The sequence below is a fragment of the Maritalea myrionectae DSM 19524 genome (assembly GCF_000423365.1).
Classification (GTDB): domain Bacteria; phylum Pseudomonadota; class Alphaproteobacteria; order Rhizobiales; family Devosiaceae; genus Maritalea; species Maritalea myrionectae.
Map to the genome: position 1 here is coordinate 56,028 of NZ_AUHV01000006.1, position 55,298 is coordinate 111,325.

General features: G+C 53.4%; 60 protein-coding genes and 2 tRNA genes (2 of these 62 cut by a window edge). 23 read left to right on the forward strand and 39 right to left on the reverse strand.

Translation table 11 applies throughout. The features are described from left to right. Both G549_RS20855 and G549_RS0116935 read right to left on the reverse strand, forming a co-directional pair. Nucleotides 1-182, reverse strand: partial view of a disulfide bond formation protein B gene (locus G549_RS20855; RefSeq protein WP_051214057.1) — the beginning only. The gene continues 322 nt to the left of window position 1, outside the view; 182 of the gene's 504 nt are visible here — the first part of the coding sequence; its start codon is at nt 180-182; its stop codon lies beyond the left edge, outside the window. 11 nt (nt 183-193) lie between these two features. Next, on the reverse strand, nt 194-775 hold the full coding sequence (locus G549_RS0116935) for a YqaA family protein (RefSeq protein ID WP_027836019.1): 582 nt from the start codon (nt 773-775) through the stop codon (nt 194-196). Nucleotides 776-908: 133 nt separating this feature from the next. Here G549_RS0116935 and G549_RS0116940 point away from each other — a divergent pair. Together G549_RS0116940 and G549_RS22070 are read left to right on the forward strand one after the other, a co-directional pair. Next, nucleotides 909-993, forward strand: a tRNA-Leu gene (locus tag G549_RS0116940). A 367-nt stretch (nt 994-1,360) separates the two neighbouring features. Next, nucleotides 1,361-3,454, forward strand: a complete 2,094-nt coding sequence (locus G549_RS22070) for an OmpA family protein (RefSeq protein WP_246778396.1) — start codon at nt 1,361-1,363, stop codon at nt 3,452-3,454. Between the two features lie 43 nt (nt 3,455-3,497). On the opposite strand, the gene G549_RS20865 is transcribed toward G549_RS22070, so the two are convergent. Next, nucleotides 3,498-4,688, reverse strand: coding sequence for a serine hydrolase domain-containing protein (locus G549_RS20865; RefSeq protein WP_051214059.1), 1,191 nt, complete (start codon nt 4,686-4,688; stop codon nt 3,498-3,500). A gap of 222 nt (nt 4,689-4,910) precedes the next feature. Between G549_RS20865 and G549_RS20870 the strand changes: the two genes are divergently transcribed. Further along, a complete protein-coding gene (locus tag G549_RS20870; protein ID WP_051214061.1) occupies nt 4,911-5,996 on the forward strand; it encodes a D-alanyl-D-alanine carboxypeptidase family protein in 1,086 nt (361 codons plus the stop codon). On the opposite strand, the gene G549_RS0116965 is transcribed toward G549_RS20870, so the two are convergent. From G549_RS0116965 to phnG, 14 genes are all read right to left on the reverse strand, one after another. Further along, entirely contained in the window at nt 5,988-7,052 is a 1,065-nt protein-coding gene (locus G549_RS0116965; protein WP_027836021.1) for a bifunctional transcriptional activator/DNA repair enzyme AdaA, read from the reverse strand. The genes G549_RS20870 and G549_RS0116965 overlap by 9 nt on opposite strands. Before the next feature lie 54 nt (nt 7,053-7,106). Continuing rightward, the gene (locus tag G549_RS0116970; protein ID WP_027836022.1) at nt 7,107-7,328 is read right to left on the reverse strand and encodes a sulfurtransferase TusA family protein; all 222 of its coding nucleotides are present in this window, start codon (nt 7,326-7,328) and stop codon (nt 7,107-7,109) included. Next, on the reverse strand, nt 7,325-7,789 hold the full coding sequence (locus G549_RS0116975; RefSeq protein ID WP_027836023.1) for a CAP domain-containing protein: 465 nt from the start codon (nt 7,787-7,789) through the stop codon (nt 7,325-7,327). The genes G549_RS0116970 and G549_RS0116975 overlap by 4 nt, the downstream gene beginning before the upstream one ends. A 115-nt stretch (nt 7,790-7,904) precedes the next feature. Further along, the gene (locus G549_RS0116980) at nt 7,905-8,378 is read right to left on the reverse strand and encodes a DUF1203 domain-containing protein (protein WP_027836024.1); all 474 of its coding nucleotides are present in this window, start codon (nt 8,376-8,378) and stop codon (nt 7,905-7,907) included. A 62-nt stretch (nt 8,379-8,440) separates the two neighbouring features. Next, the gene (locus G549_RS0116985) at nt 8,441-9,055 is read right to left on the reverse strand and encodes a DapH/DapD/GlmU-related protein (protein WP_036223397.1); all 615 of its coding nucleotides are present in this window, start codon (nt 9,053-9,055) and stop codon (nt 8,441-8,443) included. 8 nt (nt 9,056-9,063) lie between these two features. Next, nucleotides 9,064-9,624 carry a phosphonate metabolism protein/1,5-bisphosphokinase (PRPP-forming) PhnN gene (gene phnN / locus G549_RS0116990; RefSeq protein WP_027836026.1) on the reverse strand — a complete coding sequence of 187 codons (561 nt, stop codon included), beginning with the start codon at nt 9,622-9,624 and terminating at the stop codon, nt 9,064-9,066. Nucleotides 9,625-9,634: 10 nt separating this feature from the next. Further along, a complete protein-coding gene (locus G549_RS0116995) occupies nt 9,635-10,774 on the reverse strand; it encodes an alpha-D-ribose 1-methylphosphonate 5-triphosphate diphosphatase (RefSeq protein ID WP_027836027.1) in 1,140 nt (379 codons plus the stop codon). Nucleotides 10,775-10,791: 17 nt separating this feature from the next. Beyond that, the gene (locus G549_RS0117000) at nt 10,792-11,484 is read right to left on the reverse strand and encodes a DUF1045 domain-containing protein (protein ID WP_027836028.1); all 693 of its coding nucleotides are present in this window, start codon (nt 11,482-11,484) and stop codon (nt 10,792-10,794) included. Nucleotides 11,485-11,574: 90 nt separating this feature from the next. Then, on the reverse strand, nt 11,575-12,282 hold the full coding sequence (gene phnL / locus G549_RS0117005; RefSeq protein ID WP_027836029.1) for a phosphonate C-P lyase system protein PhnL: 708 nt from the start codon (nt 12,280-12,282) through the stop codon (nt 11,575-11,577). A 2-nt stretch (nt 12,283-12,284) separates the two neighbouring features. Further along, a complete protein-coding gene (gene phnK, locus G549_RS0117010) occupies nt 12,285-13,076 on the reverse strand; it encodes a phosphonate C-P lyase system protein PhnK (RefSeq protein WP_027836030.1) in 792 nt (263 codons plus the stop codon). Next, on the reverse strand, nt 13,073-13,975 hold the full coding sequence (locus tag G549_RS0117015; RefSeq protein WP_051214063.1) for an alpha-D-ribose 1-methylphosphonate 5-phosphate C-P-lyase PhnJ: 903 nt from the start codon (nt 13,973-13,975) through the stop codon (nt 13,073-13,075). The genes phnK and G549_RS0117015 overlap by 4 nt, the downstream gene beginning before the upstream one ends. Beyond that, nucleotides 13,972-15,099, reverse strand: a complete 1,128-nt coding sequence (locus G549_RS0117020; RefSeq protein WP_027836032.1) for a carbon-phosphorus lyase complex subunit — start codon at nt 15,097-15,099, stop codon at nt 13,972-13,974. Before G549_RS0117020 ends, G549_RS0117015 begins: the two co-directional genes overlap by 4 nt. 2 nt (nt 15,100-15,101) lie before the next feature. After that, nucleotides 15,102-15,719 (reverse strand): phosphonate C-P lyase system protein PhnH, encoded by a 618-nt coding sequence (gene phnH, locus G549_RS0117025; protein ID WP_027836033.1) that lies wholly within the window; start codon nt 15,717-15,719, stop codon nt 15,102-15,104. Beyond that, entirely contained in the window at nt 15,719-16,201 is a 483-nt protein-coding gene (gene phnG / locus G549_RS0117030; RefSeq protein ID WP_027836034.1) for a phosphonate C-P lyase system protein PhnG, read from the reverse strand. Before phnG ends, phnH begins: the two co-directional genes overlap by 1 nt. Before the next feature lie 162 nt (nt 16,202-16,363). Here phnG and phnF point away from each other — a divergent pair, with 162 nt between their 5' ends. From phnF to phnE (G549_RS0117055), 5 genes are all read left to right on the forward strand, one after another. After that, nucleotides 16,364-17,098 carry a phosphonate metabolism transcriptional regulator PhnF gene (phnF, locus tag G549_RS0117035; protein WP_051214088.1) on the forward strand — a complete coding sequence of 245 codons (735 nt, stop codon included), beginning with the start codon at nt 16,364-16,366 and terminating at the stop codon, nt 17,096-17,098. A gap of 131 nt (nt 17,099-17,229) precedes the next feature. Next, nucleotides 17,230-18,087, forward strand: coding sequence for a phosphonate ABC transporter ATP-binding protein (phnC, locus tag G549_RS20875; protein ID WP_051214065.1), 858 nt, complete (start codon nt 17,230-17,232; stop codon nt 18,085-18,087). 59 nt (nt 18,088-18,146) lie between these two features. Further along, nucleotides 18,147-19,052 carry a phosphonate ABC transporter substrate-binding protein gene (gene phnD, locus G549_RS0117045; protein ID WP_036223399.1) on the forward strand — a complete coding sequence of 302 codons (906 nt, stop codon included), beginning with the start codon at nt 18,147-18,149 and terminating at the stop codon, nt 19,050-19,052. Between the two features lie 71 nt (nt 19,053-19,123). Further along, nucleotides 19,124-20,092 (forward strand): phosphonate ABC transporter, permease protein PhnE, encoded by a 969-nt coding sequence (phnE, locus tag G549_RS0117050; protein ID WP_027836037.1) that lies wholly within the window; start codon nt 19,124-19,126, stop codon nt 20,090-20,092. A gap of 12 nt (nt 20,093-20,104) precedes the next feature. After that, nucleotides 20,105-21,454, forward strand: coding sequence for a phosphonate ABC transporter, permease protein PhnE (gene phnE, locus G549_RS0117055; protein WP_027836038.1), 1,350 nt, complete (start codon nt 20,105-20,107; stop codon nt 21,452-21,454). Between the two features lie 9 nt (nt 21,455-21,463). Here the strand turns inward: phnE (G549_RS0117055) and G549_RS0117060 are convergent, their stop codons facing one another. After that, nucleotides 21,464-22,015, reverse strand: a complete 552-nt coding sequence (locus G549_RS0117060) for a DUF924 family protein (RefSeq protein WP_027836039.1) — start codon at nt 22,013-22,015, stop codon at nt 21,464-21,466. A 161-nt stretch (nt 22,016-22,176) separates the two neighbouring features. Between G549_RS0117060 and G549_RS0117065 the strand changes: the two genes are divergently transcribed. After that, complete coding sequence (locus tag G549_RS0117065; protein WP_036223503.1) at nt 22,177-23,487, forward strand: NAD(P)H-dependent oxidoreductase; 1,311 nt, start codon at nt 22,177-22,179, stop codon at nt 23,485-23,487. Between the two features lies 1 nt (nt 23,488). On the opposite strand, the gene G549_RS0117070 is transcribed toward G549_RS0117065, so the two are convergent. Beyond that, nucleotides 23,489-24,565 carry a zinc ABC transporter substrate-binding protein gene (locus G549_RS0117070; protein WP_246778397.1) on the reverse strand — a complete coding sequence of 359 codons (1,077 nt, stop codon included), beginning with the start codon at nt 24,563-24,565 and terminating at the stop codon, nt 23,489-23,491. A 99-nt stretch (nt 24,566-24,664) separates the two neighbouring features. Between G549_RS0117070 and G549_RS20880 the strand changes: the two genes are divergently transcribed. The 4 genes from G549_RS20880 to G549_RS0117090 all read left to right on the forward strand — a co-directional run bounded on the left by G549_RS20880 (nt 24,665) and on the right by G549_RS0117090 (nt 28,148). Then, a complete protein-coding gene (locus G549_RS20880; RefSeq protein ID WP_036223504.1) occupies nt 24,665-25,486 on the forward strand; it encodes an ATP-binding cassette domain-containing protein in 822 nt (273 codons plus the stop codon). Next, entirely contained in the window at nt 25,486-26,316 is an 831-nt protein-coding gene (gene znuB, locus G549_RS0117080) for a zinc ABC transporter permease subunit ZnuB (RefSeq protein WP_027836042.1), read from the forward strand. Before G549_RS20880 ends, znuB begins: the two co-directional genes overlap by 1 nt. Continuing rightward, nucleotides 26,309-26,698: a Fur family transcriptional regulator gene (locus tag G549_RS0117085; RefSeq protein WP_027836043.1), complete on the forward strand. Its 390-nt coding sequence runs from the start codon at nt 26,309-26,311 to the stop codon at nt 26,696-26,698. The genes znuB and G549_RS0117085 overlap by 8 nt, the downstream gene beginning before the upstream one ends. 130 nt (nt 26,699-26,828) lie before the next feature. Continuing rightward, nucleotides 26,829-28,148, forward strand: coding sequence for an Hsp70 family protein (locus G549_RS0117090; RefSeq protein ID WP_036223401.1), 1,320 nt, complete (start codon nt 26,829-26,831; stop codon nt 28,146-28,148). A 64-nt stretch (nt 28,149-28,212) separates the two neighbouring features. On the opposite strand, the gene G549_RS0117095 is transcribed toward G549_RS0117090, so the two are convergent. From G549_RS0117095 to G549_RS0117105, 3 genes are all read right to left on the reverse strand, one after another. Further along, nucleotides 28,213-28,539 carry a BLUF domain-containing protein gene (locus G549_RS0117095; RefSeq protein WP_027836045.1) on the reverse strand — a complete coding sequence of 109 codons (327 nt, stop codon included), beginning with the start codon at nt 28,537-28,539 and terminating at the stop codon, nt 28,213-28,215. A gap of 100 nt (nt 28,540-28,639) precedes the next feature. Next, entirely contained in the window at nt 28,640-28,966 is a 327-nt protein-coding gene (locus tag G549_RS0117100; RefSeq protein WP_027836046.1) for a BLUF domain-containing protein, read from the reverse strand. A 153-nt stretch (nt 28,967-29,119) separates the two neighbouring features. Then, nucleotides 29,120-29,196: transfer RNA gene (locus tag G549_RS0117105), tRNA-Arg, on the reverse strand. Between the two features lie 175 nt (nt 29,197-29,371). Here G549_RS0117105 and G549_RS0117110 point away from each other — a divergent pair. Both G549_RS0117110 and G549_RS0117115 read left to right on the forward strand, forming a co-directional pair. Beyond that, nucleotides 29,372-30,121 (forward strand): thermonuclease family protein, encoded by a 750-nt coding sequence (locus G549_RS0117110; protein WP_027836047.1) that lies wholly within the window; start codon nt 29,372-29,374, stop codon nt 30,119-30,121. A gap of 8 nt (nt 30,122-30,129) precedes the next feature. Then, on the forward strand, nt 30,130-31,584 hold the full coding sequence (locus tag G549_RS0117115) for a M48 family metalloprotease (RefSeq protein WP_027836048.1): 1,455 nt from the start codon (nt 30,130-30,132) through the stop codon (nt 31,582-31,584). 56 nt (nt 31,585-31,640) lie between these two features. On the opposite strand, the gene G549_RS0117120 is transcribed toward G549_RS0117115, so the two are convergent. The 5 genes from G549_RS0117120 to G549_RS0117150 all read right to left on the reverse strand — a co-directional run bounded on the left by G549_RS0117120 (nt 31,641) and on the right by G549_RS0117150 (nt 37,557). After that, a complete protein-coding gene (locus tag G549_RS0117120; RefSeq protein ID WP_027836049.1) occupies nt 31,641-32,201 on the reverse strand; it encodes a CarD family transcriptional regulator in 561 nt (186 codons plus the stop codon). 293 nt (nt 32,202-32,494) lie between these two features. After that, complete coding sequence (gene fdxA, locus G549_RS0117125; protein WP_027836050.1) at nt 32,495-32,833, reverse strand: ferredoxin FdxA; 339 nt, start codon at nt 32,831-32,833, stop codon at nt 32,495-32,497. A gap of 175 nt (nt 32,834-33,008) precedes the next feature. Beyond that, on the reverse strand, nt 33,009-33,404 hold the full coding sequence (locus tag G549_RS21855; RefSeq protein WP_027836051.1) for an RNA-binding S4 domain-containing protein: 396 nt from the start codon (nt 33,402-33,404) through the stop codon (nt 33,009-33,011). After that, nucleotides 33,405-36,257 carry a helicase-related protein gene (locus G549_RS0117140; protein WP_036223407.1) on the reverse strand — a complete coding sequence of 951 codons (2,853 nt, stop codon included), beginning with the start codon at nt 36,255-36,257 and terminating at the stop codon, nt 33,405-33,407. It abuts the gene before it with no gap. A gap of 478 nt (nt 36,258-36,735) precedes the next feature. Further along, nucleotides 36,736-37,557 carry a DUF3108 domain-containing protein gene (locus G549_RS0117150; protein WP_027836053.1) on the reverse strand — a complete coding sequence of 274 codons (822 nt, stop codon included), beginning with the start codon at nt 37,555-37,557 and terminating at the stop codon, nt 36,736-36,738. 240 nt (nt 37,558-37,797) lie between these two features. Here G549_RS0117150 and rpmB point away from each other — a divergent pair, with 240 nt between their 5' ends. After that, nucleotides 37,798-38,088: a 50S ribosomal protein L28 gene (rpmB, locus tag G549_RS0117155; protein ID WP_027836054.1), complete on the forward strand. Its 291-nt coding sequence runs from the start codon at nt 37,798-37,800 to the stop codon at nt 38,086-38,088. 129 nt (nt 38,089-38,217) lie between these two features. Continuing rightward, nucleotides 38,218-38,859 (forward strand): VUT family protein, encoded by a 642-nt coding sequence (locus tag G549_RS20885; RefSeq protein WP_036223413.1) that lies wholly within the window; start codon nt 38,218-38,220, stop codon nt 38,857-38,859. Between the two features lie 96 nt (nt 38,860-38,955). Here the strand turns inward: G549_RS20885 and G549_RS0117170 are convergent, their stop codons facing one another. Continuing rightward, the gene (locus G549_RS0117170; protein WP_027836055.1) at nt 38,956-39,594 is read right to left on the reverse strand and encodes a 2-hydroxychromene-2-carboxylate isomerase; all 639 of its coding nucleotides are present in this window, start codon (nt 39,592-39,594) and stop codon (nt 38,956-38,958) included. A gap of 28 nt (nt 39,595-39,622) precedes the next feature. Next, a complete protein-coding gene (locus G549_RS0117175) occupies nt 39,623-40,294 on the reverse strand; it encodes a TetR/AcrR family transcriptional regulator (RefSeq protein ID WP_051214067.1) in 672 nt (223 codons plus the stop codon). Between the two features lie 125 nt (nt 40,295-40,419). On the opposite strand from G549_RS0117175, the gene G549_RS0117180 reads away from it, so the two are divergent. Then, nucleotides 40,420-40,806, forward strand: a complete 387-nt coding sequence (locus G549_RS0117180; protein ID WP_036223417.1) for a DUF6326 family protein — start codon at nt 40,420-40,422, stop codon at nt 40,804-40,806. Nucleotides 40,807-40,865: 59 nt separating this feature from the next. Here the strand turns inward: G549_RS0117180 and G549_RS0117185 are convergent, their stop codons facing one another. The 5 genes from G549_RS0117185 to G549_RS0117205 all read right to left on the reverse strand — a co-directional run bounded on the left by G549_RS0117185 (nt 40,866) and on the right by G549_RS0117205 (nt 46,441). After that, nucleotides 40,866-41,912, reverse strand: a complete 1,047-nt coding sequence (locus tag G549_RS0117185) for a M42 family metallopeptidase (RefSeq protein WP_027836058.1) — start codon at nt 41,910-41,912, stop codon at nt 40,866-40,868. A gap of 98 nt (nt 41,913-42,010) precedes the next feature. After that, on the reverse strand, nt 42,011-43,042 hold the full coding sequence (locus tag G549_RS0117190) for an esterase-like activity of phytase family protein (protein ID WP_169449675.1): 1,032 nt from the start codon (nt 43,040-43,042) through the stop codon (nt 42,011-42,013). After that, on the reverse strand, nt 42,999-44,885 hold the full coding sequence (gene cobT / locus G549_RS0117195) for a cobaltochelatase subunit CobT (RefSeq protein WP_027836060.1): 1,887 nt from the start codon (nt 44,883-44,885) through the stop codon (nt 42,999-43,001). Before cobT ends, G549_RS0117190 begins: the two co-directional genes overlap by 44 nt. A gap of 21 nt (nt 44,886-44,906) precedes the next feature. Further along, on the reverse strand, nt 44,907-45,887 hold the full coding sequence (gene cobS / locus G549_RS0117200) for a cobaltochelatase subunit CobS (RefSeq protein WP_027836061.1): 981 nt from the start codon (nt 45,885-45,887) through the stop codon (nt 44,907-44,909). A 107-nt stretch (nt 45,888-45,994) separates the two neighbouring features. Continuing rightward, nucleotides 45,995-46,441 carry a J domain-containing protein gene (locus G549_RS0117205; RefSeq protein ID WP_156905576.1) on the reverse strand — a complete coding sequence of 149 codons (447 nt, stop codon included), beginning with the start codon at nt 46,439-46,441 and terminating at the stop codon, nt 45,995-45,997. Nucleotides 46,442-46,681: 240 nt separating this feature from the next. Here G549_RS0117205 and G549_RS0117210 point away from each other — a divergent pair, with 240 nt between their 5' ends. After that, the gene (locus G549_RS0117210) at nt 46,682-46,936 is read left to right on the forward strand and encodes a BolA family protein (RefSeq protein WP_027836063.1); all 255 of its coding nucleotides are present in this window, start codon (nt 46,682-46,684) and stop codon (nt 46,934-46,936) included. Between the two features lie 12 nt (nt 46,937-46,948). Here the strand turns inward: G549_RS0117210 and G549_RS0117215 are convergent, their stop codons facing one another. From G549_RS0117215 to G549_RS0117225, 3 genes are read right to left on the reverse strand one after another with little or no spacing between them, the layout of a single operon-like run. Then, nucleotides 46,949-48,217, reverse strand: a complete 1,269-nt coding sequence (locus G549_RS0117215) for an HlyC/CorC family transporter (protein WP_027836064.1) — start codon at nt 48,215-48,217, stop codon at nt 46,949-46,951. Next, nucleotides 48,214-49,341 carry a 3-dehydroquinate synthase gene (aroB, locus tag G549_RS0117220; protein WP_027836065.1) on the reverse strand — a complete coding sequence of 376 codons (1,128 nt, stop codon included), beginning with the start codon at nt 49,339-49,341 and terminating at the stop codon, nt 48,214-48,216. Before aroB ends, G549_RS0117215 begins: the two co-directional genes overlap by 4 nt. A 16-nt stretch (nt 49,342-49,357) precedes the next feature. Next, entirely contained in the window at nt 49,358-49,942 is a 585-nt protein-coding gene (locus G549_RS0117225) for a shikimate kinase (protein WP_027836066.1), read from the reverse strand. Between the two features lie 161 nt (nt 49,943-50,103). Here G549_RS0117225 and G549_RS21575 point away from each other — a divergent pair, with 161 nt between their 5' ends. The 4 genes from G549_RS21575 (at nt 50,104) to G549_RS22130 (ending at nt 53,361) form a co-directional block, all read left to right on the forward strand. After that, the gene (locus tag G549_RS21575; protein ID WP_051214091.1) at nt 50,104-50,256 is read left to right on the forward strand and encodes a hypothetical protein; all 153 of its coding nucleotides are present in this window, start codon (nt 50,104-50,106) and stop codon (nt 50,254-50,256) included. Next, complete coding sequence (locus tag G549_RS0117235; protein WP_027836067.1) at nt 50,256-51,170, forward strand: site-specific tyrosine recombinase XerD; 915 nt, start codon at nt 50,256-50,258, stop codon at nt 51,168-51,170. The genes G549_RS21575 and G549_RS0117235 overlap by 1 nt, the downstream gene beginning before the upstream one ends. A 107-nt stretch (nt 51,171-51,277) precedes the next feature. Then, a complete protein-coding gene (locus tag G549_RS0117240) occupies nt 51,278-52,234 on the forward strand; it encodes an acetyl-CoA carboxylase carboxyltransferase subunit alpha (protein ID WP_027836068.1) in 957 nt (318 codons plus the stop codon). 110 nt (nt 52,235-52,344) lie between these two features. After that, the gene (locus G549_RS22130; protein WP_051214068.1) at nt 52,345-53,361 is read left to right on the forward strand and encodes a L,D-transpeptidase family protein; all 1,017 of its coding nucleotides are present in this window, start codon (nt 52,345-52,347) and stop codon (nt 53,359-53,361) included. Here G549_RS22130 and G549_RS0117250 read toward each other — a convergent pair whose 3' ends face one another. Then, the gene (locus G549_RS0117250) at nt 53,362-53,838 is read right to left on the reverse strand and encodes a GNAT family N-acetyltransferase (protein WP_051214070.1); all 477 of its coding nucleotides are present in this window, start codon (nt 53,836-53,838) and stop codon (nt 53,362-53,364) included. It abuts the gene before it with no gap. 8 nt (nt 53,839-53,846) lie between these two features. Then, nucleotides 53,847-55,298 carry the 3' portion of an SLC13 family permease gene (locus G549_RS0117255; RefSeq protein ID WP_027836070.1) on the reverse strand. It continues 327 nt past the right edge of the window, so 1,452 of the gene's 1,779 nt are visible here — the last part of the coding sequence; the start codon falls outside the window, past its right edge; the stop codon is at nt 53,847-53,849.

Here is a 55,298-nt window from a genome sequence, read left to right on the forward strand (position 1 = left end):
AAGATCAGGGCCAGCAGCAAAATGGGAATGGCGATATAATAGGGGTTGCGTTGCGCATAGCACAATTCGCACGGCTGATAATTCATCACATATTGGAAGAAATAGACGCTGAGGATGGTCAACACCGAAAGACCAAAGCCAATAATGGTCAGGCTCTTCACGCTCAAATTATCAAAGTTCATCTCGTCCCCCATCAAAACATAAACTTCACGGCCACGAAGCCGCCTACCAGCAGGGCGCAGCCTAAAAAGAACATCAGCCCCAAGCGCTTCTCAATGAATTCCTTAATCGGTGGACCAAAGAAGTAGAGAAGCCCAGCGACGATGAAAAAGCGCAGGCCGCGCGCCACTATGGATGACAGGATAAATATGGGCAGATTAAGGCCAGTGGCCCCAGAGGCGATGGTGATCACCTTGTAAGGGAAGGGGGTGAGCCCGAACACAAAAACGATCAGCAAGCCCCATTCATTAAAGGCCTCCTGGAATTGTTCAAATTTGTGCCAATAGCCATAAAACTCGAGGATGGGTTGGGCCACAGCTTCCAGCAAAAAGGCCCCAATCAAATAGCCGAACAAGCCGCCAACAACCGATGTAATGGTGCAAATAAGGGCAAAACGCCAAGCGCTTTCGCGTTTGGAAAGCACCATGGGGATCAACATAATGTCTGGCGGAATCGGAAAGAATGAGCTTTCTGCAAACGAGATGGCGCCCAGCGCTTTGGGGGCATCCTTTGACGCGCCCAGCGCCAAAACCCAGTCATAAAGTTTTCTAATCACAAGCATTTCCCAAAAATTTATCCCGCAAACCCGGGTAAAATGAGGGTTTAGATGTAAACAGTTTCAAATTAGTGTCAATCAGTGATTGACGGGGGCGAAACTTTACGATATTTCGCATCTCCATCACCTTAGTGCGGGTGTGGCGGAACTGGTAGACGCGCGGGATTCAAAATCCCGTTCCTTCGGGAGTGGGGGTTCGATTCCCTCCACCCGCACCAAATATTTTCTTGATGATCTTCCCAAAAAATCTAGTGACCGAAATGTCTGTGGCCATTGTCGCAGCCTTAATTGTGCTGTTTGAAATTTGGCCCTTCGCAAATCTGTTGCCTCCCTTCATGTGAGGTTCATCGCCGATCCCTTATTGTCCGATTTGGCAACGATATATGCTCTATAGCGCTGATGAAATTGGGTGCCCTACGCAAAACAATGTGTTGGCGAAAATGGAACCGAAACTCAACTCACGCATTTCTTGTTTAACGTGTGCATATCAAAACATATGCAAAAAAACATGAACAGCGGGACAGGTTAGTGCCTGCGGTCGAGCATATAATCGTTTGATTTCTCAGAACAATAAGGAATATGCCCATGCGCAATGCGCTTATAAAAAACACGATGCTGGCGGTGCTCAGTTTAGCGCCCCTGCAGGCGATAGCCCAAGAGGAAGCCAGTCAGGAAGCGCCGCAAGAGCAAACAGCGCCACAGGATGCAAGCCAAGCCACGCCAGCTGATGTTGTTGTGGCTTACGAGCAATATGCAGAGGCCATATTGTCGTTCCGGCAGGCTGAGGTTGAAGCTGAAACTGTGCTTGAAGCCCGCGAAAGCCTTTTGGACATTTGTGTCAGTCTTGAAATGCCGGATTTGTCGGCCTGCCTCGATCAATATATCGCACCAGAAATGCGTGTCGCCAATGATATTGAACCTCTAGAGCCTGAGGCGGCAGAGTCTTCGAGCGTCCTTGAAGTTGAAACTGAGGCCGCAGTTGAAGCGGCTGCGGAACCACTTGAAGGTGAGGGTGTGTTGGACACGCCAGCAGCAGAAGTTCAACAAGAACCTGCAAGCGAAGAGACAGTTACCCAGGAAACAGCCACTGAAGAAACTGCGAGCCAGGAAACTTCAAACCAAGAAGCGCCGGTCGAATTGATTGCAGCATATGAAGAATATGTGTCTGCCCGGTTTGCCTTTGATCAGGTTCAGGCCGAAGGTGGCGATGTTGAAGCTGCGGCCGATACGGCGATGATGGCGCGCGAGTATCTTGTTGAGGTGTGCGCAAGTCTGGGTGTGCCAGAGCTAGAGGCGTGCCTTGATCAGTATATTGCGCCTGACATGCGCATAGCGAACGATTTGGCGCCGTTGAAATTTGAGGCAACCCAAGAAAGCGAAGGGGTACTCGAAGCTCCAGAAGCTGAGGCCACAACTGAAGGTCAGGTTGAAGCAGAAGCCTCAACATCTGAAATGGATGCAGGAAGCATAGACCAGCCTGTTGATGAAGCCACGGAGTCGCTTGAACCAGCTCAAAATGCAGAAGCTGAGACAGGTCCGGAAGATGTCGCGCCGGTGCTCGACAGTGCTAAGGAAGAAACTTCAACCCCGGTTGAAGGTGAAGCCGAGGTGGCAGCGGATACTGAGGCGAGCGCTTCCAGTGAAACTGAGGTGAAAGAAGACGTAAAAGCAGAAGACACTGCCGATACAGCACCACCAGAAAATGATGCCGAGGCTCAAGAAGCGACAACGCAGAGGGACGTCACCTCAATTACCGCAGAAGAAGGTGAGCGCCTTGCCGCCACTGACGAAAGCGCTGTCACGCGTGGTGCGCCCGAAGATGCTGAAGTGATGGAGCAAAGCACCACCGACTTCAGAGTTGTTTTCCAATTCAACAATCAAGTGATCGTTGAAAATCAGGACAATTCACGTCTGGAGCAGGAAGCGGACGAAACCTATGTTGAGCGTTTGAGCAATGGCCGCATCCGCGAAACCATTCTGCGCGCAAACGGTACTGAAATTGTGACCATTTATAACCGCAATGGCGACATTATCCGCCGATCACGCTTTACCGCTGATGGTGAGGAACAGGTTTTGGTTTATGTCGACGAAGCCTATGAACAGGACTTGTTGGAGTGGCGCGATCCTGCCTTGGATCTTGGTCCCTTGCGTTTGGACATCCCAGTTTCAGAATATGTGCTGGATGCCGACAATGCCAATGAGGATGAACTGGTACAGTTTCTAGACCAGCCGCCCGTTGAGCGTGTGCAGCGCCTCTATTCTGTGAATGAGGTGAAGCGTTCTGCGCGGGTTCGCGATATGGTGCGTCGCCTCGAGATTGGTGGCCTCACCTTTGAGACCAACAAAGCCACGATCCCAACCGATCAAGTGGCCAGCCTGACCAATGTGGCCAACGCTATGCTTGACATGTTGGAAGAAAACCCAGCTGAGACCTTCCTTATTGAGGGTCACACAGATGCTGTTGGCGGCGAGATTTATAATCTGGCGCTGTCTGATCGACGTGCGGAAACGGTTGCGGTGATCTTAAGCCGAGCCTTTGGTGTGCCGCCTGAGAACTTGGCGACACAAGGATATGGCGAACGCTATCTCAAGATCCGTACGCAACAGGCTGATCGGCGAAACAGACGGGTGACAATTAAGCGGATTACACCTCTTATTTCACCAGTTGCACGACGCTAAATTCCAAGAGAGCCCCGCACTTCGGTGCGGGGCTTTTTTTGTTCTATTGCTGGTCAAGCAAGTTCAGCACTTCCCGTGTGAGTTCGCTGAAGCCGCGTCCAGACGGCTCATTGTTGCCAACATTTGTGGCAAATGCGATTGAGGCGTTGGTTTTTGGATCATTGACCAAAAAGGCATACCACATGGTGTTGGAGCCATTGTGAAACAGGCTCAAGCCACCATCATCACGATAGCTCAACCAAATCCATCCCGCGGCATAGAGCGGGTGATCATCACTGACTTGCGGTGGTGCCGTGTGTAGCCATTTGGCGGTTTCGGCGGAAAGGTAATCGCTTTCGCCGCGTTCGGCAGCGAGGTGCATCTGCCCATAGCTTGCCAAATCTTGCAGGCTCATATGCGCAATGCCAGCTGGTCCCATGATCGCTGAATTGTCAGACTCTGGTTTTTCTGGATCAATGGCTGTGGTCAACAACATCCATTTCTTGGCATGGCCCCAGGGGTTGTCCCCTTTGGGTGCGCCAAAGCCGGCGCTGTCCAAACCCAGCGGTTCGAAAACCTCTTGTTCGATCAATCTCTCCCATGGCATTTGAGCGACCTTCGCGGCGAGAACGCCCGCGATGGTATAGCCGATATTGGAATATTCAAATGTCGTGCCCGGTTGGTGGGTGGGCGCTTTTGCCATAATTTTCAGCACTGCCTCGTCCCGTGCCTGATCAAGCGCGGCCTGATTTTCAAACGTGCGGTTAAAGAGCACGCCAAGGCCGAAATTGGCTTTGGCACCACTGAGATGCCGCAGCAATTGGGCAATGGTGACTTGCCGCCAAGCGGGATCAATTTGATCTGCCTTTTTGGGCCAAAGATCGCCTATTGTATCATCAAAGGACAGTTTTCCTTGGTCCACGAGACGGCCGATCGCGGTGGCGGTCATTGATTTGGTGATCGACCCCAAATGCCATTTATCGTTTGAGGCGACGGGGTTGTCGCGGTCCTTTTGTCGTGACCCGAAAACCCCTTGGGCAATGATTTTGCCGTCCTGCATCACCACACCCGAATTGCCAAATTGGCTGGCTTCTTGTGCAATGCGCGGCAGCTGTTGGTCGATCAGCGTTTGAATTTTGGCGTCTATGTCTTGGCGGTTCGTCTCTTGGGCTTGGGCCGACATGAAAAAACCTTGCGTCAAAAGGGTCAAAAGGGTTAGGGCGATAATCGGTTTTGAGTGGGTGTGATGAAGCATGTTGAGCTCACTTTTCTTCGCCTATTTAGGCTAGTGCGCGGCATCCTCAGGTTCAAGAGGCGTCGTGTTGTTCAGGGCGATATTCGGCGTGCCATTTGAGCGCACCCCGACCGGACAAAACTTTAGACCAGGGCAAAAATTTGCCGCAATATTGGGCCAGTGATTGCCAGCAGCGCCCCGTGAGGGTAGAACTTAAGCCGTAAATTTGATGTCGGGGTTTTCATGCGTTCATTTTGTCGTGTCATTTTGCTCGTCTTGACGTTTTTGTTGAGCGCTGGGCCGGGGATTGCGTTGCCGCAGCTCCTGATCGACATGCGCACAGGCGAGGTATTGTTTGAAAAGGATGCGGGACGCCCTTGGCATCCGGCCTCTTTGACCAAATTGATGACCGCCTATGCCGCGTTTGAAGCGGTGGACGCGGGGCGTCTTACGCTTGAGACGCCGGTTGTGATGTCCGAAAATGCATTGAAAGCGCCGCCGAGCAAAATGGGCTTTCCGGTGGGCACGGCCGTGACGTTGGAAGACGCGCTTTATTTGATGCTGGTGAAGTCTGCCAATGATGTGGCCATCGCTATTGGGGAGACTGTTGCGGGAACTGAACCTGAATTTGTGCGGTTGATGAACAGTCACGCTGCGAATTTGGGTCTTACGGCCACGCGCTTTGCCAATCCCAACGGGTTGCACGACCCCAACCAGGTCACGTCCGCGCGAGACATTGCGATCCTGGCGTTTGTGATCCGGTCGCGCTATCCGCAATATGATGAGATTTTCGAAACTCGCGCGGTCAAGTTCGGCAAATCGACGTTAGAATCCTACAATATCTTGTTGGAAAAATTTCGTGGCACCACCGGCATGAAAACAGGATTCGTTTGTGCCTCTGGGTTGAATATTGTTGCGACCGCACGGCGCAATGGCCGCGAGCTTATGGCCGTGGTGTTTGGTGGCGTCACCGCGCGTGAACGCGGAGAGTTGGCCGCGTTGCTTTTGGAGCGCGGCTTTCAGGGGCGTTATGGCGGCACGCGCAAAAGCGTGACGCAAATTCCAAATTTGGCGATTGCGCCGGTCGACATGCGGCCGCAGGTGTGCGGGGCGGAAGCCAAAACCTATTTGGCGTCTCGTAAGGCTGAATTTCCGTTCGGACTTGAAGGGCAGATCAGCTATTTGAACGATGATTTGGTGCGGCGTGAAGTGCGGATAAACACGCTGGGTAAACTGGTGGATGTTGAACTGCCGCGTCCGCGCCCGGCCTATGCTTTTGTGCCGGAGCAAGTGGCTTTGCCGCGCCCACGGCCGATCATTTTACGCTAAGCGCGCTCTATTATACTTCAATTCGAGATCAATCAGCTTTTGCTTGCGCCACAAGCCGCCACCATAGCCGGTGAGCTGGCCATCTGCGCCGATGACGCGATGGCACGGAATGATGATTGCGATTTGGTTGGCACCATTGGCCCGGGCCACGGCACGTGCAGCATTGGGTTGGCCGATCTTTTTTGCCAAGGCGCCATAGCTTGTGGTTTCGCCTACGGGGATGTCCTGTAATTCGCGCCAGACCTGGTTGGTGAACGCGGTGCCGTGCAATGCGAGTTTTAAATCAAATTGTGGCCGATCACCGGTGAAAAATTCCGCCAATTGCGCTTTTGTGATTTCCAATGCCGGGGTGGTGCCAAACCCCATTTGACCTTTGGCGGTTTTAAACAATTTGCCGAGTTCTGTGGGCAGGGCTTTGCGGTCATGAAATTCCAGCAAATGCAAATGGGTCGCGTCGGCTACCGCCACCATGGTGCCCAAGGGCGTGTCAAACCAATCGGCCTTTAGCGGGGCATCGGCGCAGAAATCACTTGGTTTAAGGCCAATATGTTTGGCAAAGGCCGTGCGAAAGGCGCTGGCCGATGAGAAGCCTGCATCGAGCTGCGCATCGATCATTTTGCCGCCTGCCTGCAAGGTGGTGAAGCTTTTGCGTAATCGACGAAGGCGCGCCATTTCCAAAAAGGTGATGCCAAACTGCCGTTTGAATGCGCGGCGCACGGTGGATGGATCTAAGCCAAACTTGACAATATCGCGTTCCTGCCAGAAATGATCGGGGCGTTCCTCCAATGCCGACACAAGGCTGCGAATGGCTTTGTTGCCATCGGCTTCGCTGGTGGTTGGGTGGCATTTTTTGCAGGCGCGATAACCCATTTCGAGCGCCTCGCTGGCGGTTTCGAAAAAGGTGCAGTTTTCCCGTTTTGGCTTTCGCGCCGGACAGGTGAGGCGGCAAAAAATGCGGGTGGAGGCAACGCCGACAAAAACACGTCCGTCAAACGCCGGGTCGCGGTTTAAGAGGGCCTGATAAAGCTGATCATCATTGGGTAATTGAAATAACATGTGCCCAATTTAGGCGATAAAAATCGACCTGTCTGTCTCAATTCGGGCGTTTAATTATTTTTGGATGACGAAGCGGATCACGCCATTTTCGTTTTCATGGGACACCAGCTCAAACCCCTGCTTGTTGCACATGTTGGGGATGTCGATCTCCGCCAGCGGATCGGTGGCCAACAGGCAAATGGATTGCCCTTTTGTTACGTTGGCCAGCGCCTTTTCAGCCTTGATTACCGGCAGCGGGCAGTTCAGCCCGCGCGTATCCACGGTCAACCCGCTCATTTGGCAAGGCCGAGCACCCAATAGGTGCCGTAAGTTGAATTGGCGTCATAATGCACAGCGATTGCGGCTTTTGAGGCGAAGGGGTTCAGCAAAACTTTTGAATCTTTGGTGCTGTTGCGCCAACCAGAGAACGTGTCGGCAAATGTGGCGTAGCCAGCACTGGTGAGGCTTGCGGTTTCGCCGGGCACGTTTAGGGGTTTAGTGGCGGCCTGACTGTTGCCATTTTGGGCATATTCGAGCGTTGCGTCTTGCGCTTTCACTTGCAGGCCTGAATCAAGGGTCAACATGTTGAGGCCCTGGGATGTGCGGTATTGGTTGATCAGGTTCAGGGCGGCCTGCCGATCCAATTGCGGGTTGTTGGTATCCATGCGTGCGGTCAGTGCTGCAGGCAATTGGCTGGTCATGGTGGTGCAGGCGGCCAACGGCACGATCAACATCAATCCAAGCAATAATTTACGCATAAAAACTCCCAACGACGCTTATCAAAAAAGGCTCTTAGCAGAGACCATAAAAAACAGCCAGCAAAGCTTTGCCGGCTGCGTGAAAATGTGCCTGAAAAGTGCGGCGGAAATGAGATCAGCGTGCGCGATCAATGCGGGTGGTAAAGCAGCTATAGGCCGCCGATCGCACATGGATAAAGTTCACGTCTTCAAGCGCAAATATTTTCTCGGCTTGGCTGACAAGATCACTCACCTTTGCGATTTGTCCGGTGCGATAGTCGATTTTCTCGTCTGCCGAATAGCCGCGGATTAGAAACTGATCACGTTGGGCAATCACTGGTGGCACCTCGTTTGTGCCGCCCTGGAAGCGCTTGCACGGTTTTTCGCATATGAAGATGGGGCCGGTTTCGGTGAAGGCGCCGACTGTGTCAAAGGGTTTGTAGGCGCCGAGCAGAACGGTGTCGCCCTCCGGCACATTTTTGAGGCAATGGCGGCAGGGTGCGCGGCCATCTGAGATGCGACGCTCGGGCTTTTGCCCATGGGCATCTGTGCCGCCATTGCGCCAGCTTTCCGCTGTTGTGGTGGGGATGGGTGTAAATTTGATCGCCATGTAAAGCTCCTTTTTGGGAGTAAAATGGCTTAGGCACACACCTTCGGCGACCCGAATTTCACCTAGGCGGCATATTTTTCTAAAAAGGCTTCGGCGGGCAAGCTGCGCATATCTTTTAAGCTGTCTTTCAGCTTCTCCCGCGGCCAATCCCACCAGGCCAAGTCTTGCATCTGTTCGGCGATTTTGGGTGTGAACCGCTCTTTGATCGTTTTGGCAGGCACTCCGCCGACAATGTGATAGGGCGGCACATCTTTTGATACGACTGCTCCGGCGCCGATCACTGCGCCAGTGCCAATCGAAACGCCGGCCAAAATCGTCGCGCCATGGCCGATCCATACATCGTGTCCAATGGTCACCTCATGCTCTTTTCGCCAGGAAAAGAACTCGGTGTCATCGTCGCCCAAGCCAAAGGCGGCTGCACGATATGAAAAATGATGTTGGCTGGCGCGCCAGGTCGGGTGGTTGCCCGGGTTGATCCGGACATCGCTGGCGATGGAGCAGAACTTGCCGATCTTGGTCCAAATGATCTGGCAACGCTGCATGGCATAGGAATAGTCACCCAAGCGCGAGTCGACAAAAATGGTGTCGTGTCCCAACTCGGTCCAAACGCCTAAATCGCTGCCTTGGGTTTCGGTGTTGGGGCCGATGGTTGGGGCTTGGGATAATTGCTTTGCCATTGCGGTACCTATTTTTGAACGGCGCGGATGAGGTGAACAAGCTTTTCAACCCCGACCACGAGCGACTGATCGTTGCTAATTGTGGTTTGGGGTAGCGCCGGATCGAGCGCATCCACCTTGCGGTTCAAACGCTGCTCAATTTCTTCTTTGTTTTCCCGGCCACGCCCAGCCAATCGCTCCGCGCGCAGTTCCACAGGTGCGGTGATGTTGATCACGTGGATGGGATATTTTTGGTGGGCGATGGGCAGTTGGTTGCGCGATGTGTTGCAGATCAGGGTTTTGCCCGCGCGCAGGTCATCTTCAATGGTTTTCGGGATGATATAGCCAAGCCCATGGGCGCGCCAATGCAAGGCAAAGTCGCCCTGCTGCACCATCTCTTCATATTGGGTTTCGCTGATCGTGCCATGATCTTCCAGTTCGGCCATGGCCTCCCGCGTGATCAGGCGACGTACAAAGCTGATATTGGGTTCTTGGCTGAGCGCACTTGCCGCGCCCGCCATCAAACTGTCCTTGCCCGCACCCGACGGCCCAACAACAAAGATCAAAATGCCCTTATAGGCGTCCGACATAGTGTGTTCCCTAGATCACGCGTTCGCCATCGCGCCAAACGGCGCGTACGATCGGCACACCGTCTTCGGGTAAATGCACCCGCGCAAAGTCTGCCTTTTTGCCCACAGCCAGTTCGCCTCGATCATCAAGCCCTGCCGCTCTCGCTGGATTGAGCGAGACTTTGGCGATGGCGTCGGGCAGGCTGATTTGCTCTACATTTTTGGCCAGCTTGAAAGCCCCCTGCATCAGTGAGAAGGGCACATAGTCGGAGCTGAGCACGTCGAGCAGGCCTTCGCTGGCCAATGATGTGGCGGAAATATTGCCAGAATGAGATTTGCCGCGCACCACGTTTGGCGCGCCCATCAAAATGGCGATATTGGCGTCGCGCGACGCTTTCGCCGCTTCGATGGTGGTGGGGAATTCGGCAATGCCGACACCATCTGCCTGCGCCTCAGCAACATGATCGATTGTCGCGTCATCGTGGCTGGCGAGGGTCAGACCGATTTCATGACCACGTTTCACGATAGCCTGACGGTTTGGTGCGGAATATTGCTCGTGCTCGGCGATCCGCGCGGCGATGAATTTTTCCATCTCCGCATCATTCATGCCAGTTTTGCCTTGGTAATAAAGGTAATATTGTTCCAGCTGCATAAATTGCCGCTGGCCGGGTGTGTGGTCCATTAGCGAGGCCAGTTTCACCAACTCATTCTGGCAATATTGCTCGAACTGCTCCAAGGCATCATGGCTGGACAATTCGCAGCGCAAATGGATCAAATGATCTGAGCGAAGGCGTTTTTCAGCTTTGGCTTTGGTGATGGCGCCCACCAAGACGTCCACATGCTCGCCCATATTTTTCATATCGGTGTCGGAGCCGATCCGCACCGCGTCAAACACCGTGGTGATGCCAGATGAGGTGACTTGCGCATCGTGGGCGTGCAACGCGGCCATGGGGTCCCAAAAGACACCGGGGCGCGGACGGTAGTGGCTTTCAAGATGGTCGGTGTGCAGCTCTACCAGGCCAGGCACGAGATAGTCGCCATCGAAGTCGAGACCCGACTCCCCGCTGTTCGCCATGTCGGCGATCATGCCGTCTTTCACGTTCAGGGCGCCTGTCATTTCGCTGTCGGCAAGGATCAGCTTTGCATTTTTAATGCTTAGATTTTCGGTCATTTCATCTCAGCTTTCGTTCAGCCCCTTAGGGGATAATCTTCTAATCGGACAAAAGGCGCGCCCTTTTCAGGTTCATGATAAAGCGCCAAATTGTTGAAGGTGTAGGTGCGTTCCAACTCGGCCGTAAACCATTGTTGCGCCGCCTCGAAGAACAATTTTCCGGCCAACTCATCCACTTGCCCTGTCAGGGTCAAATGCATTTTGAATTGCTCGCTCACATAGGGGTAGCCCCATTGGTCGAGCAGTTCGATTTGACGGTCATTGAGGCCAGCGGCGATGCGTTCTTGCCGTTTTTCTTGGCTCAGCGGCGCGCGATAGTGATCAAAGTGGTGCACCACTTTTCGGGCGAGTTCGGTCACGTCCTCACTTTGATGCGCGGGCACGATGGCGACAAATCTGCCGATCTGATGCACTTTTAAGCTGCCAATTTCGACGGGCTTTTGCGCATCTGCAAAGGCTTTCAGGTCGCGCCGCAGAGAATCGATATTCGTATTCTCCGCCAAATGAAATGGTGCCTTGATGGTGGCATGAAATCCATAACGCCGTGGCGAGGCAGTGAACTCATATTGGTCCACCGGCGTGATGCCTTCAATGGAAGGTTGCGCCAGTTCGCAATTTTGGTGGCAGTCGCGCCCCAGCCATTGGCTGGCTTTTTGCCACAAAGAGTCATTTGTGGCTGGCGCATAATATATCGCATAACGCTCAGACATGAGGGACCTTAAGAATTGGAAGGCGTGAACTCGCGCCTTCACATAGTCTATTTAAATGTCAGCAATTTGACAGTCATTTATTCGATCAAATTAAGCTGCCTGTTGTACCGCAAATTTGGTGACATCAATCACACGATCCGCCACCTTGTCGCGGGTGTCAGCGTCGTGAAAAATGCCCAGCATGGCGGTGCCGTTGGCGTTGCGTTCCTCAATCAAAGACAGCACAACTTGTCGGTTGGCTGCATCAAGCGAAGCCGTTGGCTCGTCGAGCAGCAGCAATTTATGTTCGCCCATAAAGCCGCGCGCAATGTTCACCCGTTGTTGCTCGCCGCCAGAGAAGGTGGCGGGGGGCAGGCCCCACAAATGCTCGGGAATATTCAATTGGCCAAGCATTTTTGCGGCCTTTTCTTGGGCCACCTCTTCGCTGTGGCCCCATTGCCGTGCGACTTGCGCCACCAGATCGAGGGCGGACACGCGGGGGATGGCGGAGAGGAACTGGCTCACATAGCCGATGGTGGATTGGCGTAGGCGCAAAATCTCCCGGGGAGAGGCTTGGACCAAATCGGTGTGCTGGTCGCCATGAGCGATGATGATTTCACCGGCATCAGCTGCATAGTTGCCATAGATCATTTTCAACAAGGTGGATTTGCCCGCGCCGGAGGGGCCGCCAAGCACCACGCATTCGCCAGCGAAGACTTCAAATCCTGCCCCGTCCATCACGGGCAATTGCAAACCATTTTGCAAATGCATCACGAAGGATTTGGTCAGGCTTTGAACGCTCAAAATTGGCTGTGTCATGATTAGCTCCCCACATGCAGAATGGATGACACCAAAAGTTGGGTATAGGCTTGGTGTGGATCATCAAGAACCTGGTCGGTTAGACCTTGCTCAATCACCTCGCCGTCTTTCATCACCATAATCCGGTCAGACAACAAACGTGCGACAGCCAGATCGTGCGTCACGATAATGATGGAAAGGCCAAGTTCCGAGACCAAACGGCGAATCAAATCGAGAAGCCGCGCTTGCACAGACACGTCGAGGCCGCCGGTTGGTTCGTCCATAAACACAAGGCGTGGATTGGTCACCAGATTGCGGGCAATTTGCAATCGCTGCTGCATGCCGCCAGAAAAGGTGCGGGGCGCGTCATCGATGCGATCTGCCTGAATTTCCACTTTCTCCAGCCAGTCGAGGGCGGTGTCGCGGATCTTGCCATAGTGGCGATCACCCAGCGCCATCAGGCGCTCGCCCACATTGGCACCGGCGGAGACATTCATGCGCAACCCATCGCGCGGATGCTGGCGCACAAAGCCCCAATCGGTGCGCAGTAAAATGCGCTGCTGGGCTTCGTTCATCTCATAGAGATTGTCCGACTGCCCCTTGCGATTGCGATAATAGACTGCGCCATCTGTAGGAATGATCTGGGTGGAGAGGCAATTGAGTAGAGTGGTTTTGCCCGACCCGCTTTCGCCCACAATGGCCAGCACTTCGCCGGGATAGAGATCGAAATTGACATTCTTGCAGCCCAGTTGCTGGCCGTAGAAATGGGATAGATTTTTCACGCTCAACAAAGGCAAGTCTTGATCAAGGCTCATTGCATGCGCTCCTTATAGTCGGCATTTAGCGGGCCAAGATGACCTTCGCTCTGGCGGGTTTCGCAATAGTCACTGTCTGAGCACACAAACATATTGTTGCCCGCATCATCCAAAATCACCTCGTCGAAATAGACGCCTTCAGCGCCGCACATGGCGCATTTTGTGTCGGGCCATTCCTGAATGGTGAAGGGGTGATCTTCAAAATCGAGGCTCACCACATCGGTGTAGGGCGGCAGGGCATAGATCCGCTTTTCCCGGCCTGCCCCGAACAATTGCAATGCCTTGGATTTGTGCATTTTCGGGTTGTCGAATTTTGGGGTCGGCGAGGGGTCCATTACATAGCGGCCCTCCACCATCACCGGATAAGCGTAAGTGGTGGCGATGTGGCCATGGGTGGCGATATCTTCATAGAGCTTCACATGGATCAGGCCATATTCGCTCAACGCGTGCATTTTGCGGGTCTCGGTTTCCCGTGGTTCCAAAAAGCGCAGCGGCTCGGGAATCGGCACCTGATAGACCAATGTTTGATGCGCTTGCAGCTCTTCTTCCGGAATGCGGTGCCGGGTTTGAATCACCGTGGCCTCTTTGGTGTGGGTGGTCAGTTCCACATTCGCGGTTTTCGCGAAGAAATTGCGGATAGACACGGCATTTGTTGTGTCGTCTGCGCCTTGGTCGATCACTTTGAGAATGTCGCTTTCGCCCAAAACGGAGGCAGTGACCTGCACGCCACCGGTGCCCCAGCCATAAGGCATGGGCATTTCACGTGCGGCGAACGGCACCTGATAGCCCGGCACGGCGATGCCTTTCAGGATCGCGCGGCGAATCATGCGTTTGGTTTGCTCATCGAGATAGGCAAAATTGTAGGCCGGGGCCGCATTGGTCAATTGATCAAGGCTCATTGGGCTGCCTCCATTTTTGGCGCATCATCGTCGCCATTTTCATTTTGCTGCGCGTCAAATTCCTTGCGCATGGTGCGGATCAGGTCCAATTCGGCTTGGAAATCCACATAGTGCGGCAGCTTCAAATGCTCCACAAAGCCTGTGGCCTGAATATTGTCGGAGTGTGACAGCACAAATTCCTGATCTTGTGCCGGGGCGGAAAATTCTTCGCCCAGCTCTTTCCAGCGGAGCGAACGATCCACCAGCGCCATCGACATAGCTTTGCGTTCCGCTTGCCCGAACACCAAACCGTAGCCGCGGGTGAAGGCCGGTGGCGCTTTGGCGCTGCCTTTAAACTGGTTGATCATTTGACACTCGGTCACTTCCATGGTGCCAATGGGCACGGCAAAGCCAAGCTCTTCCGCAAAGAACTCCACCTCGACTTCGCCAAAGCGAATTTCGCCGGCGAAAGGGTGCGAGCGGGCATAGCCGCGCTGGGTTGAGTAGCCCAGCGCCAGCAAAAAGCCTTCGTCACCGCGGGCCAGATTTTGCAGCCGCACATCGCGATCAGTTGGAAAGTCGATCGGGGTGCGGGTCAAGTCGCCTGTTTCATGGCCTTCGTCAAATCGATGGTCTGGCTCAATCATGCCGGACTTGCCCAAAATGTCCGAAACGCGCGGCACTTCCGCATTCAGATCAATGTCTTCGTCACTTGAAGGGGGTGTTTCCGGTGCCGCTTCCGCGTCGAAATCGAAATTGATCAGGCGGTGGGAATAGTCAAAAGTTGGCCCAAGCACTTGGCCACCGGGCAAATCTTTAAAGGTCGCCGAGATGCGGCGCTCGATGGCCATCTTGCCGGTTTCAATGGGTTCCGCATAACCAAAGCGCGGCAGGGTGGTGCGGTAGGCGCGGATCAAGAAGATCGCTTCGATCAAATCACCCTGTGCCTGCCGAATGGCCATGGCCGCCAATTCCGGGTCATAAAGCGAGCCTTCGCCCATCACGCGATCCACGGCGAATGACAATTGCTCGGTGATCTGATCGAGGCGCAGGCCGGGCACATTTTCATTGCCACGACGTTTGGCAGCAAACAATGTGTGGGCGTTTTTGATGGCTTTTTCGCCACCCTTTACAGCAACATACATGTCTATTCTCCTTGCGCCGGGTCAAGATTGATTTTGGTGGAGCGGGGCAGGGCAGCCAGTTGCGTTTCGGTCACGAAAATATGGTCGATGCCCAAGGGATATTCCGCATTGTTGGCTTCAGCCTGCTGCCAGAATTTTTCGCTCAAACTAGATGAAGCGAAGGCGCGGCTGGTTTCAATGCCGGGTCCGGAAAGCGTGGCGCCTGCGTGATTGGCCAGATCGTTCACGGCGATAATGACCGTGGTGGATTGGTCAGGATATTCATGATTGCCCATATTGAAAGCGTGGTCGCCTTCTAGGGCTTCCGCACTGCTCAGAAAGGCAAACTGCGCTTTTTGCGGGTCACTTGTTGTGGCCGCGCCGGTGTGGAATGCCAGGAATTGCCTTGTCTCGGCCGAATTGAGTGCCTCATCGAGATAGATCAACGTCTCCGCATCACAAAGGGTCAAGGCAACCATAGTAGCGACCGGATTGAGGGCGCCCGCATTGTCCACTTTATGTGGCGCATCATAGATTTTGCCTGGCTGCGCCATGGCATCCATAATGGATTTAAAGCTCTGCTGGCTTTGATGGGTGAGGTCGGTGAAGCCTTGTGCAATGGTTCGTTGTGGCATTGTCATTATCCGTCTCCCCGCACCATGGTGAAAAAGTCGACCTTGGTGGCCGCTGCTTTTTTCAGTTTGTCTTTTTTGGCCGTGACTTGCTCTTGCTCCAGCGGTGCGATGATGTTGGCTTCAACGCTTTGCTTGTGCGCTTCGCTCAACCAGGCGGCATCGAAGAAAGCTGCAATGGCGGCTTTGCGTTGGTTGCGGCCTTGGCAATAGGCGTGGCCAACTTCACCACTTTCCAATTGAATGGCGGCGCGGGTCACAGTTATTTCGCCCAGATTAAACGGTGCCCCGCCGCCGCCGATCCGCCCGCGCGTCATCACGAGGCCTGTTTCAGGCTTGCGGGCGAATGTCCAGTCTGGCTTGTCAGCAAATTGCTCATACAGATCTTCAAGTTGTTGGTCGGGCGCTTGCGCCAAAACGCGCATCACGCGCTGGCGGGCAATCACCTCAGCATTTTCAGCTTGTGTGTCAGGGGAGGAAGGCGCGGTCATAGATTGGCTCTTTTCAGTTTTTGAACGATCAGAACGGGTGCTGTCCTAAAGCATTTCAAAAAGTTTGTCTATATTATTTGTATATATTTGTATACTTTTGTTTGTATGGTTTATTAAAGTGCGAAATTGTTGCAGTCATATGACGGCATCAAAGGCTTGGGAGTGTGGAGTTTGAGCAAGATTGAGCGGGGGCAGGGCGTGTCCCTCTGGCGGCAAATCGCCGAGCGATTGCAGCATGAAATTGTGGCGGGTACCTACAAGCCGGGCACGCAATTGCCGACAGAAGTCGAATTGGCAAATGATTATGAAGTGAATCGCCATACGGTGCGGCGCGCCATTGCGGCGCTCACGGAGAACGGGTTTCTCACCGCGACGCGTGGCCGCGGCACCTTTGTGGCAGATGCGCCCATCACCTATCCGATTTCATCGCGCACGCGCTTTTCTGAAATTATCAGCGCCCAGAAGCGCCAGCCGGGTGGGCGGTTGATCTCTTCAGCAGAGGAAGCGGCAACTGAGGACGTGGCCAAGCATCTCGACATAGTGGCGGGCGATTCGGTGCTGCGCATCGAGACCTTGCGGGTGGCCGACGGGGTGCCGATCACCGTGGCCACCATCTGGTTTCGTAAAGATTTGCTGCCTGATCTGGTGCCGCACTATGCCGAGTTGGGGTCGATCTCAAAAGCATTGGCCCGGGCGGGCTATGAAAATTACAAGCGCGACAAGAGCTGGGTGACCGCCATTGCCGCTACGGCAGATGATGCGCGCCTGTTGCAGGTGGAGGTGGGGTATCCGCTGATGCAGATCACCAGCGTGAATGTGTCAGATTCAGGGGAAAAACTGCAATATACCCGTTCCCGCTTTCGGGGCGAGACGGTGCAGTTGGAGATCGAAAGCTAGGCGCAGCGCGTTTGGCGACCTATATTTGTCTATGAATAGCGACTTTCACAAATCTGACATCTAACCGACATTTTTATGTAAAGCAGCAGCAATAGAGATGGGCCCGAATTCGAATAGGGGCACATCTTTACATGTTGAAGCTGCAAAATATTAATCGTCGATTTGGAGACAAATTGGCGGTGAAAAATGTCAACCTCTCCATCGCCTCAGGCGAAATGGTGGGGGTGATCGGTCAATCCGGGGCGGGCAAATCCACCCTGCTGCGCATGATCAACCAATTGATTGCCACCAGCGACGGGGCCATCGAGTTTGATGGCACCAAAGTCTCCAGCCTGAAAGGCGCTGACTTGCGCAATTGGCAACGTGATTGCGCCATGATCTTTCAGCAGTTCAATCTGGTGCCGCGCCTAGATGTTTTGACCAATGTGATGTTGGGGCGTTTGAACCGGCGCAACACATTTTCTTCCCTCATCAAAAGTTTCACCGAAGAAGAGCAGCTTGAAGCGCTTGAAGCGCTGGAACGGTTGAGCATTGCGCAAACCGCGTTGCAGCGCGCGGGCACTTTGTCCGGCGGTCAGCAGCAGCGCGTGGCCATTGCCCGCGCCCTGATGCAGCAGCCAAAAATGATTTTGGCCGATGAGCCGATTGCATCGCTTGATCCGCGCAACGCGAAAGTGGTGATGGATAGTTTGAAGGCGATCAATGAAGATGACGGCATCACCGTGATCACCAATCTGCACACACTGGATACGGCCCGCAATTATTGCGAGCGGATCATCGGCATGGCCCATGGTGAGGTGGTGTTTGATGGCCCGCCTGAAGCGCTGACCACTGAGGTGGCGCGCCGCATTTATGGTGCCGAAGGGCTGAAAGATGCCTTCTCTGAAAGCATGACCTCGACTTCTCTTGAAGACGACAATGAGACACCCGCGCAAAAACGCCGCGGGCCCTATCGTGATGCCGACGAGGCGCACGTGACGCTGAATTGATGCGCTGAGGCGCAGCAATGAATTTCAACGGTAAACCGCATAATTTTAGGAGAATCCCCATGAATGCGATCCGTACTGGCCTTTTGTCTGCTGTAGCTGTTGTGGCCATGTCCTCAACCGCCATGGCGCTTGATACATTCCGCGTTGGTATTTTGGGCGGCGAAAACGAAGCCGACCGTTTGCGCAACAACCAATGCTTGATCGATCTATTGCCTGAAGCCATTGGCGTGAACAATGTTCAATTGTTCCCAGCTGCAGACTATGACGGTGTAATCCAGGGCCTTTTGGGCGGCACGCTTGATTATGCCGAGCTGGGTGCGTCTGGCTATGCAGCTGTTTATCTGCAAGACCCAGAGGCTGTAGATCCGATTTTGACCACCGAACAAGTTGATGGTGCAACGGGCTATCACTCCATCATGTTGGCCCGCTCAGATAGCGGCATTGAATCTTTGGACGATATGAAGGGCAAGCATCTTGGTTATGCTGACCCAGATTCAACTTCAGGCTTCTTGGTCCCCTCCGTTGCCTTGCCTAAAGAATTGGGCATGCCCGTTGATGAATATTTCTCAGAAACCTCCTTCAATGGCGGGCACGAAAACAATGTGTTGGCGGTGCTGGACGGCAAAATTGACGGCGGTGTGACCTGGTCATCAGGCGTTGGTGAATATTTGGATGGCTACACTTCGGGCAATATCCGCAAGATGGTGGATAAAGGCCTTCTCGACATGGAAGACGTGAAAGAGATCTGGCGTTCGCCTTTGATCCCGAATGGTCCAATTGTTGTGCGTGCCGATCTGGAGGAAGATGTACGTGCCAAGTTCAAAGACTTCATGTTGAGCTTGCCAGAAACAAATCCTGATTGTTTTTCTGCCATCCAAGGCGGCACATATAACGGTTTCGTGGAAGTAGATCACTCATTCTACGAAACAATCGTTGACGCCCGTAAAGCCAAAATTGGCGGCTAATTCTAAAACCTCGTTGAAAGGACCGGTCATGTTGACCGGTCCTTTTGCATATCTATGTGGAGCGCGATTTGATGGGTGCTGTTAGCCAATCTTCACCGCCAAAACTTTCTGATGCCACCAAAAAGGTGCATCAACATTATCAAGAGCTGGCGCGAACCAAAAAGCTTTATAGCTTTCTCACCATCGGTATTCTCGGGGCCATTCTTGTGGCGGCCTTGTGGTTTGCCAATGCCTCGAACTCGGGCAAATTTATTGATCGCATCCCGTATTTTTTCGATTTTGTTTTGAATTTCTTGCCGGACGATCCTTTGGAGATTTTCCGGGCCCTGTTTGATTTGCCGTCGCCCTATGCCGATGGTTCGTTGAAATATGATTATGAAGAGGGGCGGCATTATCTGTTCGGCGATTTTTATCTGCCTGAATATTTTTATGAAATGCTGGTCACCCTCAATATTGCTTTTGTGTCCACGCTGTTGGGCGGCGGCATTGCCTTTGTGCTCTGCTTTTTCGCAGCCTCCAATCTGGTGGGTTCCAAAGCGGTGCGCTTTGTGGTGCGCCGCATCATGGAGCTGCTGCGCGCCTTCCCCGAAATTGTGATTGCAGGCTTGTTGGCTGCGATCTTGTCGCTGGGTCCAATTGCAGCGATTGCCGCGGTGTCGATCCACACGATCGGCGCGTTGGGCAAGCTGTTTTTCGAAGTGGTGGAAAATGCCGACATGAAACCGGATGAGGGTTTGCGGGCCGCGGGCGCCAGTTGGGTTGAGCGGGTGCGCTTTGCCATTGTGCCGCAAGTGCTGCCCAACTTCACGTCCTATGCCTTGCTGCGCGCTGAGATCAATGTGCGTGCCTCCACCATCATTGGTGCGGTGGGCGGCGGCGGTATTGGCGAAGTGTTTCGCCTGTCTTTGTCGCGCGATCATGCGGCGAAAACATACGCCATTATTCTTTTGCTGTTTGTCACCATCGTCGCCGTGGATCAGCTGTCGGGCTGGCTGCGCCGCAAGATGGTGGGCGATCAAGCGTTCCAGTTCGGCGCATAGGGGGATATGACCATGTTGACCACCACAATCCTCACCGCCGAACGGCAAGCCGAGCTAAAAGAGCAATATGCCGAGGTGTTTCACAAAGACCCGGTGAAAAAGTTTCGCCCGCTGGCGATTGTCGCGGCGTTGCTGGCCTATCTCGTGGCCTGCTTTTTCTTTTTCAATATTCCGCAGGTTTTCTCCGATGCCAAATGGGACCGGGCCGGGCTTTATATGGCCGATTGGGTGTCTTGGCAGGCGCAGCCAAAGTTCCGCTTCCGCGATGATGGGCTGGAACTGCAATATCCGCGCTTTTCACCCCTTGGGGCCGAGCCAGATCCAAGTTGGGTGATCGCCAATGAAACCGCCGATGCCTATCGTGTCGATTTTGGCCCGAGCGATTTTATCGTCGTGCAAGAAGGTCTGGTGGAGATCACCAAGGGCGGACAGCGTTTTGAGGTGGTGATCACCGATGATGAAGCTCTTTTGCCGCCCAACGCCACCAGCGCTTTTGAAGCCCGCAACGGCCGCGTGAAATTCAGTTTTGGCTTTGCCGGCAATATTGAAATTCGCAACACCCAAGTGCGCGTTTGGCGCCGCTTTTGGGGGTGGGAGAATTTCTTCTTTGATCCGAGTTCAGCTTTTTGGGGTATGAACGGATTTGAAGTGATCTCGACGATTGCTGCTGGGCCGCAACTTGCCGAGGGCCAAAGCAATCTGAGCGTGGCGATCAATGACTTTCTTTATAATGCCGAATGGCAGCATGCAGACGTGTTTGTGAAATTGCTGCAAACCATTGTGATGGCCTTTGTGGGTACGTTGTTTGCGGGCATTCTTGCCTTCCCGCTGGCCTTTATTGCCGCGCGCAATATCACACGGTCTAACGCCGCCAACTGGTTTATGAAGCGGGCGTTCGACTTTTTGCGCTCGGTCGATATGCTGATTTGGGCGCTGTTTTTCACCCGCTCATTCGGGCCGGGACCGATTGCCGGTATCGCGGCGATCTTTTTCACCGACACGGGTACGCTCGGCAAACTTTATTCCGAAGCCTTGGAGAATGTCGACGACAAGCAACGCGAAGGCGTGAAGTCATTGGGCGCGTCGCCAGTGGAAGTACAGCGCTTCGGCGTGGTGCCGCAAGTGCTGCCGCTTTTTGCGTCGCAAGCGCTCTATTTCTGGGAATCCAACACCCGATCCGCCACCATTATCGGGGCGGTAGGCGCGGGCGGCATTGGCCTCAAACTGCTCGAAGCCATGCGCACCGGCACCGACTGGGAAAATGTCGGCTATATGGTGATCTTGATCCTGATCGTCGTGTTTGTCTTTGACAATATCTCGAACTATTTGCGCACTAAGCTGATCGGGGAAGAGGCGCGTTAGCGCCCCGACCTATTGGCCAAAGCTATCATGCTCGCTGGAGAGGAACGCCTCCTCGGCGGGCGTGTTTTCGCGCCCCAGTACTTGGTTGCGATAGGGGTAGCGGCCAAACTGCTCGATAATGTCCCGGTGCTTGATTTCATATTCAAGGCTATTCTCATTGCCGAGGCTTTTGAACAGCTTTACCGCCTCATCATGCACTTTCAGGCTTTCTGCATGCATATAGGGCATATAGGCAAAGGTGCGCATCCGCACTTCTAAATGTTGATCGTCGCCGCTGGCCACGAGCTCTTGCGCCAAGGTGAGCGCCTGCATGTCAGAGGCGAAGGCGCGTTTGTCTTTGCGGTAAATTTGGCGGCTGAATTGATCCAGAATGATGATCTCCGCCAGGCGCCCTTCGGCATCTACCCGCCAATCGAACAGATCACCGCGTGCGGCGGCTGTGTGCGTATCTTTGAACTGGTCGATGATTTTGGCGTCAAACGCTTCGCCTCCGGTGAACCAATCTTTTTCTCCATGGTCGACAAACCAGAATTGAATAATGTCTTTTGCGGTGACCGTCATAGGCGCTCCTTTTCCATCAATCTAAATTGACGATGATTTTTAAGAAAATCAACTTGAAGTGAGTTTGGGGTCGCCATCGCTGCGTATTTTGCGCTAGTAAGGCGCAAATTCAATTTCAAACTGGCGCACCTATGACCATTGAAACGTTCAAACCTTTCCAAATGGGCCGCGAAAGCATGACGGGCCTTTCCCGCGATCTCTATAAGCTGGCGGACAGCGGCAAAGAGATCATTGTGGGGTTGATTGGTGCGGGTGAAATGGGCACCGATTTGATTTTGCAAATCGGTCGGATGCGCGGCATGCGCGTTGGCGCCGTTGCCGTGCGCAATATTGAAAATGCGCTTAAAGCGGTTGAGATTGCCTATGGCGATCGCGAGATGGCGATGGTGTGCGAAAATGATGCCGCCATATCTCGCGCGATTGAAATGGGCAAGATTGCTGTGTGTGGTGATGCGCGTTTGGTGGCGCAAAATGATCATGTGAGCCAGGTGATCGAAGCGACGGGCAAGCCCAGTGTGGGCGCTGAAATTGGCCTGTTGACCTTGGAGGCGGGCAAGCATTTGGTGATGATGAATGTGGAAGCGGACGTAACCGTTGGCACCTATTTGCATCGCCGCGCGAAAGAGTTGGGCCTTGTCTATTCCGTCGGGGCGGGGGATGAGCCTTCATCCATTATGGAGCTGGTTGATTTTGCCAACGCGCTGGAACTGCCCATCATTTCTGCCGGTAAAGGCAAAAACAATCCGCTGAAATTTGATGCGGTGCCTGCGGACTACGAAGAAGAAGCCTTCGCGCGCAACATGAACCCGCGCATGCTGGTTGAGTTTGTCGACGGGTCCAAAACCATGGTGGAAATGGCGGCGCTGGCTAATGCCACAGGGTTGCTGCCCGATGTGCCGGGCATGCATGGGCCGGAAGCGACCATTGATACGCTTGAGGATATTTTGATCCCAAAAGAGGATGGCGGCATTCTCTCCGGTGCGGGCAAAGTGGATTACACGATCGGCAAGGGCGTCGCGCCGGGCGTGTTTGTGGTGGTCAAAGCCCCGCATGAGCGTATTCATGAGCGCATGGCTGATTTGAAAGTGGGGCGCGGGCCGTATTTCACGCTTTATCGCCCATTCCATCTGACCAGTTTGGAAGTGCCGCTCACCTGCGCGCGGATCGCGCTTTATGGTCAGTCAGATATGGTGCCGATGGATCGGCCGGTGGCTGACGTGTGTGCGGTGGCGAAAAAGGATATGCAGCCGGGCGAAACGTTGGATGCGATTGGGCAATATTGCTATCGCTCGTTCACCATGACGCGGGATGATGCGAAGGCGAAAGCGGCGCATCCCGTAGGGTTGATCGAGGGGGGCAAAGTGATCGCGCCGATTAAAAAAGGCGAGCTGATCACGGCAGAAAACACCACCCCGGACGCGAGCTTGAAGATCGTTGATCTCCGCCGCGCCCAGGATGAGATGTTGGATTAGGCTATTCGCCTAAACAGTCGGCAAAATTGTTGCCCATATCGCGGATCAGGTTGAAATAGAGGTCAGCGCCATCTTCAAGGCTCGCACCCAGCGGGTCCAACACGGCCTGTTTGACCGCGGTGCCTTCCACGGCAAGATCAACCAATTTGGCGTCAAACTGCGGCTCGGCGAAAATGCAGCTGATTTGATCTTCCTGCAAATGCGCTTTCAATTCAGTCAGTCGTTTTGCGCCGGGCTTAATCTCCGGGCTTAAGGTCACGGTGCCGGCATTGGAAAGGCCATATTGGGCTTCAAAATACTGGTAGGCGTCGTGGAAGGTCACGAATTTTTTTGCCTCAAGTCCAGCCAGTTGCGCTTTGATCTCGGCGTTCAGCGCGTCCAACCGTTCAAGGGTGCTTGCGGCATTTGCCTGATATTGCGTCGCATTCGCCGCGTCAGCTGCGCTCAATTCTTCCGTCGCCAGTTCAACAAAATGTTTGGCATTTTCAATATTGAGCCAAAGGTGCAGGTCCACATTGCCATGATGATGATCGTCATGGCCTTCTTCACCATGATCGTCATGATGCTCATCTTCGTGGTCATGGGCGTGCTCATCATGGTCTTCGTGCTCGTGAGACGTATCCTCATGATCATGTTCATCATGGTCGTCCGCATGATCAGTATGGGCGTCGTTGTGTTCGTCGTGGGCTTCATCATGACCATGGTCATCGTCCGCCAAGCTCACCTTGCGAGTGGGCAGAAAATCAAAATGGTCTTCGTGATCCTGCAGTGCGATCACCTTGGCATTTTGCGGCAGGGAGGTGATGGATTTGGCCAAGAAGCTTTCCAAATCTTCACCGACCCAAAACACCAAATCTGCATTTTGCAGCGCTTGCGCATCAGAAGGCTTCAGCGCGTAATCATGGGGCGACGCGTTGGCGGGTACAATATTGGTGGGGGTGGTCACCCCTTGGGTTACATTGGCCAATAGCGAATGAAGCGGGCGAATGGAGGTCACCACATTAAGTTCGTTCGCTGAGGCCAAACCCGTCATTGCCAAGCTCAAAACCAAGGCGCTTGCACCAAATTTCATTCGCATTTCCATCTCCATTAATGTAATAACATAACATTGTTGCGTTACGATATAACGTATGGCAAAAAGAGGTGCAACCGTTCTTTTCAAATTGAGTGCAAATTTGTGTCCGATCAAAATTTAGCGCAAGAGGCGCTGGTGCGTTTAGACAAAGTTGGCGTTTATCGCGACGGCAAATGGCTGGTGCGCGGTGTCACTTTTGACGTGCATCCCAAAGAAATTGTTACGCTGATTGGGCCAAACGGGTCAGGCAAATCCACCAGTGTGAAAACCGCCTTGGGCGTGCTGCAGCCCACCGAAGGCCAGGTGATCCGCCGACCCGATTTACAGATTGGCTATGTGCCACAAAAATTTAACTTGGACTGGACCTTGCCCATGCCGGTCAGCCGGTTGATGAAGTTGACCAAAAAACAAACCGAGCACGATATTGATCATGCCTTGGATTTGGTCGGCATCTCGCATCTCAAGAAATCGGATATGCAATCGCTCTCGGGTGGGGAAACGCAGCGGGCTCTGTTGGCCCGCGCCTTGCTGATGCAGCCAGATTTGCTGGTGTTGGATGAGCCGGTGCAGGGCGTCGATTTTGCGGGCGAGATCGCGCTTTATGATTTGATCAAAACCATACGCGATGAAACAGGTTGCGGGATTTTATTGATCTCTCATGATTTGCATGTGGTGATGGCGCAAACCGATACGGTGATTTGCTTGAATGGGCATGTGTGTTGTCGCGGCACGCCGAAACTGGTGGCAGAGAGCGATGAATATAAGCGTCTGTTCGGCGCGCGGGCGGCGCAAAGTCTTGCGGTTTATCAGCATGATCATGACCACACCCATTTGCCGGATGGCCGGGTGATGCACGCCGATGGCACCATTCATGATCATTGTGATCATGGGCAGGATCGGCCGCATGAAAAGGAGCATCACTAATGGGTATTTTAGATGATTTCTTTATGCGGGCGATGATTGCTGGTATCGGTTTTGCTTTGGTCACGGGCCCGTTGGGCTGTTTTATTGTGTGGCGACGCATGGCTTATTTTGGTGACACAATGGCCCATTCGGCCTTGTTGGGTGTGGCGCTCAGCTTTGTGTTCAATCTCAATTTGATGGTCGGCGTGATCGCTGTGGCGCTGATGGTGTCCTTCGCTTTGCTGATCCTTGAAAAACGGCAATCCCTTTCAGCGGATGCGCTTTTGGGCATCCTCTCGCACTCCACGCTGGCCCTGGGTTTGGTGATTGTCAGCTTGATGACGAGTGTGCGCATTGATCTGATGGGGCTTTTGTTTGGCGACATTCTCGCCGTGACCAGCACCGATATTCAAATGGTCTATGGGCTTGGTGCCGTGGTCCTTGCCATCTTGATTTGGTTCTGGCGCCCCTTGGTGGCGGCGACGGTGAATGTGGAATTGGCGCAGGCGGAAAATATGAAGCCGCAACGCAGTCGGTTTATTCTGATGGTCTTGCTTGCGCTGTTGATCGCCATCGCCATGAAAATTGTCGGTATCTTGTTGATCACCGCCTTGCTGATTATTCCTGCGGCGACAGCCCGTCGTTTTGCGGCCACGCCCGAGATTATGGCGGTGCTGGCGTCTATTTTGGGCGTTGTCGCTGTGATCGGCGGTCTATATGGTTCTTTACAATATGACACCCCGTCTGGCCCCTCAATTGTGGTGGCGGCGTTGATCATCTTTTTGATTTCCTTGATGCCGAAAAATTTGCGCGGCGCCAAAAACCAGCCTGTGGAGGCCCCTCATGAGTGAGCAAAACTTGACCAAAAATCAGGATCTGGTGCTCAACCAATTGGGCAAATCCAAAACCCCGATGAGCGCTTATGATTTGCTGGATAAGTTGCGTGAAAAGGGCTTAAAGGCACCGCTACAGATTTATCGGGCGTTGGATAAGCTGACCGAAATGGGCCTCGCCCACCGGCTGGAAACGCTTAATGCTTTTGTGGCGTGTGCCCATCCGAACTGTCATGAGAATGAACTGATCGCTTTTGGTATTTGCGAGAATTGCAACAAGGTGTGGGAGTTCTCAGATGATGAGGTGAGCAAACGCCTCGACCTTTGGGCGAAAGAACGCGACTTCACGCCGGTAAAAACCAGCCTCGAAATTCGCGGTATATGCGCTAAGTGCGCTTAGGCCCTTTTCCTTTACTTGCCATCGGCATCCCCGCCTGATAGGAAGCGCGTCCGCATTTTATCAGCTTGTCACCTTGCACGGATAGATCATCGCGATCCGGGCAGGGTTTTTACGTTCTTTGGAGGGGCATATGGGCGCACAATATTCCTATGGTGTTGATTTCGGTACCACCAACACAGTGATTGCCCGGGCCAATCAAAATGGCGATGTGGACACGGTGCAATTTGGCATGGGCGAGCAAATGTCCGATGTGTACCGCTCGGTCTTGTGTTTTCAAAAGATCGAACGCGAACGCTCGTTTGATGTGGAGGTAAGTGCGGGGCTGGAGGCCATCAAATCTTATTTATCCGCCCTCTCTGAAATCCGTTTTATTCAGTCCTTTAAAAGCCATGCAGCCAGTCGATTGTTTGAAGAAACGCGGGTCTTTGGTCAAAAATATCGGTTTGAGGATTTACTCGCCGCCTTTTTGCAAACCGCGCGCAAGAGCGCGGCCAATGGACTTGATGAAATGGGTACCACCTTTATTTCGGGGCGGCCGGTGGCCTTCGTTGGCGCGTCCCCAGACGATCAATTGGCGATGGAGCGATATGAGCTGGGCTATAAGCAAGCTGGGTTTCCCACCCCGCAACATGTTTATGAGCCAGTGGGCGCGGCCTACTCCTATGCCAAACGGTTGAAAAAAGATGCGACCGTGTTGGTGGGCGATTTTGGCGGCGGTACGAGCGACTTTTCGATCATTCGGTTTGAGCGCCATGGCGATCGGGTTGTCGCGCATCCTTTGGGCTATGCGGGCGTGGGCATTGCTGGTGATAGTTTTGACTATCGGATTATTGATGCGGTGATTTGCCCGGAATTGGGCAAAGGCACCGAATATAAGTCCTTCGACAAAATCCTTGAAATTCCCAAGCATTATTTTGCCAATTTCGCGCGTTGGCACCAATTGGCGGTGTTGAAAACGCCGCAAAATATGAATGAGCTGGAAGAATTGTGGAATGCCTCGCTGGCGCCGGATAAGTTGGAAGCGTTGATCGATACGATTATGGATGATCGGGGCTTTGATATTTATCGGGCCGTCTCCGGTGCCAAAGCACAATTGTCATCAAACCCCACGGCCAATCTGCAGATCAAGCTGGGCAAAATTCAAATCGATCAGGAGATCAAGGTCGATGATTTTGAGCATTGGATTGAAAAAGACCTCAATAAAATCGGCCAAGCGGTTGATGGTTTGTTTGCGCGCGAGCACATCAAAATCGAAGATATTGACCATGTGTTTTTGACCGGCGGTTCATCTTTCATCCCGGCGGTAAAGCGTTTGTTTGCTGATCGGTTCGGCCCCGAAAAGCTGGCTGATGGCAATCAGTTCCAATCGGTGGCCCATGGCTTGGCTTTGATTGGTTTGCTCGATGATGTGGAGCCTTGGCTTGCCGGTGCCGAGCTTGAGTTGAGCTAGTTTAAAAACAAACGCCAGATATTATCCGGGTCGCGCCTTCATCACCGCAATGTGGCGAGAGGCTTCAAAGCGTCATCGCTGCAATCAGCTCATCAAAGTCTTTGCTGTCGATCATCTTCATGGACCAGTCGCTATAGGCGCGTTCGGTGATGGGTTTGCGCATCATCTCAATGACATTGGCATGGCGGCTATCATCTTTGATCTTTCGCATCAGTTTGTCGATGTCGGCCTCACTACCCTCAAGCACTTGGGCAAAGTTTTTGCCATTATAGGCGAGGGCGCCAGTAATGTTTTTGGTGGCGTTCTTTCTCTGGGCAGCTTCAAGGATGGCCGAAACATCTTTGTAGTCTAAATTGGCGAGACCGGTGCTGACATATAATAGTCTGATCATAATGCCTCATCAGTAATTTTGGTGCGCAATGCGGGCCAGTTTAACTGCTGAGGCTAAATTAATTCTGAAAGATTGGGGTTAAAAGGCGGCGCGCCACCTTCTAAGTGTTCATGGCGCTTACCAGTTCATCAAACTGGAGCCCTTCAATATGCTTCATATGGAAACCGTCAAAGGCCCGCGATTCAACTGGGTTGCGCATCATTTCGATCACACCAGAATGGCGATGGTCTTTTGAGATATTGTCCATCAATTGATTGAGATGGTGCTCCGCACCTTCAAGCACTTGCGCGAAATTCACCCCATTGTAGGCCAAGGCCCCTGTGATATCGAATTCCGCATTATGTTTGTTCGCTGTGGCAACGATCTCTGCAATATCGTCTTCACTCAGATTTGGAACCGCGGTGCTTACATATAAGAGTCTGATCAAATTTATATCCTAGATCTGCTGAAACAGCCTTGTTTGGGGTGTTGAATTCCCGTGTGAGGAAATCTTATTTCAACATTAATTTGCAGGCAATGTCGCGGGGGCGGCGAAACCCGTGGCTCAATATATTTTTACAACACCTGTCAATCGGTTAGCTGGTGATCCCGGCGCGATTCGAACGCGCGACCCCCAGATTAGGAATCTGGTGCTCTATCCAACTGAGCTACGGGACCACAGGTGGCAATCTACCCAAACATTGCTTGAGAGAAAAGCAGTTTGCAGGGATGATTTTTGCCTTATTTTGGTGCAACATCGCTGATGAGAAAATTTAGTGGGGTCTTTATGGGATTCTCCAGCCAAGTTGGAGCAGTTTTTGTGGCGGGTCTTGTTTCTTTTGCAGGTTGCGCGATGTCGGCATTTGCGTGCGAGACGCTCACGCCCGGGCCAAAGGGGCGCGTGGTGGAAATCACCGATGGTGACACGTTCATTTTGGACAACAGCCAGAAGGTGCGTCTGATTGGTATGCAAGCCCCAAAACTGCCCTTGGGTCGGATCGGATTTGACACATGGCCTTTGGCCGAGGAAGCCAAGGACTTTTTGGCGGATTTTGCTTTGGGTGAAATTGTGCAGGTTTTTTACGGCAGCACCCGAAAAGATCGGCATGGCCGGGTGTTGGGCCATGTGTTTGTTGACGGTGAACGGCAAAAATGGGCGCAAAAGGCGGTAATCGCCAATGGCCTGGCGCGGGTGTATTCATTTGATGACAACCGCCATTGTTTGGACGAGCTTTATGCGGCGGAGCGGCAAGCAAGAGTTGACCGCAAGGGCATCTGGGCGCTTGATTATTATCAAATCCGGCAAGCGGGCAAGCCCAACCAATTGGTGAAGCTGGCCGGGCGCTACGAGTTGGTAGAGGGCCGTGTTTTTGATGTGGGCGAAGCCAATGGGCGCGTCTATCTTAATTTCGGGCGTGACTGGGATACAGATTTTACCGTCGTCATTCAACGCGGGGCGCTAAGTGCCTTTAAAAAGGCTGATTTTGATCCCAGAAAACTCACAAGTGCCCTAATTCGCGTGCGAGGATGGGTTGACGATCATGACGGGCCGCGCATTGATGTGACCCATCCAGAACAGATAGAAATATTGGCGGCGCAGTAGGAAAGAGCATGAAGAGACGTCACATTGTTATTGCAGTGGCGCTGGCTGGTCTTTTGTCTGGCTGCACGAGCGTATTTACCGGTGGGGTCGGCACATCGCAGTTGGGTGACCGCACGGCGGATCGTGTGCCCGCAGGGGCAGACCCCGGCGATAGTGTGATCGGGCTGCGCGAACACCCCAAAATTGTGGCGACTTATGGCGGGGTTTATAACCATCGTTCAGCGGAGATTATGCTGGCCCGTATGGCGGGCAAATTGCTGGTGGCGGCGGAGCAGCCCAACCAAAGCCTGACGGTGACGATTTTGGATTCGCCTGAGGTGAATGCGTTCGCCTTGCCCGGCGGCTATATTTACGTCACGCGGGGTATTTTGGCGCTCGCCAGCGATGAAGCTGAGTTGGCCGCTGTGCTGTCCCACGAAATCGCCCACCTCACCTTGCGGCACGCGCGTGAGCGCTCCAATCGCGAACGCACCAGCAAAATTGTTGATCGGGTCATCTCCGGCATTTTGGGCGCTGATCCGGATACGGATCAATCCTTGGCCCGGTCAAAGCTCTCTTTGGCCGCCTTCTCGCAATCGCAAGAATTGGCGGCGGACCGCCGGGGCGTGTTGGTGGCTGGCGCGGCGGGCTATGATCCCCATGCGGCAGCACGGTTCCTTTCGCAGATGGGGCGCTTTGCGGCCTTTACCGAGGGTAATGAAAGCGGCGATGATTTCTTGTCCTCTCACCCTTCCACGCCGTCACGCATTGAAGAAGCGGTCAAGTCGGCGCGGCAGTTGGGCGCGCCAGGCATTGGGGCAAATGAGCGCGAGCGCTATCAGCGGGCCATTGATGGTATTGCATTTGGCCCGAACCCGAATAACGGCACGATTGTGGGGCAGCAATTCATCTATCCTGCGCTTAAATTTACCTTCTCGGTGCCCCAATCCTATCAGTTGAGCAATGGTGCTGCCTCTGTGGTGGCGGTGGCGGAAAGTGGCACGGCGCTTCGGTTCGACAGCGCTGAAGTGCCAAGTGATCTGCCATTGGAGACCTATTTGCGTTCCGGTTGGGTGGCAGGCCTTAATGATGACAGCGTGCGCACAGGCCAAAAGAATGGCGTGGAGCGGGTGATCGCAACAGCGACCACTGAGAAGTGGTTTTTCCGCATTGCTGCGGTGCGGTATGAGGGGCAAGTCTATCGCTTTATCTTTGCGGCTGAGCGTGACAGCAAAGCGTTCCGCCAGGAATTTGAAGCCACGATCGACAGCTTTAGAAAAGTGCGGGCATCAGACCTGAATCAGATTCAAAACTTTGAAATTGATATTGTGACCGCAAAGAGTGGCCAGCGGGCGGGCGATCTTTCGCGCCTCATGGCTGGGGTGAAACGGCGTGACGATTTGTTCTTGATTTTGAATGGACTTTATCCGGGCGATCCGCTTGTGGCGGGGCAGGGATATAAAATCATTCGGAAGGACAAATAAAAGGCCGCAACCCTATGACGGGATACGGCCTTTTAGAATGAATTGGCTATGGCGCCTTATGCGGCGGCTTCTTCGCCTGACTCGTCTGATTTAGCACCACGACGTGGGCTTTTAGCGAGGTTCTTCTGGATCAGTTTGACCGCTTCGGTCAAAGAGATGCGGTTGACGGCACCGATTTCACGGCTCATGCGGTCGATCGCTGCTTCAAACAGTTGGCGCTCTGAGTAAGATTGCTCAGGCTGATCGTCCGAACGGAAAAGATCGCGCACAACTTCTGAAATCGAGATCAAATCGCCTGAGTTGATCTTGGCTTCATATTCCTGTGCCCGACGGCTCCACATGGTGCGCTTAACGCGGGCGCGACCTGTGACGGTTGAAAGTGCTTTTTCTACTGTTTCTTCGTCTGCCAATTTGCGCATGCCAACGGTTTTGACTTTTGCAAGTGGCACACGGAGGGTCAACTTATCCTGCTCAAAATTGATCACAAAAAGCTCAAGTGAAAGACCTGCAACTTCTTGCTCCTCGATGCCGGTAATCTGGCCAACGCCATGCGACGGGTAAACAACAAACTCACCTGTTTTAAACCCTTGACGTTGTACTGATTTTTTAGTTGCCATATTAATGGTACTCCTGTTGACGCCCAAACGTTTTCCACGTTTGTTTTGGCTCTTATCGCCCCCAGTCGCAGCTATATTCTGACGCAAGGATTAGGCCCCAATTCTCATTGGTTACCAAAATGTTAATCCTGTCCTTGTGAAGCAAAAAAAACGTGCCCTCCGGCACGGCTGGTTAGAATAAGTTCGCGACTGTTATCTATTTGTAACACAAAATGCCGCCAGAATCAATTTTGGCGGCATTAGGACTTGTCCAGCGATTTTTTATAGTAAAAAAGCGGCTAATAGAGCGAAGCTTAGTCGCCTTCGCCGGGGGCCTCTGAGAAGTATTTCTCAAACTTGCCTTTTTCGCCATCATGCTTTTCCGCGTCCGCTGGCGGATCGCGTTTTTCTGTAATGTTCGGCCAAACTTCAGCGAACTTGGTGTTGATCTCCAACCAGCTCTCAAGGCCAGGCTCTGTATCGGGTACAATGGCTTCGGCAGGGCATTCTGGCTCGCACACGCCACAATCAATACATTCATCAGGATGGATCACCAGCATGTTTTCGCCTTCATAGAAGCAGTCTACAGGGCAAACTTCAACGCAATCCATATATTTACATTTGATGCAATTGTCGGTGACGATATAGGTCATGAAGCCAATTCCACTTTGTTTATTGACCCGTTTTAGAACGGTTTCAGAATTGGTTTATTGGCTAAAGCCTTTTCTGAAAAAGTGCAAGTCATGAAACCGGGTTTCCTTTTTCAAAGTTTGGTGATTTTTGAAAAAGCAAAGCTGTTTTTGGATGAAAAACAAAATAGTCGCAAAATCAGAGCGGATCTTTGCCCAAAAGAGTCTCTGTTTGGCGGCGTTCCTTCTTGGTGGGGCGGCCCGCGCCTTTCTCCCGCACGGCTTGGGGTAAGGGGCGTGGCCCTTCACTTTTGGGAATGGGCGGTGGGCTTAAATCGTCATAAAGTTCAGCGGCTTGGGTGGCGGATCCCCGCTTTTCGCCCAGTTCGACCACGCGATATATTTTAATCTGCCGGGGCAAGGTGACCGTGAGCACGTCGCCCACTTTCACTTTGTGGGCGCAATCATTGCAGCGCTCTTTGTTGATTTTGACGTGGCCGCCATTGACCAGCTTTTGCGCCAGGGTGCGCGTTTTGACGCAGCGGACAAACCACAGCCATTTATCAATGCGTTGTTTGCCCGCTGGCGCGTTCATTTATTGCTTTTTGAGGGCCATCAAAGCGGCAAAAGGCGAATCGGGATCGATTGGCTTTTCTTTTTTCGCGGGCCGTTGATTTTGGTTGGCGTGGCGGTTCGGACCTTTGCCTTGTTGCGGCTTGCCGCGCTTTTGGCCTTTGGCGGGCCGCTTGGCGCCGGACTTGGCCCCTTGTGGCTTGCGATTATTGTTGCGCCCGCCGGGGAACCAGATTTCATCAAACTGTTCTTCAGCTTCTGCAGCAGCATCAGCTTCGTCCGTTGTCTCTTTTGCGGTGACAGCGGGTTCGGCTGTTGCGTCAGCTTCAGGGGCCGCCGCTTCTTCTGCCGGAGCAGGTGTCTCGGCAGCCGCCTCTTCGGCCTTTGCGGGTGCGTCGGCGCTTTCGGCTTTGGCTTCAATCTTGGTGCGATTGACGCGGTAGCCAAGGCTTTTCAATACAGAATTGAATTCTTCGCCCGCACAACCGAGCAATGAGGTCATTTCCACCGTGACGCGGAAACCGTTGCCTGGGGCCGCGCCTTCCGGGGCTTCAACTTCTTGATTGCGGGCTGGATCAAAGCTGATCAGCGGGCGAATCAAATCGGCCAAGCGTTCAAGAATATCCACGCGGACAGCCCGTTGGCCCACCACTTTAAAGCCTGCGATTTCATAAAGTTCTTTGGCAAAGCTGGGGTCCACATCAATTGATGTGCGGCCTGAAAGAATGATCTGCGGCAATTCAGAAACGCCGGGCTGGCGCACGCCACCATTTTGCAAGGCCCACAGCACCAGCGCCAATTCGCGCGGGGCGGGTTTCAGGGAAAGCGGCACATAAATGTGATAGGCGCCAAACTTCACGCCCATTTTGCGCATGATGCCACGCACATCCTGATCGAGTGCTTTGACATCTTGCGACACTTCTTGCCGCGGCAAAACACCAAGTTTTTCGGCAATCTGATAGGCGACGCCGCGGGCGGTGCCTTCCAACTCTGTCGGTTCGCGCAATTGCAGGAGTGGTTCAAGCAGCGTGTTCACATGGTGCTTTAACCAAAGGGTCACCCGTTCTTGCACGGATTCAAGTTCGGCACCGCTCAGGCTCTCATCCGCCAGGATCACAGCGCGCGGGCGGAACATGTCGTCGCCCTGCGCCAGATCGGCGATCACTTCGCCGCGCCACCGAATAAGACCATCCGTCGCCAACACAAATTCATCATTTGGGGCGTCTGTCACTTTTTCGGCGCGTTTTTTGATTTCAGGGGCAATGGCCACACCAGCGGCGGTGCGTAAATTCTTTGCGTCGTCGCCTTCGCCGGGGCTCAGGTTAAATCGAAACCCTTCGATAGATCCGATTTTATGACCCTCTAGGGATACGTCGCCGCTTTGGGAAATTTCAGGTGTCGTCATATTCTTATCTCTTAAATGGCGCAGAAGGACGCTGGTGCGTCGATCAACAAATCTTTGGGTAAGTCGCTCATGGAGCGCGTCTGATAAATTGTTCTCGATTTCACTTGTTTTTTCACGCCAATAGGTCGGATCTTTTAGCCAGTCTTTACGATTTGCCACGAAAGTCCAAGTGCGAATTTGTTTAATCCGATTGGACAATGTGTCAATGTCACCGACACTATTGTCGCAAAAGCTGACCTGTTCGTCCATCCAGTCTTCAAAAATATAGCCGTTGGAGCCAAGATTTTGAAAGATTGTGGCAATTATCTCACCATGTTGCGCAGGGGAGATGCTGCGATAATCAGGAATCTGGGCGCATTCCCACGCTAAACTGGTCTGTTCTCGCCCTTTAATGTCACCAATATTGGGGTGGCGCTGCAAAAATTCGAGCGCCAGTTGATCCTTTGCCGTGGGGATATTGGTGAGCAATTTATGCTGTGCAGGCACCTCTAAAGATTGGCGCAGCGCATCAAGCGAGCGCAAATCATAGTCGCGGGAGCGCCATTGCAGCACTTTCACCGGGGCAAATTGGTGGGTTTCCAGCTGTTCGATGACTTCGTCGGAAAAGGGCTCCAACCCGGCGGTGATGCCAAAGGTGCCATCGCGTTTGTAGCGCCCGGCGCGGCCGGCAATCTGCGCCATTTCTGCGGGCGTCAGGTGGCGCAATTGTTTGCCGTCAAATTTCATGTCGGCGGCGAAGGCCACATGTTCAATGTCCAGATTCAGGCCCATGCCGATGGCATCGGTGGCGACCAAAAAGTCCACATCGCCATTTTCATAAAGGTCGACTTGGGCGTTGCGGGTGCGGGGGCTGAGGGCGCCCATCACCACCGCTGCGCCACCACGTTGGCGACGGAGCAATTCGGCAATGGCATAGACTTCATTGGCGGAAAAGGCGACAATTGCTGAGCGCCGGGGTTGGCGGGTGATCTTTTTTGAACCGACATAATCCAAATTGGAAAAGCGCGGGCGCATGATGATGTCGACATCGGGCAGCAGTGCCGAAATGATCGGCGCCATGGTGCCGGCCCCTAATAGCAAGGTCTCTTGCGTACCGCGACAATGTAAAATCCGGTCGGTAAAAACGTGGCCGCGATCCAGGTGGGTGGCGGTTTGGATTTCATCCACCACCACGCAATCCACCACCAGTTCGGTGGGCATGGCCTCCACCGTGGCAACCCAATAGCGGGCTTTGTCTGGCACAATGCGTTCTTCACCCGTCACCAACGCCACGGCGTCCGTGCCCGCGCGTTTGCACAGGGTTTGATAGATCTCGCGCGCCAACAGCCGCAGGGGCAGCCCGATCATGCCAGATCGATAGGCCAACAGCCGCTCAATGGCATAATGGGTTTTGCCCGTATTGGTTGGCCCCAAAATGGCTTTAAGGTTTGGGCCTTTGGCGGGGCGAATGAAATGGTGAGGTGCGTTCATAAGATCTTTTGGCAAAACAATATTTTAGCAGCCTTTAACGCGGCTTGGTGTTGGTTTCAAATTGAAACATATTTGGATTGGTTCGCCAGTTCAATTTACGATTGGTACAAAGTGAGAACAAATACGGTCCGAATCGCGGTTTATCCTGTATTCTGATTTCGTTCTATACCGTATATAGTAGGGCGAGGGTGGCTTGCCCACAATTTTTGAATTCTTAATCAAAAATTTACCATAAAATTCGCTTTTTCCGTTTAGATTGATGAAGGTTTAGTTAAAATTGTAACTTTGTTTACCTGCCTTGTTTTTGTGTGAACAGCATCAATTGCAAATTAATTGCGATTTTAACTTTTGTGGTGCTGAAAATAAGGCATTTGAGCGCAAAAATTTACAAAAAAGCGGTTGCCGTTCCATTTTGAGAATGAGGGCGCGCAGAATCGCGGGCTGGAGCAGCCCTTCTGCCTCAACACAATAAGGGTGGTTATTGAACGGAGAGGCGGGTGAGCACCATGGAGAGATCGCCAAAGGCGGTGCCGACCAAAACCCGGTAGGGAATGACGTAGCCCGTGTCTTTGAGCGGCGCAAACCACATTAGAAAACGCTGATTGTTTTTCATATAGGTGGTGCTGGCGCTGTCGCTAAAATGGCCCGATACCGGGTTGTATTTCAACTTGCACAGCACAACAGGGCCTTGATAGCCGGTGCGTTGCGAGGTTGCGGTTTGGTTTTCGGCAAAGCTCATATTGATGTCAAAGCGCTCAATGCCGGTGAAGATCCGCATTTGCCGATTGCAAATGGCGGGCGACAGGCTATCGGCTTTGATCAAGAATGCCGCAACCGGATCATTGATGTTTGTGAGTTGGCTTTGCTTGACCGGCACGCGATTCACATTGTCGGTGAGCTCGGGGATCACTTGAAAGCTGTTCACTTTGGCGCCTTGTGCCCGAAACTGCACTTTGAACAGTTCATTATTGGCCTCTGTGGCCAGTTGAAACTGCTCGGCTTGCAGGTCGCCGCCGTTCAGGCTGCCTTTGGAATCGAGATTTGCGGTGCCCGCGGCCACAAGGCTCGCCAAGCCGGAAACCACACCATCAATATCCACAGCATAGTTTTGGCCATTATTGTCAAAATCAACAGCGACCTGGGCGATGTTGACGCCTCTAAGGGTCACCACATAATTGGCGGTGGCATCGAATGCATTGGCGGCCAGTGTGCTGGCACAAAAAAGGGCGACTGACGCCCCGGTGAGATTGCTGAATATACGCTTCGAAAAACGCTTGACGGTCAACACATTTATCGCCACGTTTCGCCCATGCTCCCTAGCCGCTATTATCGCCAATTGGCTGCTTCGAATCAGTTTTTCTTCACACTGAACGGTGATCCGGGTCGATTCAAGGCAAGAATAGGACAAATTGGCACGCAAGCGCTTGACTAACGGGGCAGAGTTCTCTAATTAGACGCGACTTTTCATTAATATGAGATCGACAAGGCACCGCCTGTTAGAGCGGATTTGTTGGTTTTGACCGAACAGGATGTGAGTAAAATGGCACGACGTTGTGAACTTTCTGGCAAAGGCGTGATGTCAGGCAATAATGTGAGCCACGCGCTCAACCGGACCCGTCGCAAATTTTTGCCTAATCTGTGCTCCGTGACTTTGATGTCAGAAGCGCTGGGCGAAAGCGTGAAACTTAAAGTTTCTGCTGCAGCATTGCGCACCGTTGAGCACCGTGGTGGTTTGGATGCCTATTTGCTGAAAGCAAAGGACACCGAATTGTCTACACGCGCTTTGAACGTGAAAAAAGAAGTGCGTAAGGCACTTGCTGAAGCGTCTTAAGCTGCGGCTTGAACGTTTGAAAATTTAAAGATTTTCGTTGGTGCCGCGCAAAGTTTTTGCGCGGTGCTTTTTATTGGATGTGGCGCTGGTCACCTGCCGGGTCAGCCACAAATAATAGAGGTGCATGAAATGGTGCTCACTCGTCTATTGTTGGCCATTGTGGCCATGGCCGTTGTGGTAACGGCGTCGAACTTTCTTGTTCAATTTCCGGTGCAAGCGCAATTGGGGCCTGCCAATTTGGCAGACATCCTCACTTGGGGCGCGTTCACCTATCCCTTCGCCTTTCTCGTTACAGATTTGACCAACCGCTTTTTCGGGCCGCAAAAGGCACGCATCGTGGTGTTGGTCGGCTTTGCATTGGCAGTTGTTCTCTCCATCTTTATGGCGACGCCGCGGATCGCGATCGCGTCCGGCACTGCTTTCCTCACCGCGCAATTGTTGGACGTGTCGATATTTGACCGTTTGCGCAAAGGTGTGTGGTGGAAAGCGCCGCTTGTGTCGTCCGGCATTGCATCCGTTGTTGATACATTGTTGTTCTTTTCATTGGCCATGGCCCCGGCTTTCGCCTTTATCGATGGGTGGTTTGGCATGGACGACAGTTCATTGGGCTTCCCCGTGCCGTTCCTCAGCTTTGGGGCAGAAACCCCGCTCTATCTCTCACTTGCTGTGGGTGACATGCTGGTGAAAGCCCTGATGGTTATCGCCTTGCTGCTGCCTTATCAGGCATTGCGTCGGGTGATTGCTGCACGCGTGGAAACAGTGTCTGCATAAATTGAAAGCGCCGCGCCTTTTTTAAGGCGCAGCGCAATCGTGAGCGAACCCCAAGCATGGTAATCCGTGCTTGGGGTTTTTTGTCTTCATCTGGGTTTAGGCGACCGGTGGATTTTGCCAACGGGTTGGCGCGAAGGGCTTCGTTAGGGCCCGTTCGACCAGTTCCAGATGATCTTGGCCGTAAAAGGGATCGCCCTCGACAATATAGGTGGGTGAACCAAAAATGTTCTGCGCGATCGCCCAGTCCGTGTTTTCCTGCAATTTTGCTTGGATGCGGGTCGAGCTGGCCTCTGCCACAAGGGCGTCGGCGTCGTGGCCCAGTTCCGTTGCGATCTTTTTCAACGTGTCGGTATCAGACAGATCTGCATCATCGCGCCAATGGGCTTCAAGCAGCCTATGCGCCAACTTGTCGGGGGCAGGGCCACTATCGCCGAGGGCGAGGATCAGGCCGGAGGCGAGGCTATAATCCGCATCGTGAAAGGTGGGGCGAAATGTGATGATCGGCACGTCACGATATTCTGCCCATCGTTCGATCTCACGTCCGAAGAAATAGCCAACATTGGCTTGGGTGCGATTACGGAACGGCTGGCTGCGCTGGGCTTGCACCACTGGCGACAGCAGAATGGGCCGATGAGTCAGCGTGACTTTATGCGCGGTGCAAATCGCGTTCAGCTTTGCCGATCCGATATAGGCGAAGGCAGAGTGGGCCGAATAGACATATTCGATGGTGGGCATAATTACTGTTCTTTCAACGCGGTGGAGATTAGCTAAGTTGGCCGGATTGGAGCTGGCGGGCAAGCCCTTCCAGCAGCAAGTTTAAGCCGAAATCGAATTGAGTGACGCCATCATATTCCCCATTGACCAAGGCCAAGGTGGCACCGTGCAAATAGGGGAAGTCCGATTTCTCGATCATTGGCAGATAGTGTGCGGCGGCGGCTTTATACTCGTCTGGTTCAACGGGGAAATTGAGCTCTTGCATGGTGTAGCCATAAATGTGGCTATCGATGGCATTGCGCGCCCAATCTGCGGTCGCGTATGTAAAGCCAACATTGATGAGGCATCCCAGCGTTGCATCCGTGTCGCGCATGGTTTGTTCGCCATTGGTGATGGTGGAGATCAGCAGCGGCGGTGCCCAGGGGTGCCTTAAAAAGGCTTGGCGCATGGAGTGCGCGCGCCGTCGCATCGTTTCTTGCCAGTCGCCCTTAATTTGAGGGCGTTCAAATTCACTCACAACATGGTCCAGCATCAAGCTGAGCAAATCGTCCTTGTTGGCCACATGGTTGTAAATCGACATGGCGGTCACGCCCAATTGGGTGGCGAGCTTGCGCATGGATAGCGCCTCAATGCCCTGACTGTCGGCCAGTTCGATGGCCGCTTCGGTAATTTTTTGTGCGTTCAGCGTGCGGCGTTTGTCAGCTTGGGATGTGCGGCTCATGGGCAATCAATTCCAGTTGGACGTAAAAAGAGGCTTGACTCATATACAGTGTATATTTATAGCTCAATGCCGTCAAATATACACTGTATACATAATGCAAGTTTAGCCAGCCTATTGGAGGCGCAATGTCTGTTACTGAAAAAATCTCAACCCTATGGATTGTGGTCATGTTCAACATGGTCTTTGCCGATGTTCTGTCGTTTATCAGCCCTGGCTTTTTGGCCGAGGCCGCGACGGGCGTGATCGATGGGATTGAAATCACGCCCATGTTCATCTTGTTGGCGGCGATATTTATTGAAATCGCCATCGCCATGATTTTTCTATCGCGGGTTTTGCCGCGCAAAAGCTGTCGCATCGCCAATTGGGTGGTGGTGGTGGTCACCATTCTTTTTGTGGTTGGCGGCGGGTCGCTTGCGCCGCATTACATCCTGTTTGCTTCAATCGAAGTATTGGCGATGCTCTATATCGCCTATCTTGCTTGGACTTGGCCGGCAGAAAGCGCGCAGGTATAGGCGTAAAAAAGCCCGCAGCAGATGCTGCGGGCTTTTGATTATTCAACTGGATATAACAGCTAGTGTGTCGACAAATAGGTCGCCAGGATATCGCGGGCGGCACCTAGGTCAGTTTTGTCGATCATTTCGGTCACGGTGTGCACATAGCGTGTGCCCACCACGATGCCGATGGCTTTCGCGCCAGCCGCGGCTTGTTGCGCTGCCGCGCCGTCTTGGCCGCCCCGGGCCAAAATGGTGCGCTGATACGGAATTTTGTTCTTTTCAGCCAGTTCTTCCATTTCGCGCACAAGGCCGATATCGGCAATGAAGCTGGAATCTTTGATGTGCAGGCCAACGCCTTCGCCTTGAACGGTCACACGCTGATGCTCAGGCACGCCGGGCGTGTCGCAGGCGAGGGTGACGTCAATGCCAAGGCCGATATCGGGTTTAATGGCATAGGCCGCTGTGCGGGCGCCGCGCAAGCCAACCTCTTCTTGGGTGGTGAAGGCCACATGGATTTCGCATTCATGTTTGCCACCATCTTCGACCAGCTTGCGGATCGATTCGATGCCGAGCCAGCAGGCCACGCGGTTATCCAGTGCCTTGGAGACAACTTTGTCTTCAAGATCGAGCAAGGGCTCGTCCATCACGATGTAATCGCCGATTTTGACCTTGTCTTTGGTCTTTTCGCCCATGCCGAGGTCCACGAAAAATTCTGACAGGCCGGGCACTTTTTTTGCGTCGCCAGGTTCTTGAATGTGGATTGGTTTTCCACCGGGGTTCATCACGCCTTTATAATCGCCATCATCGGTGCACACCAAAACCCGGCGTGAGAACAAATTGCGTGGGTCAAAGCCGCCAACGGGATCAATATAGATGTGACCCTTGTCGCTGATGTGTGAAACCAAAAAGCCAATCTCGTCCATATGGCAGAGCAGCATGACTTTTTTCGGGGTGCCTTTGCCCTTTTTGGTGGGGTTGCGCTTGCACAGCAGTGAACCCATCGGGTCCATAGTGACTTCGTCAAAAAGGCCTTCAATTTCGCTTTTGATCACCTCGCGAATACGGTCTTCGCGTCCGGGTACGCCGGGTGTTTCACACAGGCGCTTAAGCAGGTCGATATTCATATATTTATCCCTTGTTATGTCACGTTTCGTTAGACGCTCGAAACTTGGTAAATCAAGTTACTTTTATTTGCCGTAAACTCAAGCATAATGCCGCATAATTAATACAAAATATCGAATTGCAATAACATTGTGCGTTGCCAGCCATTAAAATTGTCGTCGGAAACAAGTGTGATTCGTGGATTATTGGTCGGACCAATACTTACCGCAAGTCCTTCCATATTGTCCACTGCGGTGCCGCCGGCAGCCAAGATGGTCTCCCCCCTTATCCGCGCGCCGGGCTTAATCCTGTCGCTGGTGATCAGTTCCAGCCGCATGGTGAAGCCGATCAGGGAGACGTCGCGCTTGAGAATCAGCAGGTCGCCATTGGGCAAAAAGGCGCAAGCTGTGGGTTTAAACCCGCCTTCGCGCGCAAAGCTGAGTTCGCCGCGGTCCTCATTGCCTTTCAGCCATGCAGCATGGTCACCGCCGCTGGCTTTCACGTTCTCCGTGAGCATTAAGGTGGAGCCGGCAATCGGGGAAGCGGGTGGGGCGATGCAAAGCGCCTCCAACGAACCATTGTGGCGGTTTCTGCGCAACCAATCGGGGATGGAGACTTCGCGTGCCGCCCCTTGCGGCCAACCGTCCACCAATTCGAAATCTGCGACGCGGGTCAGGTGCTCAAAGGCGACCCGGACGGCGCTCGGGACCCCGTCGCGAAAAATGGTCTCGATGCTTTCAGAATCGCGCGAAAAGCGGGTGGGTAAATTGGCGCCCTTTGAGTTTTTAATTGGCACGAGGGTGATGTTGTTGAGGTCGCCCAAATTGCCTGCTTGATCATAGGACATTTTGCCATTTAGAAAATGTCCACGATCACTCACCGCAGCAAATTTGCCATCGTCAGAGGTGAATGTGATGCCGGAGAAGCCGCCAAACTGTTCATGATCATTGCGCAGCACAAACCCGCCGCGCCAGATCAGCTTGTCGATCTTGTCGCCTTTATTGCGCCCTTGAAAGCGCTCGATGGGCTGCAGGTCAATTGTGAGAGGTTCCGCAGAGGCGGGCGCAGCGGCGCAAAGGCCGCTGGCAAAAAGTGCAAATGCTATTCGCCTAGCGGCGGCGTGCACGGGCTTTTGATGGCGGTTCTTCGTCAAACAAATCGGCCAGATTGTCCGTAAGCGCACCCGCCAGCTCTTCCGCGTCGAGCAGCGTGACCGCCCGGCGGTAATAGCGGGTAACATCGTGGCCGATACCGATGGCCACCAATTGAACAGGCGAACGTGTTTCAATATCTTCAATGACGAACCGTAGATGTTTTTCCAAATAGTTGCCGGGATTGACGGATTGTGTGCTGTCATCCACAGGCGCGCCATCGGAAATCACCATCAATATGCGGCGATTTTCGGGCCGGGATAAAATCCGTTTATGCGCCCATTGCAGCGCCTCGCCATCGATATTTTCTTTCAATAAGCCTTCGCGCATCATCAGGCCGAGATTGTCTTTGGCATGGCGCCAAGGCTCATCCGCGGCTTTATAGATGATGTGGCGCACATCGTTGATCCGACCAGGATTGGCCGGGCGACCAGCTTGCATCCACGCTTCGCGAGATTTGCCGCCTTTCCAGGCACGGGTGGTGAAGCCCAAAATCTCAACCTTCACGCCACAACGCTCCAGCGTGCGCGCAAGAATGTCGCCGCAAATGGCGGCAATAGTGATCGGGCGACCGCGCATGGAGCCGGAATTGTCGATCAACAGGGTCACGACGGTATCGCGGAAGTCTGTGTCTTTTTCGATCTTAAATGACAAAGGCTGCAGCGGATCGGTCACCACGCGGGTGATCCGTGACGTGTCCAACAGGCCTTCTTCAAGGTCAAATTCCCAAGAGCGATTTTGCTGCGCCATTAAGCGACGTTGCAATTTGTTGGCCAACCGCGCAACAGCACCCGTCAGGCTATCCAATTGCTTGTCGAGTAAGGCACGCAATTGCGCCAATTCTTCAGGTGGGCAAAGCTCGGCCGCGCCAATGATCTCGTCAAACTTGGTGGTGAAGATCTTATATTCCGGCATATTGCGGAAATGATCTGGAATGTCGTTTTGCGGCGGGGTGTTGGCCGCGTCTTCGCCTTGTTCAATCGGCGCTTCTTGCTCTTCGGTTTCCTCTAAGCTGGCTTCTTGACCGTCGGTCTCGCCTTCTTCTTCGGTGTCGCCGGGCGCTTGCTCGGCGTCCATATCCATTTCTTCTTGGTCCGCAGAGCCATCCTGCTTATCCGCATTTTCGTCTGGTGCGTTTTGCGGATCGGCATCTTCGCCGCTTTCGTCCTCGTCGCCATCCAAATCGGTGGGGTCAGCATCAATCATCATGTCGAGATTGCGCAGGGCGTTGCGGGTCAGTTTGGAAAACTCGACTTGGTCATCAAGAAAATCGCCGAGATTATCAAGGCCATCGCCAACTTTGTCTTCAATGGTATCGCGCCAGAACTCCACCAGTTTTTCACCGGAGGGGGGCACCTTCATGCCGGCGATTTTTTCGCGCAACACCAGGCTCATGGCTTCGGCCAAAGGCGCATCGGCAATGTCTTTGATGTTGGAATAGTTGGCGCGGAACATTTTGTCTTCCAGCATGGCCGACAAATTGTCTTTCATGCCGGGCAGGCGTTCCACCCCAAGCGCCTCCACGCGTACTTGCTCGAGCGCATCAAACACCGCGCGGGCTTCGGGGTCCTGCGGGGCATAACGATTGTGTTTTTTGGTGTCATGGGCCGCCAGGCGCATAGACATGGCGTCACCCTGGCCCCGGGCAATAGCAATGTCTTCAGCTTTGGGCACGCGCGGCAAGTTGGCCAGCCGGGCCTTGTCTTTGGTCAAAAGCGGTCGATCGGAGGTGAAGGCCACCTCCAATTCGCGTTCGCCAGACACGGTCCGCACCGTTGCGCCAATCGCGTTTTTCAGCGTGGCGGTCGGGTCGGCCCGGTTTTGCTTTTTCCCGGATAAAGACATGGTGCCTCTTTGGGTTGGCGGTTAGGCGCTCAGGGCGATGTTCGCAGCGGATTCTGGCAGATCTGTGCCAAATACACGCTGGTAGAACTCAGCCACAACAGGGCGTTCCAGCTCATCACACTTGTTGAGGAAGGTGAGGCGGAAGGCAAAGCCGATATCGCCGAATATCTGGGTGTTTTCCGCCCATGTGATCACGGTCCGTGGGCTCATCACGGTCGACAAATCGCCATTGATGAACGCCTGACGGGTCATGTCAGCAAGGCGCACCATGTTGGAAACGGTCTTTTCGCCTTCTTCATTCTGGAACTGCTTGGCTTTGGCCAACACAATGCCCACTTCTTTTTCGTGCGGCAAATAGTTCAGCGTGGTCACCAAAGACCAACGGTCCATTTGGCCCTGGTTGATCTGCTGCGTGCCGTGATAAAGCCCGGACGTATCGCCCAAACCGATGGTGTTGGTGGTGGCAAACAAGCGGAAGGCAGGGTGTGGTTCGATCACTTTGTTTTGGTCCAACAATGTAAGGCGACCTGACACTTCCAGCACGCGCTGAATCACGAACATCACGTCGGGACGGCCCGCATCATATTCATCAAACACGATGGCGACATTGTTTTTCAGCGCCCATGGCAAAATGCCATCGCGGAATTCGGTGATTTGCTTGCCGTCTTTCAACACAATGGCGTCTTTACCCACCAGATCGATCCGGCTCACATGGCTGTCGAGGTTTACCCGCACCAAAGGCCAGTTCAATCGCGCGGCAACCTGTTCGATGTGGGTGGATTTACCCGTACCGTGATAGCCTTGCACCATCACACGGCGGTTGTGCTCAAACCCGGCCAAAATGGCCAAAGTAGTGGCCTTGTCGAACAAATAATCAGGATCAAGGGGCGGCACATGTTCTGTGCGCTCTTTGTAACCTTTCACCACAAGGTCGGAATCAATGCCAAAAAGGTCACGGGCATTATATTCGGTATCGGGTAATGGAGCGGTTTGTTCAGTCATAGCGGATGCCTTCGTCAGGTCTGGCCGAAGCACGGCATAGTGCCGAAAATGGCGGGTAAGGTTTTAGTTGAGATTTCTATAACAGCAAATTGTGGCGTACCCAAGGGTTAAACGAACCCTTTGGCCTTCAAATGGTTATAAGCGGTGATGATATTGCGCAAGCGCTCTTCAGAGCTTTTGTCGCCCCCATTAATGTCGGGGTGGTGCTTTTTCACCAAATCCTTATAGGCCAATTTGATGGCGTCGGCGCTGTCGGTGGGGCTCACGCCCAGCATTTCAAGCGCCTTGCGGTCGGCCTCCAAAATTTTGCGATCTGCTGAGCGGTTGGGGCCGCTCGATTTGCCCTGCATGCGGGCATAGCGCGCAAAAACATTGGATGGATCGTGACGCTTTTTCTTTTTGGTGCGGCCGTTAGAGTCGGCGCCAACGCTGCCGCCTTTGCCTGCGCGCGTGTCCCAAGTGGGGCGGCCATAGGAACGGTCGGAGACGATATCTTTGATTTCGTCGTCGCCCAGATCAGAGAAAAAGTCGTAATTCTTGTTATATTCACGCACATGGGCCAAGCAGAATTGGTGATGTCCGGGCGTGTTTGGGCCTTTGGGGGCCTTGTGGATTCCCGGTTCCTCACAACCTTTCCATGCGCAGCGTGGTGATCCATCTTCAGGCTTGCCGGATGAAGAGGCTCTTTTTTTAACGCGAATTTTATCGAACAGCTTGGATTGCAATTTCTCGGCTCAATTGATTTATGAAAGGGGACCCCTTTTAGCCTAAAAATGGAAAAGAGAAAAACCCCTATGTTGGTAAAAGACGCGATTATTTCAAAATTAAATGCGACATTCTCGCCAGAACACCTCGAAGTGATCGATGAATCCGAACTTCACCGCGGTCATGGCGGCTGGCGCGAAGGCGGCGAAACTCATTTTCGCGTCGTGATTTCGGCCCAAAGCCTTGCGGACAAAAGCCGGGTTGAACAGCATCGCGCCATCAATGGCTGTTTGGCCGAAGAGCTTGAAGACCGCGTCCATGCCCTCGTGATCAAGGTGAAATGACCAATCGGTGCATTACGGCACGATTTTGATTTCCGTGATCCGGTTGCGTTCCTTTTTTAGCACCTTGAAGCGGAAGCCATGGAAGGTGAAGACCTGATTCACTTCCGGGATCATTTTGGCTTCTTCCACGATCAGTCCGGCGATGGTGTTGGCGTCTTCGTCGGGCAAATGCCAATCGAGCGTCCGGTTCAAATCACGGATCGGCACGGAGCCGTCCACAATATAGCTGCCGTCGGGTTGCTTTTGCGCCCCTTCCATAATCTCGTCATGCTCGTCGGCAATTTCGCCCACGATTTCTTCCAAAATATCTTCAAGGGTCAGCAGCCCTTCCACTTCGCCATATTCATCCACGATCATTGCGATGTGGGCTTTTTCCCGCAAAAAGGCGTTCAGCTGCGCTTGTACGGGGGTGGTGTCGGGCACAAACCAGGGCTTTGAGACAATTTTCGAGAAATCGAGCTTTTCCACGTTACCGCCGGCGCGGAACAGGGCGCGCAGCAAGTCTTTGGCGTGGACGATGCCGACAATGTTGTCTTGATCATTGCGCCACAATGGAATGCGGGTATAGGGGCTTTCCAAAATATCCTGCACCAATTGCTCTTTGGGCAAATCAGCGTCAAAGGCCAACATTTTGGTGCGGTGCACCATCACGTCGTTCACTTCCAATTCGCTCAAATCCAAAATGCCGCCCAGCATGTCGCGGTCGTTTTTGATCACTTCACCTTCGCGGTGCAGCAGATCCACGGTGCCGCGCAGCTCATCATGCCCGGTCAGGCCATATTCATCATCTTCGGCACGCGCACCTAAAAGGCGGAGCATCAAATTGACCAGCTTTTGGATAGCATAGGTGATGGGGGCAAACACCACCACAACGGGCCGCACAAAGGGGCCCACATTGAGGGAGAATTCGTCGGGTTTTGAGATGGCCCAGGTTTTGGGCAGCACCTCAGAAAAAATCACCACCAATAGCGTCATCACCAGGGTGGCGTAGATGACGCCGGAATCGCCGAACAGCGAGATCAACACGCTGGTTGCCAAGGACGAGGCCAAGATATTGACCAGATTGTTGCCCAGCAGCAGGGCGCCGATCAGGCGTTCCTTATCGACGATCAGTTTTTCTACGACGGATGCTTTGCTTTTTCCGGCTTTCACCCAATGGTGGATGCGGGCGCGGCTGGCAGCGGTCAGCGCCGTTTCAGAGCCAGAAAAAAAGCCGGAAAGCGCCAGCAGAAAGATGATGGCGCCAACGGAAACCCAGAAGGTCAGAGTTAATTCGGTCATTTTTGCCGTTCTTCGTTCAAGAATTCAAACACTTGGTCAGGATTGACATTTTTCTCAATGAAAGCCTTGCCTATGCCTTTTGTCAAAATAAAGGTCAGCGCGCCGCGCGAGACCTTTTTGTCTTGGGTAATCAGGTCGAGCAAATCCGCCGTGGGCGGCAGATCGCCGGGAATGTCACTCAAATTGGTGGGCAAGCCCGCTTTTTTCAAGTGCGCCACCACGCGCGCATCATCTTGGGCGTTGGACAGGCCGAGCTTGGTGGAGAAACGATGGGCCAAGGCCATGCCGATGGCCACCCCTTCGCCATGGATCAAGCGATCTGAGTATCCGGTGGCCGATTCAAGCGCGTGGCCAAAAGTGTGCCCCAGATTAAGTAGGGCGCGTTGGCCCATTTCGCGCTCGTCAGCCACCACCACGCGGGCTTTGGCGCGACAGGCGCGGGCAATCGCCTCGGCGCGGGCCGGGCCGCCTGCAAAGATTTCGGGTTGGTTTTCTTCAAGCCAGAAGAAAAACTCCTCATCATCGATCAAGCCATATTTGACCACCTCGGCATAACCAGCGCGGAAATGACGTTCCGACAAAGTTTCGAGTACACCCAAATCAGCGGCGACAAAGCGCGGTTGGTGAAATGCGCCGATCAGGTTTTTGCCGTGGGGCGAGTTCACCCCGGTTTTGCCCCCAACGGAACTATCGACTTGCGCCAAAAGGGAGGTGGGGATTTGCACAAAGTCCATGCCGCGCCGCATGATGGCAGCAGCAAAGCCCGCCAGATCGCCGATCACCCCTCCACCGAAGGCCAGCACAATATCGTTGCGCTCCAGCTTCTCTTTCAAAAGGGCAAACACCACGCTATCGAGACGGGCCATGCTTTTGGCATTTTCACCGGGGGGGATGGAGATGAGGGCATAGTTCAAGCCGTGGGCCTCGAGGCTTTTTTGCAGTCGCGCCCATTGGTTCTTTTCCACATTCAAATCGGTCACCACGCCGAAACGCGCGCCGGGAAACTTTTCTTTCAAAATGCCGCCCAAGCGGTCCAATACATCGGGTGCGATCTCGATGTCGTAGGCGCGGTCGCCTAAATCAATAGGCACAATGATCGGTTTTAGGGCGTTTTCGGTCGACATAATTTCTTCTTACAGGTTAAGCGGTCAGATAAGAGGCGAGGGCATCGATGGCTTTTGCCGCCACAGCCTCGTGGGTGCCGTCAAATGAAGTGACCTTCACGTCGGCCAGAGCATATGTTGGATTGCGCGCATCATAAAGGGCTTTCAGCGTGCCAAAGGGATCTGCCGTGCGCAAAAGCGGGCGGGTGTTGCGGCGCGAGACGCGCTCAAACAGCAAATTGATGTCTGCATCCAACCACAGTGATATCGCGTGCCGTTTGATATTGTCGCGGGTTTCTTCATTCATGAAGGCGCCGCCACCAGTGGCAATCACGGTATTTTTGTTTTCGGTCAACAGCCGCGAAATCACCCGCACTTCCCCGGCGCGAAACTCGTCTTCGCCATGGGTTTCAAAAATATCGGGGATGGGCATGCCTGCCGCTTTTTCGATTTCGTTGTCGCTATCAATGAAGGGGCGGTTCAAATAGTTGGCGATGCGGCGGCCCACAGTGGATTTGCCGGCGCCCATCAATCCAATCAGCACGATTGGCTTGGTGCCCAGCTGTTGGTTGACCAGTTTGCTCTTTTCACTCACATCCGTGCTGGTCAGCCCGTCGCCCACTCTACTCTCCTTTGAATTCTACGCTGTTGAAGCCATTTGTTGGGTTTAATGTCAAGCCTTGTTGTCGGCGTGGTGGGCCTGTGCTTATTCACCACCTGCGCGGTAATTTCTTGAAATGATGGGCTAAATAAGCGAAAAAGGGGCCAATGGAGGGTGTCGATATGCCGACCTTGATCAGGTTTGTTGTGTTTTTAGCATTTTTGGCGGCGTTGGTTTTTGGGTCCATGGTGGCCCTCACCGTGTTTGTGGAGCCGACACCACGGGAAATGACCGAGCGCATTCCGGCGCGTGATTTATTTGGCAACAACACATAATGTCTGACCCTCATGAGCGTCATTTAGATTTATTTCTGGATATGATGAGCGCAGAGCGCGGTGCCGCACAAAACACGCTCGACGCTTATCAACGCGATTTGCAACAATATGTTGCCCATCTCAGCGAAAAGCGCACCTCTTTGCTGACCGTAGACCGCAATGGGGTGCAGGCCTATTTGATGCAGTTGGAGCGCCAAGGATTTGCCGCGACCACCCAAGCGCGACATCTGAGCGCCATCAAGCAATTCCATCGGTTTCTGGTGGCGGAAAATTTGCGCAAAGACGACCCCACCGCGATTGTGCCAGCGCCAAAGGCGGGGCAGCGATTGCCCAAAACGTTGAGTATTGATGAGGTTGATCGATTGTTTGATGCGGCGGAGGCGGCGATGGCACAGCCGGATTTGTCGCCCAAAGCGCAGCTGAAGGCAGAGCGTAATTATGTGTTGCTGGAACTGCTTTATGGCACGGGCATGCGGGTCTCGGAACTGGTTGCCTTGTTGCGGTCGGCGATTGTTAAGGAAGCGGCGATGCTGGTGGTGCGCGGCAAGGGTGACAAAGAACGTATGGTGCCGCTCAATGATCGGGCAAAGGATGCGCTTTTAAACTATTTGAAAAAACTCCCCCCGGGGCGGTTCGCCTTTCCCGCCAACACCAAAGAGGGTCATTTGGCGCGGCAGGTTTTTGCCCGAGAGTTGAAGCAAATTGCCATTGACGCGGGGATCGACCCAACAAAAATTTCACCGCATATATTGCGCCATGCTTTTGCCTCACATTTGTTGGAAAGAGGCGCGGACCTTCGGGTCGTGCAAGTCTTGCTGGGGCATGCTGATATTTCGACCACACAGATATATACCCATATATTGGATGAGCGCTTGACGCAGTTGGTGGAAAAGCATCATCCTTTGGCGCAATAGAGTTAACCGCGCACCCTTATGAAGCTTGACATTTAAGGGGCAAATCGCCACTTTCCGCGCCAAATGGCGTGAACGGCGCAAATAGGACATAAGTAAAGCTGGTAATTATGCAATCTTATCTTGAGTTTGAAAAACCTGTCGCTGATCTACAAGCGAAAGTACAAGAGCTGAAATCCCTTGCTCAAAGCGGTGAGGCGGTTGAAATTGAAGATGAGGTGAAGCGGCTGCAGCAGCGTGCGGATGAGGCGCTGGCGGATATTTACGCCAAGCTGACCCCGTGGCAAAAAACACAAATTGCGCGCCATCCTTCGCGGCCCCATTTTGTTGATTATGTCAAGGAATTGATCACCGATTTCACCCCGATGGCAGGTGACCGCAAATTTTCGGAAGATGCGGCGATCCAGGCTGGTTTTGGTCGGTTTGATGGCCAATCCATTGCGGTGGTTGGCATTGAAAAAGGTTCAGATACAGAATCGCGCCTGAAGCACAATTTCGGTTCGGCCCGCCCGGAAGGCTATCGTAAAGCCGTGCGGATCATGGAATTGGCAGATCGGTTTGATATTCCGGTTTTGTATTTGGTGGATACAGCCGGGGCCTATCCCGGTGTTGGCGCGGAAGAGCGCGGCCAAGCCGAAGCGATTGCCCGCTCAACTGAAAAATGCCTCGAACTGGGCGTGCCCAATTTGGCCGTGGTGACGGGTGAAGGCGGCTCCGGCGGGGCCATCGCCATCGCCGCCGCTTCAAAAGTGGCCATGCTTGAGCATTCTATCTACACCGTGGCGTCGCCAGAGGCTTCGGCTTCAATTTTGTGGCGTGATGCGGGCAAGGCGCAGGAAGCTGCAAACTCCATGAAAATCACAGCGCAAGATTTGCTGAAATTTGGTGTGGTGGATCAGATTATTGCAGAGCCGGCTGGCGGGGCCCACCGGCATTCAGCGCAAGTCATCGAGGCGACCGGCAATCTGGTGCGCGACTTTTTGAAAAGCTATGATGGAAAAGACCGCAAAGAAATCCGCGAAGAGCGGCGCGAAAAGTTCCTGAATATTGGTACTAAAATCACTTGATTGTGATTGCGCTTTGCGGCGCAATTGCTTCACGTTAACGTCCTATTATGTGTAAAGATTTACACATAATTAGGGGCAAGGTTGAGCCAACAGCGCGTCGGGGACTATTTGTGGCCAAAGCAACACGCATCACTAAACTCGTATTTTTGTTCACTTCGCTACTGTTTGTGGCAGCGTGTACCACTGGGTTTGAAGACCGTGGTAACATTCCCCTATCGTCTTTCACCACAGCCCAGTTGGAGGGCATGGGCTCTTCACCCGGGGCGCCGATGATTATTCGCATCTTTAAGCAAGATAGCGAGCTTGAAGTGTGGAAACAGGTGAAGGCGACTGGCAAATATGAGCTGTTCCGCACCTATGATATTTGCGCCTGGTCTGGTGATTTGGGCCCTAAATTTAAAGAGGGCGACCGGCAATCGCCTGAAGGGTTTTACGAAGTGACGCCGGGGCACATGAACCCGCGCTCCAACTATTTCTTGTCATTCAATCTTGGCTTCCCCAACAAGTTTGACCGCAGTCATGGCCGCACGGGTTCGAACATCATGGTGCATGGCGACTGCACTTCGCGCGGCTGCTATGCCATGACGGATGAACAGGTCGGTGAGATTTATGCTTTGGTGCGCGAGAGCCATAGCGGTGGCAATCGGTCGGTGCAGGTGCAGGTTTATCCATTCCGCATGACGGGGAAAAACCTGGCGCTCAACGCCAGCAGCCCGCATATGGCGTTTTGGAAAAACATCAAAGAGGGCTACGACATTTTTGAGGTCAGCAAGACCAAGCCCCAGTGGGATGTATGTTCAGGCGATTACAGCTTTAACCGCTCCGGGGCCTGTGGCGCGTCAACTTTGGATCCGGCGATCAAGGCAGCCGTGATGGCCAAGCAAGCCAAAGACGATGTCGCGTTTAAAGAGGCGCAGGCGGATATCGAACAAACCAAGTTGGATGAGGCTGAGGCTGAACAGCGGCGGCTCGAAGCAAAACAAGCCGCTGCGGAACGGCAAGCTGCGATTGAGCAGCAAACCTCAAAAGTGACGGGCTGGTTTGGCAGTTTGTTCGGCGGCGGCAGTGATGGCGCGCAAAGCGGCCAAACGGATCCGAACGCGCCAACACCGCCAGCACGCGACTGATCAGTTTAGTTTCTTGATCCAATAGCCAACGGTCTTGCCGTTGGGCAAAGATGCTTCGGCAATTTTGTCGAAGCCCATCTTTTGGTGAAAAGCTTCTGAACCGAGATTGGGCGGTTCACGGTTGATTTCACAGCCCACTATTTCTTGTCCATCAGCTTTGGCCGCATCAAACAGGGCTTCATAAAGGCTTTTGGCCAATCCTTGGCCGCGGGCGCGTGCGTCGGTCACGATCCGGTCGATATAGACAAAATTCTCATAATGGTCTTTGAACCAGCCGAAATTGATCCCGTCATGAGCCGACTGCTCATTCATGGCGATCAAGAACGCATCTGCTTCATCCACAACCTCCACGAAATAAGCCACATCCAGCAGCTTTTTCAGGTCTTCGGGCTCTAACCATGATGTTTCCACCTCATGGGCATTATTGAGGTTGCGCACCGCTTCCAACAATTGCGCATCGAATTCAGTTTCGCTCATCATTTCTCCTAAAGCGGCCAAAAGACCAACAAGGCGGGCACGGATATAGCCACAATCAAGATTTCCAATGGTAGACCCATGCGCCAGTAATCTGCAAAGGAATAACCACCCGGGCCCAGCACCAGCATATTGTTTTTATGGCCGATGGGGGTCAAAAACGCGCAAGAGGCGGCAATGGCCACGGCCATCAAAAAGGTGTCCGGGTTAACCCCCATTTGGCTGGCAAGGCCGACGGCAATGGGGGCCGCAACGATGGCGGTGGCGGTGTTGTTGAGCACGTCCGACAGGGTCATGGTCACGATCATGAGCAGGGTGAGGGCCACCCAGGCAGGCAACCCTGCGGTGGCCGCTGCCAAGCCATCAACAATCAATTGGGTGCCGCCGGAGCTTTCTAACGCGCTGCCTAAGGGGATCATCGAGCCCAGCAGCACCACAACGGGCCATTCGATTGTGTCGTATAATTCGCGGATGGGCACAATGTCAGTATAAACGAACACCACGGCCACCAGGGCGAGGGCGACAGGCAGATAGAGCCAGCCAATGCTGGCGGCAATCAGGGCGGCGGCAAATAGGCCAATGGCCAATCCGGCGCGCTCATATTGGGTCACTTGCAGGCCACGATCTGCCAAAGGCAAACAGCCCATGCGCGGGATCACATCGTCAATGGCCTCAGGCGCGCCGAGCAGCAGCAAAATATCACCAGGCTGCAGTTTGGTTTTGCGCACTTGTTCACGCTGGGTCTGGCCTTGGCGCGAAAGCCCCAAAAGCGACACGCCATAGCGCGACAGCAACCGAATATTCATCGCAGTGCGGCCAATCAAACGGCTGTCATTGCCGACCACAGCTTCGGCCAGCATCAGATCGCCGGACAGGGCGTTTTTAGACGAGGAGGCTTGGCCCTGATATTGCAGGCTCAATGCGCCGACCAGCGCGTTGATGGCAGCGGGTGCGGCTTCAATGATCAAGGAATCCCCTTCACGGATTTCTTCATTGCGAGCCCGTCCGGCCAATCGTTTGCCGCGACGGGAAAGCCCAAGAATGATGCAATCGTTTTCTTCCGCAATGGAATCCAAATCTTTGACCTGTTGGCCGATGGCGGATGAACCTTCGGCCACCACCAAATCGGCGACATAGCCTTCCAGCTCCATCAAATCTTGCGGCGAGTTTTTGGCTTTCTTTTGTTCCGGGATCAAGCGCCAGCCAATGGTGGACACAAAAATGATGCCGATGGTGGCAACAATGATGCCGACGGGCGCAAAGTCGAACATGCCGAAGGGTTCACCTAACGCCGACTCTCGGAAAGAACCAATGATGATGTTGGGCGGCGTGCCGATCAGGGTCATCAGCCCGCCCAAAATGGTGGCGAAGGAAAGCGGCATCAGGGTTTGACCCGGCGTGCGACCCGCCTTTTGCGCGGCTTGAATGTCTACAGGCATCAGCAGCGCCAGCGCGGCCACATT

Excerpts from the sequence above, each read along its gene's own strand:
- G549_RS22070 (WP_246778396.1), top strand. The coding sequence starts at position 1,361 with ATGCGCAATGCGCTTATAAAAAACACGATGCTGGCGGTGCTCAGTTTA.
- G549_RS20865 (WP_051214059.1), bottom strand. The coding sequence starts at position 4,688 with ATGCTTCATCACACCCACTCAAAACCGATTATCGCCCTAACCCTTTTG.
- G549_RS20870 (WP_051214061.1), top strand. The coding sequence starts at position 4,911 with ATGCGTTCATTTTGTCGTGTCATTTTGCTCGTCTTGACGTTTTTGTTG.
- G549_RS0116965 (WP_027836021.1), bottom strand. The coding sequence starts at position 7,052 with ATGTTATTTCAATTACCCAATGATGATCAGCTTTATCAGGCCCTCTTA.
- G549_RS0116970 (WP_027836022.1), bottom strand. The coding sequence starts at position 7,328 with ATGAGCGGGTTGACCGTGGATACGCGCGGGCTGAACTGCCCGCTGCCG.
- G549_RS0116975 (WP_027836023.1), bottom strand. The coding sequence starts at position 7,789 with ATGCGTAAATTATTGCTTGGATTGATGTTGATCGTGCCGTTGGCCGCC.
- G549_RS0116980 (WP_027836024.1), bottom strand. The coding sequence starts at position 8,378 with ATGGCGATCAAATTTACACCCATCCCCACCACAACAGCGGAAAGCTGG.
- G549_RS0116985 (WP_036223397.1), bottom strand. The coding sequence starts at position 9,055 with ATGGCAAAGCAATTATCCCAAGCCCCAACCATCGGCCCCAACACCGAA.
- phnN (WP_027836026.1), bottom strand. The coding sequence starts at position 9,624 with ATGTCGGACGCCTATAAGGGCATTTTGATCTTTGTTGTTGGGCCGTCG.
- G549_RS0116995 (WP_027836027.1), bottom strand. The coding sequence starts at position 10,774 with ATGACCGAAAATCTAAGCATTAAAAATGCAAAGCTGATCCTTGCCGAC.
- G549_RS0117000 (WP_027836028.1), bottom strand. The coding sequence starts at position 11,484 with ATGTCTGAGCGTTATGCGATATATTATGCGCCAGCCACAAATGACTCT.
- phnL (WP_027836029.1), bottom strand. The coding sequence starts at position 12,282 with ATGACACAGCCAATTTTGAGCGTTCAAAGCCTGACCAAATCCTTCGTG.
- phnK (WP_027836030.1), bottom strand. The coding sequence starts at position 13,076 with ATGAGCCTTGATCAAGACTTGCCTTTGTTGAGCGTGAAAAATCTATCC.
- G549_RS0117015 (WP_051214063.1), bottom strand. The coding sequence starts at position 13,975 with ATGAGCCTTGATCAATTGACCAATGCGGCCCCGGCCTACAATTTTGCC.
- G549_RS0117020 (WP_027836032.1), bottom strand. The coding sequence starts at position 15,099 with ATGTATGTTGCTGTAAAGGGTGGCGAAAAAGCCATCAAAAACGCCCAC.
- phnH (WP_027836033.1), bottom strand. The coding sequence starts at position 15,719 with ATGACAATGCCACAACGAACCATTGCACAAGGCTTCACCGACCTCACC.
- phnG (WP_027836034.1), bottom strand. The coding sequence starts at position 16,201 with ATGACCGCGCCTTCCTCCCCTGACACACAAGCTGAAAATGCTGAGGTG.
- phnC (WP_051214065.1), top strand. The coding sequence starts at position 17,230 with ATGTTGAAGCTGCAAAATATTAATCGTCGATTTGGAGACAAATTGGCG.
- phnD (WP_036223399.1), top strand. The coding sequence starts at position 18,147 with ATGAATGCGATCCGTACTGGCCTTTTGTCTGCTGTAGCTGTTGTGGCC.
- phnE (WP_027836037.1), top strand. The coding sequence starts at position 19,124 with ATGGGTGCTGTTAGCCAATCTTCACCGCCAAAACTTTCTGATGCCACC.
- phnE (WP_027836038.1), top strand. The coding sequence starts at position 20,105 with ATGTTGACCACCACAATCCTCACCGCCGAACGGCAAGCCGAGCTAAAA.
- G549_RS0117060 (WP_027836039.1), bottom strand. The coding sequence starts at position 22,015 with ATGACGGTCACCGCAAAAGACATTATTCAATTCTGGTTTGTCGACCAT.
- G549_RS0117065 (WP_036223503.1), top strand. The coding sequence starts at position 22,177 with ATGGGCCGCGAAAGCATGACGGGCCTTTCCCGCGATCTCTATAAGCTG.
- G549_RS0117070 (WP_246778397.1), bottom strand. The coding sequence starts at position 24,565 with ATGCGAATGAAATTTGGTGCAAGCGCCTTGGTTTTGAGCTTGGCAATG.
- znuB (WP_027836042.1), top strand. The coding sequence starts at position 25,486 with ATGGGTATTTTAGATGATTTCTTTATGCGGGCGATGATTGCTGGTATC.
- G549_RS0117085 (WP_027836043.1), top strand. The coding sequence starts at position 26,309 with ATGAGTGAGCAAAACTTGACCAAAAATCAGGATCTGGTGCTCAACCAA.
- G549_RS0117090 (WP_036223401.1), top strand. The coding sequence starts at position 26,829 with ATGGGCGCACAATATTCCTATGGTGTTGATTTCGGTACCACCAACACA.
- G549_RS0117095 (WP_027836045.1), bottom strand. The coding sequence starts at position 28,539 with ATGATCAGACTATTATATGTCAGCACCGGTCTCGCCAATTTAGACTAC.
- G549_RS0117110 (WP_027836047.1), top strand. The coding sequence starts at position 29,372 with ATGTCGGCATTTGCGTGCGAGACGCTCACGCCCGGGCCAAAGGGGCGC.
- G549_RS0117115 (WP_027836048.1), top strand. The coding sequence starts at position 30,130 with ATGAAGAGACGTCACATTGTTATTGCAGTGGCGCTGGCTGGTCTTTTG.
- G549_RS0117120 (WP_027836049.1), bottom strand. The coding sequence starts at position 32,201 with ATGGCAACTAAAAAATCAGTACAACGTCAAGGGTTTAAAACAGGTGAG.
- fdxA (WP_027836050.1), bottom strand. The coding sequence starts at position 32,833 with ATGACCTATATCGTCACCGACAATTGCATCAAATGTAAATATATGGAT.
- G549_RS21855 (WP_027836051.1), bottom strand. The coding sequence starts at position 33,404 with ATGAACGCGCCAGCGGGCAAACAACGCATTGATAAATGGCTGTGGTTT.
- G549_RS0117140 (WP_036223407.1), bottom strand. The coding sequence starts at position 36,257 with ATGAACGCACCTCACCATTTCATTCGCCCCGCCAAAGGCCCAAACCTT.
- rpmB (WP_027836054.1), top strand. The coding sequence starts at position 37,798 with ATGGCACGACGTTGTGAACTTTCTGGCAAAGGCGTGATGTCAGGCAAT.
- G549_RS20885 (WP_036223413.1), top strand. The coding sequence starts at position 38,218 with ATGGTGCTCACTCGTCTATTGTTGGCCATTGTGGCCATGGCCGTTGTG.
- G549_RS0117170 (WP_027836055.1), bottom strand. The coding sequence starts at position 39,594 with ATGCCCACCATCGAATATGTCTATTCGGCCCACTCTGCCTTCGCCTAT.
- G549_RS0117175 (WP_051214067.1), bottom strand. The coding sequence starts at position 40,294 with ATGAGCCGCACATCCCAAGCTGACAAACGCCGCACGCTGAACGCACAA.
- G549_RS0117180 (WP_036223417.1), top strand. The coding sequence starts at position 40,420 with ATGTCTGTTACTGAAAAAATCTCAACCCTATGGATTGTGGTCATGTTC.
- G549_RS0117185 (WP_027836058.1), bottom strand. The coding sequence starts at position 41,912 with ATGAATATCGACCTGCTTAAGCGCCTGTGTGAAACACCCGGCGTACCC.
- cobT (WP_027836060.1), bottom strand. The coding sequence starts at position 44,885 with ATGTCTTTATCCGGGAAAAAGCAAAACCGGGCCGACCCGACCGCCACG.
- cobS (WP_027836061.1), bottom strand. The coding sequence starts at position 45,887 with ATGACTGAACAAACCGCTCCATTACCCGATACCGAATATAATGCCCGT.
- G549_RS0117210 (WP_027836063.1), top strand. The coding sequence starts at position 46,682 with ATGTTGGTAAAAGACGCGATTATTTCAAAATTAAATGCGACATTCTCG.
- G549_RS0117215 (WP_027836064.1), bottom strand. The coding sequence starts at position 48,217 with ATGACCGAATTAACTCTGACCTTCTGGGTTTCCGTTGGCGCCATCATC.
- aroB (WP_027836065.1), bottom strand. The coding sequence starts at position 49,341 with ATGTCGACCGAAAACGCCCTAAAACCGATCATTGTGCCTATTGATTTA.
- G549_RS21575 (WP_051214091.1), top strand. The coding sequence starts at position 50,104 with ATGCCGACCTTGATCAGGTTTGTTGTGTTTTTAGCATTTTTGGCGGCG.
- G549_RS0117235 (WP_027836067.1), top strand. The coding sequence starts at position 50,256 with ATGTCTGACCCTCATGAGCGTCATTTAGATTTATTTCTGGATATGATG.
- G549_RS0117240 (WP_027836068.1), top strand. The coding sequence starts at position 51,278 with ATGCAATCTTATCTTGAGTTTGAAAAACCTGTCGCTGATCTACAAGCG.
- G549_RS0117250 (WP_051214070.1), bottom strand. The coding sequence starts at position 53,838 with ATGAGCGAAACTGAATTCGATGCGCAATTGTTGGAAGCGGTGCGCAAC.